Raw genomic sequence first — 56,975 nt, 5'->3', positions numbered from 1 at the left:
CCAGCGATGATGATTGTGGTTTTCACGTTGGGACGTGGACTTAACGTGTTGCGGCGATCGTTTCATGATCCAGGACTCGCGTCCGCCTACTCCATTCTGGATCCAAAAATCCGCCGCGAAACAATTGTGGTCGTCAAGGGAATGATCAAACCATTTGCCGAAGCGGTAGCCGCCCTAGGGTTGTTGTTCTTTTCAAGTGAACTTTCGGCGTCCCAGTTGACCTTCATTTGGTTAGTGATGTTGGTGCCGTGGTTCTGGTTTGCGCATTGGGTTGCTGAAACCTACGACCGAGTGGGGACGCCTCGCGTTGGGGTGGCCATCGAAGAACTCGATCCGTCCTAAACTCGCTTGAGTTTTTCCAAAGGGACGTAGAACCTTAGATACCGAAGTCCATCGCTGAACGGTTCCCCTGATTCATGAGGAACCAGGATCGTCGCTCGCCGTGTGATTCGGTTCACTCGACCGATAAGGTATTGGCCGTCGTGAGGAAAACGGACTCGATCGCCAACACGAATATTAAACTTTCGTGCGGCGCGTTCCCGTTGTGTGATTAGGTCGTGACGGTAGTCGGTGTGAGCAAAGTATCGGCGAGCAATCGATTGGAACCTGGCCTCGCTGCAATTTCCGTCGTTCCAAATCAGCATCTCGATCAAATGCACAAACTCGTGTTCGGCCACCCGCTGCATCGCTTCTAGGCGGTCGCGACAAAGTCGACCGGTCACTTCAACCGGTCGGTCGGAATCTTCGAAGGTTTGAAAAAGCAACGACGTAGAAAGCGTCAGTTCAAATTTTCGAGGTCCGTCGTATCCGGCGGGATAGTGAGTCACCATCTTGCCGGCAATTCGCGTCATGCGAGATGACAATCCGAACTGCAGCCCCTCGGCCATCACCACTGGCAAGACCTTGCCATCGAAGAATCTCTCGTCATACATCTTGATCATGCGTGACAAATCATCGCGGCCCACTCGCGAAAAGTTGGGGCGATCGATCGTACGGCTGAGCATCAGTGTTTGCTCATGAATCTCACGCTGGTGTTTAGCGATGACTTCCGCGGGAAACGTTCGCAACGCAACCTCACCAGCAAGACTGCTCATTAAAGAGGGATCTCGAGGGCGTATCGAAGACCCGCTGCTCAATCGCGAGTCGCGCTGAACCTCTCGCACACGAGATGTCGTAGAGGTTGCCGGTTTAGTTCGCTTGTACGCGGTCATCCCACCATTGTGCACAATTTTAAGGGTTGAGGGTAGCTCGATTGAATCGCTTGACCAGGCACCATCGGCTGCTTGAAACACGCTGCCTGAGGTCCCCTGCCTGAACTCGCTGCCTGAACTTGCTGTCGGGACTTCCCTGCCTATGCGTCGCTTCGTGGCTATACTCATCCTCGCCATCAGTCGCATCGGACACCGCGTCTTGTCGGTGCACGGTCGCTTTCGAAACCGCAACTTCGAAACCGCAACTTTGAAATGGTGGCTTCAACCTATCCCTGACGTCCAATTCACTAAGTTCCCACCAATCGATGATTTCATGAACGGTCCCATTGCTTGGTATCACGGACGTTTTATCCACCAACGCCGTGTGGAGGTTTTGTCTCGGCATCTTGCGGATTTAATTGTGCCAGATGCTTCCGTGCTGGATGTGGGGTGCGGTGACGGGTTGTTGTCTGCGCGATTGCAGCAACTAAGGCCTGATCTTTCGGTTAGCGGCATCGATGTCTTAGTTCGGCCGGACGCTAAGATCGAAGTGGTTGAGTTTGATGGCAAGACGATCCCCATCGCCAAGGACGGTGTCGACGTTGTCTTGATGGTCGATGTTCTTCACCACACGGACGTCCCCGGTGACATGCTGAAAGAAGCCGCTCGTGTTTCGAAAAAACAGGTGATCATCAAAGACCACTACCTACAGGGATTTGCGGCTCATCAAACGCTTTCGATGATGGACAACGTTGGCAATACGCGGCACGGTGTCGAAATCCCGTGCAACTACCAAACCCCCGAACAATGGACGCAGCTCTACCAAGCATCTGGTTTGCAAGTTGCCGAAATGAGAAATCAACTCGGGCTATACCTGCCACCGCTGAACTGGTTTTTCGAACGCTCTCTTCACTTCATCGCTAGTCTTGAAGAAAGAACAAAATCTTAAAGCCGCAAATTAGAAGTCCGCGTCGAGCACAACTCGATAACGAGCTTTGCCGTCCGAAACGTGGGCAAACGCTTCGTTAATCTGGCTCATGGGGAAGTGCTCGGTTTGAGGCGCGATGTTGTGGCGTGCTGCAAACGCGAGCATATCGGACATGTCGACGGGCGATCCCGTTGGCGAGGCTCCCACGCTGGCTTGTCGCATGATCAAAGGAAAGACGGACACTGGAATCGGTTCCAGTACCGCCCCAACCAAGTGCATGCGACCATTGGGTGCGAGCGATGCGATCAACGAATCCCAATCCAACTGAACGTTGACAGTAACAATCAATAGATCAAATGTCTTTTCGAGCTTTCCGATCGCTTCGCTGTCTCGAGTTGCGACGACATGCTGGGCGCCAAAGCTGCGTGCTTCGTCGAACTTGGATTCACTTGAAGTGAATGCCGTCACGTCGCATCCGTACGCTGAAGCAAACTTCAACGCCATGTGCCCGAGTCCGCCAATCCCAATGACTCCCACGCGGCTCTTGGGAGTCGCGAACATGGCGATGGGATTGAAAACGGTGATTCCGCCGCATAGCAGCGGCCCCGCGTCGCCAAAGTTCAATCCTTCGGGAAGCGGAATCGTCCACGCCCAATGGGCACGCACGGAGTCGGCGAAGCCGCCAAAATGACCGGCAATCGTAGGTTGTGCTTCACTGCAAAGGTGTTGCTCACCCGACATGCAAGGACGGCAATGCATACAACTGCCGCTGTTCCAGCCAATCCCCACGCGCTGACCAACGCTTAAGCCTTTTGCCTGCGAACCTAACGCCGTAACCCGACCCACGACTTCGTGTCCCAGCACCGCCGGGTATTGAGAAATTCCCCATTCGTTTTGCCATACCGATAAATCTGAATGGCAGACACCGCAATGTTCTACTGCGACTTCGACCTCTTCAGGCCCCAATGGTTCTCGGTCGAGCGATTGTTTTTTGAATGGAGCTCCGGCTTCCGTCGCCACCCATGCTTGGTAACTCATGTTCTTGCAATATCCGAAGGAGTGGAATTCCGAGAAGGCATTCCTGGAAGTAAAAAGTTGGCTTCTAAAGTTCTCCATGGCAAAGCTACTACCTCGCCAAGTTCGCTCGTCACACCGTGATGATTTTACTCGTCATCAACGGTCGGGAAATCCGTGTAGCCCTTGGCCCCCGATGGGCTGTACCAATCGGACATCTCGGCATCGTCATTCAATGGCAAGCCCTCTGCGAATCGTTTGACCAAGTCGGGATTGCTAATGAACGGGCGTCCAAATGCGATCATGTCGGCATCGCCAGCAGTGACCGCCTCTCCGGCTGACTGCTGAGTGTATCCGCAGTTTCCGATTAGTGGTCCTTTGAAGATGTCACGGAAGTCTGCGAGCGTCATAGGGGCTCCCAGTTCATGAAAGCCAAAGCCAAGACCATCCATCACGTGCAAATAAGCAAGGTCAAACGCGTTAAGTTGATCAGCCACATAACTGAACTGGTCACGATAGTCGGGTGACCCCATGTCATTGAAGTTGCCGTTTGGCGACAACCGCACTCCAACACGGTTGGAAGGCCATACGCTAATCACCGCTTGCACGACTTCGTCCAACAAACGGTACCGGTTTTCGATGCTGCCACCGTAAGCATCGTTACGGTGATTGGTCTTAGATTGCAGGAACGTGTCGAGTAGGTAGCCATTGGCCGAATGAATTTCGATGCCATCAAACCCGGCGTTTTTAGCTCGTTCGGCAGCCACCTGATAGTCTCGGACGACCCCTGGCAATTCATGCGTTTCGAGCGCACGTGGCGTCTCGGTCGGTTCCTTACCTTTGGGAGTGTGAATGTATTCTCCCTCAATCGCGATCGCCGAAGGGGCAACGGCGCGATCGCCATTGTGAAAGCTAGAGTGGGATGCGCGACCACAGTGCCACAACTGCATGAAGATCGTACCACCTTGTTCATGGACGGCGTCGGTAATTTGCGTCCACCCGTTTTCCATCTCGTCGGTGTAAATCCCCGGCGATTCATTCCAACCATTCGCTTGGGGAGAAACCGTCGTCGCTTCCGAAATAATAAGGCCAGCGGCGGCGCGTTGAACGTAATAGACCGCCATCACTTCGTTAGGAATTCGGTCTTCCCCTGCCCTTGCCCGCGTCATTGGCGCCATGGCGATACGGTTACGAAGAGTTAAGTCACCAATTGTTACAGGTGAGAGAAGTTTGAGTGTACTCATGCCATCTTGTGCAGGGATTCGTGGAGTGTTGTGGATTGGAAAGGAAGAGATCGTTGTTGACGCCGCCTGGATAACTCGTTTGGCTAGAAACATTGTTCGGGACCGCAAATGTCGGTCCATTCATCGGCGGTTATCACGTTGGATTGAAGATTGATACGCAAAATCGCTTTACGCCAAACGATTTGCCCAGACCCGGTCCCGCCAGGCCTCGATGGTCCGCAGTCCAAAGTCGCATTTTTGGCACGGAACGTTTCGCGAGGATTTTCTGTTTGCCCTCGACCACGCTGTTTTCGCCATCTCAATGCGCGATGCACTACTGTTTTCTGTGCCATCAATTTGCTTGTGCTGTTTCTTATTCATACCTTCCCTCACGCAGCCTCTGACGTGTCGGGAAATCAACGTCTGATCAAACCGGTCTTCGCGGTTGCCCAAATGAGACTCAGGGTGTGACCCGACGCCTTTGGCATCACAGTATGCATGTGCGACAAGTCAAACGAAGATCTAGGCTGCATCATGTCAACCGCCAGGCCGATGTCTCGAGGATCATTGGTTGCGAGAGCTGTGAATGGAGGTTCTTAGTTCACAACTGGTCCCTTTCCCGTGGCAACGCGAGCAAACAACTCAGATTGCTTGCGTACAACCAGGCTCGCGCGTGAGCACCCCGGATCGCCAGCAATTCGATGGATCGCCAGCAATTCAATGGTTCGCCAGCAATTCAATGGTTCGCCTGCAATGCAGTGGTGCTTCGCGGTATGCGTGAATTAGACTAAAAACTTCCCACTAGATTGCGAACAAGTGATCTACCCCGCCAACTATCACCCGCCACTTTCTAACCCACCCCCTTTGGACAAACTGAAGATGAAACAAATCGCGTATGCTGCCCTGATCCTGGTTTTGACAGTCGCTCTACCGTCGGTTGAAGCCGGTGATTTTAACACGGTCATTTACGAAGACGAATTCACTGGATCTGTGCTCAACAAACGTTGGGGAAGCTGGAAGAGTGAATCCGAGGTGCGGGATGGAGTCCTGGTCGGAATCACGCCTCAAGATGCCGATCACCCTTCCGTCAACACTATCGAATTTGACCCTCAAGCTGATATTCAAATTTCAGTCTCTTTTCAGTTTCACGGCTCTCCTAGCTTTTCCGTGATGGTCCGCGATCTCGACTACAAAGGATCGCACGCTGGGCATATTTGCCATGTGGCCATTCATCCCCATTCAGTGACGTTGTACGACGGGAAAGGTGGTTTTTTCCGTAAAGACATTCGCGACAAACGAAAAGCAGGGCAGGAACTCGATGCCGCAACCAAAGCGATGCTGAAGAATGTCACTTCACGTAATCCGATAAAACTCGATCCCGAAGCTTGGCATGATCTTGTCATCCGCATCGAAGGAGACGTTATGCAAGTCTTGATCGACGGGAAAGAAGCCGGCCGCCTTCAGTCCGAAGGAATTGCTCATTCCACCAAGTCCAACATGAACATCACGACCGCCGACCGAGAAGTTCACTACGACCACTTTTCGCTGCGTGGTCGATAGGGTTTGCGAATCAGGGCTATCGAGAATCATCAATCAGTCGATCTACCGCGACGCTTTGAGTGCAGATATTGTTGCCTGCAACTGCGAATGCTCACCAGGTTTTGTTTCCAGGGGTTCATCACTAAACGCCGGCAACAGTTTGTTCCAGACGATGTTCAGTTCCGCCTGCATATTTTTCGTATTGGCGGTGATGGCAATCACGGCATCCTGCTCGGGTAGAACAATGCAGAACTGCCCGTCTTTTCCGTCGCCACGATAGGCCCCATGGCGACACCGCCAAAACTGAAAACCGTATCCCTGGTTCCAATCGCTCGCCGGATCGCTGCCATTGGAAACTTGTTTCGAAGTGGCTTGTTCGACCCAAGATTCGGGCAGTAGTTGCTTGCCATTCCATTGGCCTTTTTGAAGATACAGTTGACCAAATTTGGCGATGTCTTCGGTTCGAAGATACAAACCATAGCCGCCGATTGAGATACCCTGCGGACTGGTGTCCCATCTTGGATTCACAATTCCAAGAGGCTCAAACAATCGCGGCTTTAGGTATTCCAGGACTGTTTCGCCGGTCACTTTCTGGACAATTGCGGACAACATGTAGGTCGCCGGCGTGTTGTAGCGAAAATGAGTTCCGGGTTTATGAGGTACCCGATGCGACAAGAACGCTTTGGCCCAATCCTCGGCTTCGAGCCATTGTACTTCGTCCTCGTGCCCAGCATTCATGGTTAGCAAATCGCGAACTCGCATTGCCTTTAAGTTTTCGGATGGTTCTGCGGGTGCATCGTCAGGAAAGAACTTCAGGACATGGTCGTCGACACTCAACTTGCCGTCCGCAACCGCTAATCCCACAGCAGTTGACGTGAAGCTCTTGCTTAATGACCAAAGGACGTGAGGCTTCTCGGCTGACTCTGGCTCCCACCAAGCCTCGGCCACCACATATCCGTGACGAACTAACATGAAGCTGTGCATCGAATCGACTTCACGATCAGCAGTCTCGATGAAATCGCGAATCCCGGCCGAGGAAACACCTTGAGCTTCCGGTGTGCTTCGAGGGAGTCCTGGGGTATCAGCGTGCACCCACGCCGGCAAAATGAGCGCTATGGTCAACGTAAGCTGTGTGAGTGGTTTCATTTGAAATTCATTGGCTAAGGTTATTGACGGCTAATCTCTTTGACCGAGATTCAGTTCGTTCTTCGTATCGACGTCCTGTTAGCGATTCACGTCATGTCGGTTTTGCACATTGCCATTTGCCACGTGTGAAATGAACGTCAGCATCACACACCGCGATCGCTAGGTGCCTGAGTGCCATCTGACTCTTGTACGACTGGCGTGATTGTTTGTGACTACCACGTTGGCCGCCGTACACTTGGATAGACATCAGCCAAATCAGACCATAATTGGCTCTTGATTTCCAATGCCTTGATTGTAGCGATGCGCTGGATCGCCATTGCTGGTGTGATGTCTAGATAGCATGCAAGAGCATACGCGGCGATCGTTGGCGAGCGTGACATGCCTGCGGAACACGCAACGATAGTGCGGGTGCCGGTGTGAAGAAGGTCAACAAGCGATTGAACCGCGAAGCGAAGCGTTGTCGAATCATTGCCCCCGCCGTCGTTAAGTGGGAATCGCAAGTAAAGCAATTGCCGCGGAAGCCGAGCGGGCGGTTCTTCGAAAGCAATATCCATCACGGCGTTGATGCCCACATCAAACAAAGAACGAAAATCTTGCAGATCGAGTGACCCGCCGAGCCAAAGTAGGTCAGGGTGAAGTTCGTGCACCGTTCATCTCCCGCGGCCCAAGGAAAGTTTTAACGACATCATCAACACCGCGACGCCATCAACACTGCAACATCATCAACACCGCAGCGAAACAAGAACGAGTACCAAAGCTAATCTCGGAGATGCGAATACGCATCCGCGCGGTCTGCCGAATTGTTGTAGTCAAACGCATCTCGAGAACAAAGAAGCTCGTCGGGCACATCGACGAGCAAAGCAACAAGAAATCGGGCAACTTCCTCAGGTTCCGCGAACTCCCCCCTTTCAAGCATGCTCGAAAAAGTGGCTGCCGTTTCGGTATCGGACGCAAGCACGGCTTCAACAATCTGTGTATTGACGGCACCGGGATACGCCCTGATCGTTCGAGTTTCCGACAACTCCTGCGCGGCACAGCGAGCCGACATTTGCGCAGCAGCTTTGACGACTGAATAGGCGCCCCACCCGAAACGAGCGGTCGATGCTGAATAACTGTCGATGAACAACATCCGTTCGATAACGTGGTTGCGTTTTAAAGATTTGAAGATCGCAATCGGCACGCCAACGTGGATACGGAAATGTTCAGCCAACTCATTCGAGTCAATTTTGTCGAACGGTTCGAGCGGAACCAGCGATCCTGCAGCATGGACGATGCCATCGATGTCGGATTTCGATGCAACGCTTGCGGCAAGTTTCTCGATGCCATCGTTTGTGGCGAGGTCAGCATTGACGGTCGTTATGAAGCTTCCACACGTTTCGGCTAACGATTCGAGCAAGTCTTTCGACCTGCCCACGGCGACAACGTTGAATCCCCGGGCTGCCAGCGTAATAGCGACAGCGCGGCCGATCCCGCGGGTCGCACCCGTCACAATGTAGGTTGGGATAGGTTCCATAGGCGAAGTTGAAACCGCAAACGGAAAATTTTTGCATCGTCGTTACCCACCAAAGGTAACGAAATTCAACACCAAATTTATCGACAGCAAAGCCTGTCGCCTAGCCGCGAAACGGTGAGTGTGAAGTTCTTAAAACGCGTTTGGCTACTTCGTAAAGTGTTCGATCCACGTAGCAGCATCACTACCAAGATCGGAACCCGTCGTTGCTTTCAACTTTTCGATGATGCGCTGCTCAGACGCGTGACGGGAACTTTCGACCATTGCGTCAAGCTGGGAACCGTGGACTTGCTTCGTGCCGGACGGATAATAGTTGTGAGCGTACTCAAGACACTGATCTGCTTCCTTTGCGTCCGGTGGATGGTCACTCAAAGCTGCCGCAGCCTTGTCGACCATTTCGGCAAAAATTTGACACTGTTCTACGGCAAAGGTAAGTCGGATAGAACTTGCACTTCGTTGAATTGCCTGATACGCAGTCGTGCCAAGCAGTAGCAAGACCACCGCTCCGATGATAGTTCTTGTTCGTGACATTGTACGCCGAAATTGCACACCGGAAGATGTTTGCGACACCGACTCTCAGCGAAACCTGCCATTGCCTGGCACTCAACCGTTTATCCTAGAGAAATTACTCTGCTAACGAGAAGGTGCGCGCGCCAAGGGCAAGATTTTCCACTTCGCCGAAGCGGATGGCACCAAGGACCGAGGATAGTTCCAACGGCGAAAACGAGGCTTAGCGGTAAATCAATCGTCAAAGCCACTACGGCGTAGTGCCTTCGGGATAAATATCAAAGTAACCGTTTGCAATGGCCTGTTCTGCCAGATCGCAGTACGAGTTGAGCCAATCAAGCACTGAAGAGCAAGAGACAACTATTTCGTAGTCGTATTCGTTAAAATACCAAACCGGTGAATCCATAGAGTCACCGCAACGGATGAATTGATACTGTTCGGCGAGTCGGCCAGCGATCACCAAAGCGTCATCAGGTAGTTCAACATAGGGTTCATCGGGATCGTCGATCGCCTCACGACGTAATTGATCCGTCATTTCGAAGACGTGATCGAAATAGACCGCCATGTGGTCATGCGTGAACAACCGACCAGAACGCTTGCCCATAGTCGAAAGGTACCACCGATACGACTTAGGCAAAGCTATTGAGTATCGAGCCTCAAGGCGTGCAATTTCCCTTGAGGTGCAACCGACAAGGTCATCTGATGACGCGACATCGCTTTCCTTCAAACGCGTCAATAAGGCATCGAAGTGTTCTTGCATGGGACACACAACGGAAGGTTTTTGCGACACCGACGCAACCGAAGCGAAGGTGGTTTGGAGCAGATTTGATTGTATAATGAAAACGAGGCTGGCACTACGGCGAAGGTGTGCCCGAAGGGCCTCAGCGTAAAAACCATGTTGCCGGTCGCGAGCCACGAGAGAAAAGGTTGAATTTCGATGTCAAGCATCCCCGTAGAATTGCCAGAACATTTAGTAACATATGTCTCCCAGGGAGCCGAACAAGCCGGCTATTCCAGCGCCGGCGAATACATCGCGGCGCTGGTTGCAGCGGCCAGCGAGAAGCAGGGTGAAATCGAACAAGCGCTGATGGCGGGAATCGCAAGTGGCCCAGCGGAACCTTGGACGGACGATCAATGGCAAGCGATCAAGAGCCGCGTGGTGTCAAAGGCATCTGGTAAGTGAGTAGCTTGAAACCAATCTTTCGACGTCCCAAAGCCGCAGAAGATGTCGAGCAACACGCGATGTACATTGCCGACGGAAGTATCGACGCAGCGCTGCGATTTCTGGAGCGGACCGAGCAGACAATCAAGGGCTTGGCATTGTTTCCAGCGAGCGGCGCACCGTTCCCCTCTCGCGTTCCTGAGCTTGAGGGACTGCGGACGAAATTGGTGAAGGATTTCCCCAGCCACGTTGTGTTTTATATTGAGCGAGAGGAAACGATTGAGGTGATCCGAGTGCTACGCGGCGGTCAGGAAATGAGCATCGAATTAGAGAAAAACTAGCGACCGACAACGGAAGGTTTTTACGACACCGCCCTAAACGAAGCGAACGATGCCTGAACTACAGGAAATTGTACCAAGGCCAAGGGCCGTTGCCAAAGAGCCAAGGTGTGCCGAAGGCCCCAGCGTAAAAACCATGTTGTGCGGCGACACGGACTGAGAGACGTTGCCGCGAGACTTGAGCCATTCTTGGTAGTTAATGCCACGGACATATCCAGCGTACGCCCAGTAGAAGCAGAGGGCGCAAAGTACAATCGCCGCAACTCGGTAGCGCCATTTGGGAACCAACGCGCCAGTAGCAGTCACAAGTCCGGCGGTAACGAACCAACCGCATTCTGCGCCGGGTACGAACGTAATAATTGAACCGTTGAGTATGAGAAAAACGCCAAGCCAAAAGCCGAGTCTGCCAATCAGTGCGAGTGTCGGTGGAATCCATGGCCAGCGTGACAGCATGGTTGGAGTTCCGGGATGGCTCGGTGATTCGTATGGATTCTCGATGAACTTCGTCCGCACAACGGAAGGTTTTTACGACACCGCCCTGAACGAAGCGAGCGATGCCTGAACAACGGAAATTGTACCAAGGCCAGCCCGTGTTGCCAAAGCGGGAAGGTGTGCCCGAAGGGCCTCAGCGTAAAAACCATGTTGTGCGGCAACACGAGCATGGGCTACGCGATGTTTGCTGAGTGACGGATGGCCGAAAGCACCATTGGGACGGCCATTTCAGCGTCGAATGCAAGCCCACGAACCCACGCATTGTCCCATGGTGAGTCGCTGTTGGGCATAGGATAGGCGATGTCGAAGCCGAATGTCTTTGGCCCGTCGATCACAGGTTGGATTGTGGCAACCGTTGGGGCACGATAGTCGTCAATGTTCAGCAAGCGCAAACGGAAGTGTGACGTAACGCCAAAGAGTGTTGGACCATCAGCGTCAGCAAGCGCGTCGAGCAGGCGAACCATGTTTGCGAGCATGTCAGCGTTGGTGTCCGAACCACCATTGCGGTAACCATCGCTCTCGCGAGCGTAAAACTCAGTGAGAGTGCCGTTTTGCTGATCGGTGATGCGGATGATTTCCATACGGGAGTTGCCGCACAACGGAAGGTTTTTACGACACCGCCGTTGCGATGCCATTCAAGTTTGAACAACCAGAGATTCTACCACCAGATGGAGGCTTGAACAAACGACAGCGGTGTGCCGAAGGCCTAGCGTAAAAACCATGTTGTGCGGCTGTACAGCGTGGCTCAGAATGACCAACCTGACCAATGCCAAATCGCAAGAACGAGGTAGATTAGAAAGCCGATGCCGCCTTGGGCTACAAATGCTAAAATGCGGTACCGCATTGAGCGAATACCAGCAGTCCCGATCCAGACGAGGGGCGCGCAGAGAAGTGCAAGCAGAACATGGGTTGCAAACCACAATTGATCAGATGACTGCAGTGCGTCACTTCGGTCGTGGGCGGCACAGAGCAGCACAAATCCGCCGATGAAGCACACCCACGCGGTAATGCCGTAAAACCATGCGCCGCGAGAATGATGCTCACGCAGTGACTGATTGGTTTCCGGCGACACATACGGATTACTAGCCAAAACTGCTCGCACAACGGAAGGTTTTTACGACACCGCCCTGAACGAAGCGAACGATGTCTGAACTACGGAAGATTCTACCACCAGAGGGAGACTTGAACAAACGACAGCGGTGTGCCGAAGGCCTAGCGTAAAAACCATGTTGTGCGGCGTATGAACTACGTTTGACGTTGGCGGCTGAGTTCGATCTGCTCGCATTCAGCACAGAACCAGATTGGAAGTTCAGTTTCGGCAATGTCGCGACCCTCTGTGGAGATAAACGGCAAGGGAGAGCACGGATGGAATTCGTTACGTGTCTGCCAGTATTCAGGCGCGAAATCGACGCAACCGTGTTGCACAGGTACCAGTCGTTGAGTCAGCGGATTGCCGTGAAGGTGACAAATGCGAAAGAGTTCGACGATGCCAGCGAAATCGAGTGTAAATTGCGGATGTTCGGCGGTGAACGATTCCCAAGCATGTTCCTGCCAGAATCTGAGCCGAGTGCCGTCAGTGGCTAATGGGACCATGCTGACGAATTTGCGGTAGCGTTCGTCACCAACGAAGTTGTGGAACGCAGAGCGAATTTCGGCTGGATCAACCATTGGTCTACGCCGCACAACGGAAGGTTTTTACGACACCGCCCCAAACGAAGCGAGCGATGTTTGAATCACGAAAAAGTGTACCAATGCCAGCGCCCGTTGCCTACCAACGAAGGTGTGCCGAAGGCCTAGCGTAAAAACCATGTTGGCGGTCACCCGGCCATGAAGTCCCAGTCGGTTCGCCCGTCAGCATAGGCGTGAAAGTCATCAGCAAGTCGGTCGAGGAATTGAGCGAAGGAGTCGGCTACAGCCACGAAATCGCCGATGTCGTGACGCCATTTCCAAACAGGGCCACCACCAGCACGCGGCATCAGAAAAGCGTTGCCGCCGCCATCCGAACCGATTGGGAAGACGTCGACGGAGTCAACGGACAACGGAAAGTCGCCGCGGGCCACTGAGCGGGCCAGACCGGTAGAGCCGCCGATGGAGTATCCATTGTGGATGTCCATGGCGGTGACTTCGTCGTGGACCGCGAAAAAGTCGCGGATATCTGGAGGGATGGGACCGCCGATGGCGGCTTCAAGATGAGCAACCTGTTGCGGCGTCGCCGGAGATGAAAACGTCGGTTGTTCGTAGTCAGGCAGCGAAGCAACGGTCTCGCGCATTCGCGCTAGCGGAGAACGTGAATTTGCCATTCGACTGTGACCGCCAACGGACGGTTTTTACGACACCGCCCTAAACGAAGCGAGCGACGCCTGAACTACGAAAGATTGTACCAATGCCAAGGCAGTTTGCCAAAGAGCCAAGGTGTGCCGAAGGCCTAGCGTAAAAACCATGTTGCACGACGCTGAAGTGCCAGAACGGTCTCAATCCCAGTAGTCATCAAGTAGATCGTCCCAATCACGATGGTGCCCCAAGCCAAACGTGTCAAATTCATCCATCGGAACACGCCGCACAACACCGAGTGTACGAAGAGCATCGTTGATGGCGCCAGATGCAGCGTTAACCGGAGCCATAAGCGTGGAGTCACCATGATAGACCGCCGCCGCCTGAGCCCCGTGACCGCCGTGGTAGTCGGTTTCAATGATGGCAAATGGACGTCCACCACCGAGCGCATTAGCGATGTGATGAACAACGCGGAAGTTCACGATTGGCTGGGCGTCGATAGCGCCGTGGATATCGAGACGCTCCGCCCATGTGTCGACGTAGTTTTCGTCGAGGGCTACCAGCGAGAACCCGTCAGGGCAGTCGACGAGTTTGGCGTCGAATTTGGCAACAGCATCGGGGTCAGGGTCGCCAACGAGCACGATTGCAGCAATGTGGTGTCCCATTTGATTGACCTGCGTCGTGCAACGGAAGGTTTTTACGACACCGCCCCTGATTTCAGGAAACGGCTTGAACTATTGATAAGTTTACCACCCCAGCGAGGCTTGAACAACGAACGAAGGTGTGCCGAAGGCCTAGCGTAAAAACCATGTTAGGCGACCGTGCACTGGCGTGTGATGTCGGCCAACAGTTTATCGTTTGGCCCGACAGACAGAATCAGGAAGTTTGTGAATACGTTGTCGTCAAAAGTCGTGCAGTTGAGGAAGAAGTTTGCAATCTGGTCTGGAGTATCGCTCTCGTGCCACGTTGTCATCACGAATTTGGAGTCAGTTAGTTCGGGGTCGACCTCCATGTTGGCGTAGTCGACGGAGTCGTCCCAAGTTGAGCAATTGTGGCCAATGCAAACAGCATAGCGGCATCCCGCGCGCACAAGTGCAAGGCTGAGTGCGTATTGGTCGTCGGCAGAAATATCTGGGTCGTTGTTAATGATGAGGACAACGAAATCCGCGCCGGCAAATGGCGGACGATCAAGGGAGTACGGTGAAGTCAGGCAAATGTGGAAAACGTCCTGACCACGCGAGCTGGTTAGAAGGTGTTCCATTGGATTGGATGAGGTCGCCTAACGGAAGGTTTTTACGACACCGCCCTGAACGAAGCGGACGATGCCCGAACTACGAGAGATCATACCAATGCCAGCCCGCGTTGCCAAACATGGAAGGTGTGCCCGCAGGGCCTCTGCGTAAAAACCATGTTAGCGGACCCGGACCATCACCGTTCAGCTGGAGGTTTGTAGTTGTCGTTTGGTTTGAAATCGCCGACTATTACACCATCATCGCCAACCTGCCAAGCGCCGGCGATTGCTTCGGGCGGCACGGCATCGTCAGGACCGTAGTCACCAACGATGCGATACACCCAACCACCGGGATTCAGTTTGGCCTCTGCGATTTCACCAGGCGCCGGACGATCTGTGGGCAATGTCATGGCAGCGTTCGATTTAGATGGGGATTCAATGTTGGAAGGCGAGCAACCCACGGAAAGCAGCACCGTGAGAATCGAAAAGGCTCGAATCATCAAAACGCTAGGGTCCGCTAACGGAAGGTTTTTACGACACCGCCCTGAACGAAGCGAACGATGTCTGAACTACGGAAATTGTACCAAAGCCAACGCACGTTGCCAAAGTGCGAAGGTGTGCCGAAGGCCTAGCGTAAAAACCATGTTGTGCGGCTCTCGCCACAATTCGGGTTAGCCACGCCGGTATAGGATCTCCTCGACGATACGACGCGCACCAAAGGTTCCGACCGGATGAAGTCGACGGTCGCGATCATCGACGATGTATTGCACGTTGAAGACTTTGCGTCCGTCAGCATCAATGTGCGAAGTCGGCGCAAATTGCACCAGCCAGCCGATTTCGACTCGGCTAATCGAAACCGGCGTTGAGGAGTATGGGACGCCACGAACAGATTCGGCGAGAGGCAGTCCTTCTTCGACAGCGATTGCGAGTGCCGTGGCCTTATCGAGTTGCTTCCGGTGATCCTTACGTCGTTCAAAGTCGCGTTTTCGTTTCATTGAGCCGCACAACGGAAGGTTTTTACGACACCGCCCTAAACGAAGCGAACGATGTCTGAACTACCGGAAATTGTACCAACGGAGGGAGGCTTGAACAAACGACAGCGGTGTGCCGAAGGCCTAGCGTAAAAACCATGTTGGGCGACCTACGGGCGCTGGAGCCAAATCGTGTTCGATGGCGCCTCGTCCTTGTAGGCAGCGAGTTTGCCCGGAATGTAGGAGACGACAATGCCAAATGCGGCCGATGCGAGCAAGTCAGGCACATCGGAAGCGGGGACAAAGTTGCCATCCAGTTTGTCTTCCGATGCGATGATGTAGCAAAGCGTGTCGAGGGGCGGCAGTGTCGGCGAATCGCAAATGTGGCGATCGTCGAGATCGCGGTGGAAGCGGTGGTTTAGGCGATCAAGAAGCGTTCCGCGCTTTTTTGGAAGTTGCAGTTGAGACAGGTATCGGTCACGTCGCTCGCGAATGAGGAACGAACGAACGAAGCCAGATTCGTGTGCGAGTATCAGTTCGTCGCGTTCCATTTGATTGAGTAGGTCGCCCAACGGAAGGTTTTTACGACACCGCCGTTACCGAAGCGGTGGAGTTTGAATCACGAGAGATTGTACCAATGCCAGCGCCCGTTGCGTACCAACGAAGGTGTGCCGAAGGCCTAGCGTAAAAACCATGTTGTGCGGCCCGGCAGCGTCGTATTAGCAGTTTGAACCACGCGAAACCACCCGACCAAGAGCGTCCAAAGATGGGGCGATATCGCAGCCCGGCCCGCTGTCAACGATCAAGTGCATGACCGTACCGTACGCGCGAGAAAGCGCCGCCGAGTCGTTGGTGATTTGTTTCATTGCTTGAATCTTCGCACGGAGATTCGGCCACCAAGGAGAATCATCGACGAGGGGATGATCGGGATTGGCTGCAAGCCAATCGTCAAGCTCAGAGGTCACACGGTCGATCAGTTCAACGGTTTGCATCAGATTGATCTAGGGCCGCACAACGGAAGGTTTTTACGACACCCGCCCCGAACGGAGCGAACAAGTGTCGAATCACCAAACAGTTTACCAAAGGATCGCAGCTTGAACAAAGAGCGAGGGTGTGCCGCCGTTTCCATCGAGGCAAAACGCCACCGAAGCGATCGACGTTCATGGACGAAGGATTCTCCAACGGAGAGCGGCCTAGCGTAAAAACCATGTTAGGCGACCGGCCGCCCCGGAGTGAAGTCCATCGTGTCGGACGGAATGCAACCGTAGGATTCGTTGATACGGCGACGGATGTCGTAGTCACGTGCAACGGCGAACGACGGGAAGTCGCCAAGAAGCGAGGTGAGAGTATCGAAGAGTCGTTCGTCGAGCGGATCGGGAACCGCGATACGCACAAGGTCATCGACAACCACGGGGATCAAGCGAAATTCGCGAGCCGTAGATTCAGGAATCAGTTTACGGGTCGAGTCACAGATCGGTTGGTCAAGCGTGAGCAAAACGGGGACAGAGTGAAACGCCGCAATTGCGATCAGAAGTTTGTCGCCGGAACACGCCCCAAGGCGACCAGCGAGCGCGATGTGTGTCGGTGAGGCGTAGAACTTGGTGTTGCAGTTGGGGCAGACGCCGTAGTCGATAACGGAACCGAAGGTGGTTCCGCATTTCGGGCAATCACGGTCTGCCTTTGGGTTCATCTAGGTCGCCTAACGGAAGGTTTTTACGACACCGCCCTAAGCGAAGCGAGCGATGCTGAACTGCGAAAGATTCTACCACCAGAGGGAGGCTTAAACAAACGGCAGCGGTGTGCCGAAGGCCTAGCGTAAAAACCATGTTAGGCGACCGGTCACTCACCACCGAGGTAAACATCAAACCACAGTTCGAGGCCGAGCGAACCCAACGAGGACATTTGGTGCGGCCAAATCGACGGTCCGCCGTGACCCCCTGCGGAGACCCAGAAGCAGGAAATGTCGGCGCGGCCACCGGAAGCTCGGATAGTCTTTAGGCCGTCGTGAGAGTCAAGGAGTTTGTTGATGAGCCAGTCAATGTGCCGTCGGACGTCGCATGAATCGAGAATGCCGTCGGACGAAAGAAACCAGCCGGCGGGAACGTCTCGAACGCCCTTGGGGCGAGACTCGGCAGGTTGTGATTTAGTAGGTTCGACACCTAGTAACGATGTGATTTCTTCAGGTGAAAGCGTGTCGGCGTAGATGCGCAGCGTTGCGTAGGTCCGTTCGCAAGTCGGGTATTCGTCGTTGTATTCAGTTATCGGTAGGTCGCCTAACGGAAGGTTTTTACGACACCGCCCTGAACGAAGCGGGCGATGCATGAACTAGGCGAAATTGTACCAAGGCCATGGCCCGTTGCCAAAGAGCCAAGGTGTGCCGAAGGCCTCAGCGTAAAAACCATGTTGGGCGACTCTGAAGCGGGTTTAACGTGTCCAGTCCAACGGGATTCCGTCAATATTGTGGAGTGAGAAAACGTGGGACACCAGTGCCCGTACTGCATCGTCGAGGGCATCCACGTCGGCCACCGTTGCGTCAGAGAAACGTTGATAGCCGATTTCGTGGCGAGTGTGGGTGCGAAAGCCGGTTGCGGTTGAGGTGATAACGACACCTTCGTAGTTCGCGACGTCCGGATTCCAGTCAGCAGGGTAGCACGGCGATTTGGCTAGAATTTCACGGATCGCCTGAACCAACATGGACGCCGCAAGACCCGCAGCAGGTAGCGAATTGCGTTCTGGGACGTTGAGCTGCCATTTCGAGGCAAGCTTGCGGGCGAGTTCGAGTTCGTCAGCGACATTCATGGGTTACGGAAACGATTAGCCTGAGTCGCCCAACGGAAGGTTTTTACGACACCGCCCTGAACGAAGCGAGCGATGTCTGAACTATAAGAAATTGTACCAAGGCCAGCCCGCGTTGACAAAGATGGAAGGTGTGCCGCAGGCCTAGCGTAAAAACCATGTTGTACGGCCCGGTGAGCTACAGGGCCACTATGCGATGAGATTGACCCGTGACGGACGTGATGTTGGCCGCAACCTCCGCGACAATTTGGGCAGCGGTGTCCGCGTCAATGCCGTCGCCCTCGAAGCAGATCTGAAATCCGGGGTCTTCGTCAGAGAATGAGATGTCGGTCTCGCCCACACGAATGCGATGTGTACCCCAACCGTCCACCACGGTGAAATCGAACGTGGATGGATGCAGCATCTCCGGAATCTGGTCGTAGTGAAAATCGAACCACTGCCCATCGTCGCGGCGGATCAGGAATTCAATCATCGGTAGGGCCGTACAACGGAAGGTTTTTACGACACCGCCCTGAACGAAGCGAGCGATGCCTGAACAACGGAAATTGTACCAAGGCCAGCCCGTGTTGCCAAAGCGGGAAGGTGTGCCCGAAGGGCCTCAGCGTAAAAACCATGTTGTGCGGCAACACGAGCATGGGCTACGCGATGTTTGCTGAGTGACGGATGGCCGAAAGCACCATTGGGACGGCCATTTCAGCGTCGAATGCAAGCCCACGAACCCACGCATTGTCCCATGGTGAGTCGCTGTTGGGCATAGGATAGGCGATGTCGAAGCCGAATGTCTTTGGCCCGTCGATCACAGGTTGGATTGTGGCAACCGTTGGGGCACGATAGTCGTCAATGTTCAGCAAGCGCAAACGGAAGTGTGACGTAACGCCAAAGAGTGTTGGACCATCAGCGTCAGCAAGCGCGTCGAGCAGGCGAACCATGTTTGCGAGCATGTCAGCGTTGGTGTCCGAACCACCATTGCGGTAACCATCGCTCTCGCGAGCGTAAAACTCAGTGAGAGTGCCGTTTTGCTGATCGGTGATGCGGATGATTTCCATACGGGAGTTGCCGCACAACGGAAGGTTTTTACGACACCGCCCAAAACGAAGCGAACGATGTCTGAACTACGAATGATTGTACCAAGGCCAGCCCGCGTTGACAAAGTTGGAAGGTGTGCCGAAGGCCTAGCGTAAAAACCATGTTGGCAGACACTGAATTGCCGGTAGATTTTCAATTACGTTTGGCGCTGCCGGGCATCCATTCGGTAGTTTTTGCGGTACCGTTAACACGCCCCTCGATGAGGTCAACGAACGCGTCCGCCACATCAAGAAGCCGCCAAGTGTCAGGATTGCCGCTGAAAGGCCCGGAAAAGCCGAGAAGATTCAGTACGTGATGATCGAGCGTTTCAGGTGCGCTTTCGAGTGATTTACGAAGAGATGCGATGGCGTCGAGTATCAGTTTGCGGCCAGCGTCAGTTGAAATATCAGATTCAAGATCAAGTGGAACGCAACCGTTGAAGTATCCGCGAGATGCGAGCAACCATTGAGAGCGGATTGCATCACAAGGGGACGAATCATCAGCAGGGTCTTCGAGGTGCAGAGCCAGCAATCGAAGCCAGAGTTCGAGGACACCGTCACGCATCCAGAATCCGTGATCACCAATGCTGACAAACGTTGTGCCCATGATTGATCTGTGTCTGCCAACGGAAGGTTTTTACGACACCGCCCTGAACGAAGCGAGCGACGCCTGAACCAAGAAAGATTATACCAAGGCCAGCCCGCGTTGCCAAACATGGAAGGTGTGCCGAAGGCCTAGCGTAAAAACCATGTTAGCGGACCCGTTGCCCTGTGAGACGATTTCCAATCCAGATAGACGCGGCCCCGACGCATCCGCCGAACGCACCAACGATCATCACGGGAATGATTGAGTGGATCGCGTCATCCCACGTTCGATAGTTGTACGGCTGAATCCAGTTGTAGTCGATCCAAACGTAGAATGCCGCAAACGCAGGCCCCGCAATGAGCGCGATCCACGGAAGGCCGCGTTGTCGGTCCGATGAACTTCGGCGCAGGTATCGAAGGACCGCAACACAGACGACGAGGAGTACGATCGCCGCGATGATGTTTCCGGTCATACGCGTTGCTGCAATGAGCGATGGAATTACCAAAACCTAGGGTCCGCTAACGGAAGGTTTTTACGACACCGCCCCGAACGAAGCGGTGGAGTTTGAATCACGAAAAAGTATACCAATGCGAGCGCCCGTTGCCTACCATCGAAGGTGTGCCGAAGGCCTAGCGTAAAAACCATGTTATGTGACCGCGAGCATGGGGCGAGCATTGGATGCGGTCAGTGGTTCGACGCGTTGCCGGGCAGGATCACGTCACAATAGTCGAGCAGTTTGTCGCCGCGATCGTCAAGGCAGACGTCCGGTTTGGGCAAGAACGCAACGAAACAGTCCGCGATACCGAGCGATGTCGCGACGTCACGCGCGTAGTCGCCACCGCCGCGCGACCAGCAGTAGAGAGCGTGGCCAGCCGAGTGCATCCGGCGAACGTAGTCCGCGCTGGCGGGCATGGGAATCTGCGTGGTGCCAACAGTGCGGATCAACGTGTCATCGACGTCGATGTAGATAACGCGTTTACGATCCATCGAGCGCCTCGGTCACATAACGGAAGGTTTTTACGACACCGCCCCAAGCGAAGCGGTGGAGTTTGAATCACGAAAGAGTGTACCAATGCCAGCGCCCGTTGCCTACCAACGAAGGTGTGCCGAAGGCCTAGCGTAAAAACCATGTTGTACGCCTAGAAGTGGTCGCCCTGCCCGCCGATGTCTACGGGTTCACCGCGATCATTGAATAGAATTGAGAGTCCGTGTTCGGGATCCCATACGCACTCAAACGAGACAACGAAGTGACGTTCGGGTTCTGCAATGTCGGAGATTGCGACGCCCGGTTCAGAAATAAGGTTCCAGATGTCCGTTGGCCCAGAAATCGGAGGTGTGACATCATCGCCACCGGAGTAAGCGCCGTAGATTTCGGATTGATATTCGTCGTAAATGTACTGCTGAAGCGTTTCGCGGGTCGAGCTAGGCAGGTCGTGGACGAAAGCGAGTATTGAACGTTGCGTGTCAGGGATACGTGTAGGGTCGCCGTCAATTACGATTTCGACAACCGCAGCGAGCCATGGAATTGCGTGCTTGCCCTCCCAAAAGTACTTGTCGAAAGTGAACGCGTTGAAGTTTATTGAGTCAAGCGGCATGGCCAGCCAAGTAGGTTGAGGTCTCTGGCGTACAACGGAAGGTTTTTACGACACCGCCCTGAACGAAGCGAGTGATGCCTGAACTACGAAAGATTGTACCAAGGCCAGCCCGCGTTGACAAAGATGGAAGGTGTGCCGAAGGCCTAGCGTAAAAACCATGTTACGCGACCCTACCGCGGTGAAATCGTGAGTTCGAGTGCCAGCATCACCAACAAAGCCCCAAGTAGAGCGTAGGCCACGATCGGATCGACCAACGATGGGTCGGCGATGAATTGCCTGACGGAGCCGAGACGATGCCACAAGTAGAAGCCAAGTGGGATTGTGACCAAGCCGAAAGCAAGAAGCGTCCAGAGAGGTGATCCGTGCTGAAGCATGACGCCACAGTCACCGACACGGTCAAAGGAGCCGATAGCGATGTACGCGCCATTTGCGAGCAGGCAAAAACCGGCAAAGAACGCCGCGATATTGCGCGCCGAGGCGTAGCAGTGTGGGATGCACCCCCAGATAGCAGCAGGGATGATGCAGCCGAGGATTGGGCCAAGCCAAACGACGATCGAAGGATTTGGGTTCGGGGAAACGTCAGTACGGGAGATCGTCAGTGGATGCAGCACAACACGCTCAACGGCGCCACCAGTGGTCAGTGCGCCGATAACGTGGCCGAATTCGTGGACGGCCATCATTGCGAACCAGCTAAGCGCCAAGAGTGAGGCGACGAATATGAGCTGGTGAAAACGTTGCATAAAGAGACGACTGGGTCGCGTAACGGAAGGTTTTTACGACACCGCCGTTACCGAAGCGGTGGAGTTTGAATCACCAGAAATTGTACCAATGCCAACGCCCGTTGCCTACCAACGAAGGTGTGCCGAAGGCCTAGCGTAAAAACCATGTTGGCCGACCCGGAGCGCATCAATCGACGTGGACATCAGTGGCGGGCACACCCGCATCGAGCATCAATTGCGTGACCTCGGCAGCTAGCTTCTCGTCCTCGATTATCAGCGCGTGTCCATCGACATGCACCGGAAGGAGCCCGCCGGAATCCGTCGGGTTTGGGGTCGTCCGGAGGCCCGCGCGGTCAGCGGCATCGACGAGCCAACGCATCTCAAGGTTGCCAACCGAATCAGTTGTTGTGTAGGACGAGCGACCACGGAGCTGAGCCCATACGGCAGACATCGGTAGATCACGAAAGCAGTCCAGTAGGGTGCGCATGTCCGACACCTCGCGGGCGGTTGGCCCCGTTGCATCGAAGTGGAACGTGACAGTCCAGTCGATCTGGTTAACGCGATGAAGCGTCCAGCCGGGTTGCGATCCGTCCCAGAGGTAGCGGTATTCATCCAGCGACATGGCGTTTAGGAAAACCTAGGGTCGGCCAACGGAAGGTTTTTACGACACCGCCCCAAACGAAGCGGTGGAGTTTGAATCACGAGAAATTGTACCAATGCCAGCGCCCGTTGCCTACCAACGAAGGTGTGCCGAAGGCCTAGCGTAAAAACCATGTTGGCCGACCGTCTGCATCACGACGGCGGGCGTCCGGTCAGGCGTGACCGAACCGCGTTGAAGACGCCAACGGCAATGTACGAGACGTCGAATAGAATGAATGTTGCGAATGCGAACACAGCGACCCCGGAAACCGTGGAGTCGTTCTTGGGAACGGCCAACAGGCCGACGATAGCAGCGAGGAATCCGACCAGCGGAATCCATGACGGCCCCCGATCGGCGTAGAAGATAAGGTTGCGTACAGCGAGGCCAAAGTTGAAGGTGGTGTAAACCGCAGCAGGTAACAAAACGACACAAACGACGATCCAGCGTATTGTGTCCATTCGGGTAGGTCGGCCAACGGAAGGTTTTTACGACACCGCCGTTACCGAAGCGAGCGATGTCTGAATTACGGAAGATTCTACCAGCAGAGGGAGGCTTGAACAAACGACAGCGGTGTGCCGAAGGCCTAGCGTAAAAACCATGTTGGGCGACCGGTGCCCTGCTATTGAACCGACCATCCAAAGTGCTCGATCACGTAGTCCATTGCGTCCGTGTACGGATTACCGGTCACGTACGGACAAAGGACGATAGCCCACCACGAGTCAGTGTGGTAGGAGTTCTCTGTGAGGCTGGGGCGAAACGCGTATTCGACAAAGATGCGAGCGCTGCCGTCGCCAACAGGGCAGTACGAAACGTCGTTGAGCAGTGCGTGTGGACATTCGGCGAGCCATTCATCGGGCGAACATTTTGTCAGGCGATCGAGAACGAGCTTGGTAATGCGGTCAAAGTCACGCCGTATGACGGTATCCAACGAGTCGCCGATGTCACTTGGAATAAGGTTGCCATCATGGTCAATAGGCAGTTCGAGCCAATCGGCTCGGTCAGACGCATCGAAGTACGGATGACCTAGATATTCCATTACGGTAGGTCGCCCAACGGAAGGTTTTTACGACACCGCCGTTACCGAAGCGGTGGAGTTTGAGTCACGAGAGATTGTACCAATGCCAGCGCCCGTTGCCTACCAACGAAGGTGTGCCGAAGGCCTAGCGTAAAAACCATGTTAGGCGACCGTGCCATCATCGAGTGGTTCGGCAGCCTCGGCAAGCCACTGCGTGATTGATTCAGGCGGATTGAGTCGTATTGCACGCTCGGTGTTCGTGTGATCCGGCGGTACAACCTCGACGTTAATCATGAGTCGCTGCCGGGCGTCAGCGGAACCAAAGACATCCGCTGCATCAAGACGAAGCATGGCCGATTCAAGCGCAGTCATCCGCAGATCGTATTCGGTGCGACAGTCACCGGTGTCGATTGCAGGGCGAGCGAACCAAAGATCACGCACCGGGGCAAAGTGTTGGGAACCGAAGTCGAGGTATGGTGACGAAGCGTAGTGCCAGCGATCAAGCTCCGGATCACCCGCGTTGGCGAGCGACTCATGTGACCACGCCGCAATGTACGGGGGTAGCGCGTCGCCAGTCGTGATAAGCACGCAGTAGTAGAAGGTCTCGCCCGTGGCGAAGAGTTCGCGGAATGCAGTCGCGGCAGCGTCAACAACCGCGTCGGTCAGTTGTTCGACGGTTGGAACTGCCATTAACTGAGGTCGCCTAACGGAAGGTTTTTACGACACCGCCCTGAACGAAGCGAGCGATGTCTGAACTATAAGAAATTGTACCAAGGCCAGCCCGCGTTGACAAAGATGGAAGGTGTGCCGCAGGCCTAGCGTAAAAACCATGTTGTACGGCCCGGTGAGCTACAGGGCCACTATGCGATGAGATTGACCCGTGACGGACGTGATGTTGGCCGCAACCTCCGCGACAATTTGGGCAGCGGTGTCCGCGTCAATGCCGTCGCCCTCGAAGCAGATCTGAAATCCGGGGTCTTCGTCAGAGAATGAGATGTCGGTCTCGCCCACACGAATGCGATGTGTACCCCAACCGTCCACCACGGTGAAATCGAACGTGGATGGATGCAGCATCTCCGGAATCTGGTCGTAGTGAAAATCGAACCACTGCCCATCGTCGCGGCGGATCAGGAATTCAATCATCGGTAGGGCCGTACAACGGAAGGTTTTTACGTCACCGCCCTAAACGAAGCGAGTGACTCTGAGTAAAGAAACATTGTACCAATGCGAGGGCCCGTTGCGAAAGAGCCAAGGTGATCGCGGGTTTGCACCAGAGGGAAATCTACCGAAGCGAACGACGTGCCCCACCGAACGACTCTCCAACGACGACAGCCGCGACTAGCGTAAAAACCATGTTATGTGCCACCCGCGCTGGACCCGCGGAACAATCGTTCGGACAAATCGGCGGCAAACGATTCGGAGAATTGAGATAGACGTTCAATCGAAGAGTGAAGCTGGGGAATCGTGTCGTGGGCGACGGCAGCATAGGCAGTGCCATCGACGGGCGAATTGCGCCAGATGCCAACGGGCACGCCAGCAGATTGAACCGCAGCAATGTATCGCTGGGCGGCAGGGTCGGATGGCACCCCGTGTTCGTTGACGCTGTGTGACGGGAACGCGAGAAACGTCCAATGCGATGCGCCACGATCTGCAAGCGCGTCGAGGTCAATCAACGCGTCGAGGTCAATTGGGCCAGCGTAGTCCATCGCAGTACCGATCACCTGTGGCACATAACGGAAGGTTTTTACGACACCGCCCTAAACGAAGCGAGCGATGCCCGAACTACGGAAGATTGTACCAAGGCCAGCCCGCGTCGCCAAACAAGGAAGGTGTGCCGAAGGCCTAGCGTAAAAACCATGTTGCACGGCACGGAGCATCAGTGAAGACTCTCGATGCAACTTGCGTACAAGACCGTGCAGATGGGGGCGACAATCACCGCAAGGGACGCAATTGTGAAGATGCGGGCGAGACGGTAGAGGCGCGAGCCAAGCAGGCGAACGAACAAAGTTGCAAGAATCGACGTGCAGAGCAAAAGCGGATTTACAACGTACAGTGAATACTGCGCCTCAGCTACACAGGTACCACACCAACCACCGAAAGACGTACGAGATTCAGCCAAGCAGATACTCAGAATGCATGCGTCAGCAAAGACTGTCCACGCAGTTGCAGCAAAAACGTAAAGGGTGCGATAGCGCGCGGCGTGCGCGCCAAGAGTGCGAATTCGAGATTGTCGGTAAGCGATACTCACGCGGAGTGCCGTGCAACATACACTTTGTGCGACACCCCCTGCCTGTGGCGGGGGAGTTGGTGTGCACGGTGTAGCTAGCTTAGCTGGTGCGCGGCCGGTGTGCAATTTCTCGTGCTCTAATGACACTCGCCTTATTCGGTGAGTGATCCATTCAGATATCGTTCGCGAATCAGGCTGACATTCGGCCGCCTGTCCCGTAACATCTGCGCATCCTAGAGCGTTCGGTCGATGCTGGGCATCGCTCTACGCTTTGGGGCTTTGTGCCTACCAAACCTAGCTTTGAGAATCAGCTAGTTGGTGAGAGATCGTGTCGCGTTGGGCTAGTCGATCGGACTTCGGCAATCCGTCCCTTGCTTGACATTGCGAAGGGGGTGAGAACTAGTATCGTTGGACGCTTCTTTGAGCATCCGGGACGTGATCGCGCGCTGCAGAATCTGGTAAAACTCTGGCGATTGCACACGCTCACGAACGGGCTTGGGGAATTTCGCGATGGTGGACTCCCATTCTTCGGCTGCGGGCAATTCGATTGTTACAAACCCTTCTCGCGGCATTTCAGCAATCGTTCCGCGTAGATAGTGGCGGCGCTTCGCCGTTTTGATCTCAATCGCAATTTGAGTTCGCCGGGTGCGCGCATATTCATTCGCATCTGCATCGGGGTGACGACGGCTATGCAGTGCTAACGCGGCGACCGAATGGGTGGGGGCGGTAGCAATCGCTTGGCATGTAGGTTGCGAAACCGAAGATTGATTATCAATCTGACGTTGTGCGGACTCGTTTTTCGATGGTGCGTGCACTCCGGTCAAGCGGTCCAATGGGCTGGCGAAATTAGTTTGTGATTTCGCGACATGAACGTAGATCGTAGTTGTTTCAAGTCTGGCATGGCCGAGAACCTTTTGAATGCGTCTGATATCGCAACCGTCTTCAAACGAATGAGTCGCAAACGCATGACGCAGGGAGTGTGGCGTGACTTGCTTTTGAATCCCAGCGATCACACTCGCGGTCGCCACGGCACGCTGGACCGTACGTGGGCTGATGTGTCGGTCAGCGCGACGGGTGGGGCTTTCCCCCGCGAAGACGAACTCATCGCTTTGACATCCCTGCATCATTTTTTGTAGCAACGGTTGGTATTGCAAAGGCAATCCGACATGGCGGTCTGCGGCCCCTTTGCCTTGCTCGACGAACATTTGTTGACGATCAAAATCAATATCCCGCCATCTTAATCGAGATACCTCGCTTACCCGAAGTCCGGCTCCGTACATAAGACCTATCAACAAGGTATCGCGGCGGGATCGAGCGGCACAAAGCAGCCTGACGATCTCGTTGCGGCTGATGATCACCGGTCGCGAGCGTTTCTTGCGCGGAATTTCTAGACCAAGCGTCACATCGCGGTAACACATTTTGTCCCACGCCAATCGAATCGCCGCCAATTGCACACCCATATCGGATGCGCTGCGGTGGCCGTCATAGAGGTATTCCATGTAAGCTCGTACATGTTCGCGATTGAGCACGTGTGGCGGTCGGCCGAGCCACCGGAGCAGAGAGCGAATGGCGGCGAGGTATGTCTTTTGGGTTGTTCGCTGGTAGTAACGGATCTTTAGCTCTCGGGCGATTGCGCGGACGAAGACGTAGACCGAGGGTTGGTCGTCGTCGAGTGACAGGACTGCAAGTTCTCTCGCTAAGCGATCACCGACAGCGTTACGCGGTGCTGAACGACCCAGGCCAAGTCGATACGCATCACCCGACGGGTAGCGGTGGATCGGGCTTGGACGATAGCGTGGTCGCGTCGCCTGTTTCTGGTCACTTCGCGACTTGCGACTGGCTGCGTGCATCTTGGGCTCCTGTGTGCGTCATGGGTCGTGGCCGCTGTTGTTGAGTGGCGGAATATGACGTAACCGTGAAGCAATTAAAATGCTTGCGCAACAAGTTGTAACTTTGGCAGCACTTTGTACTACAGATAGTGCTAGCGAATTTTCCGCAACGCATCGCCGATCTCGGTTTGAACGATTTCGTCGGATTCAATCTTGAGGCGATCGGCTAACGCAGGTGCCGCGCTTGTGCAACCGATTTTTCCCAGCGCCCAGGCAACGGCGCCGCGGATGATGGGGTCGATATCATCAAGCGAATGGGAAAGAACTTCGACCGCGGATCGGTGTCTTTGGTTCCCCAAGACGATTGCTGCGTTTCGTAATACTCCGCGGCGTCGCGTTCGCCACAACGGCGTCTTGCGAAATCGTTTGCGAAATGCATCGTCATCGAGCGAGAACAGTTCAACAAGATCGAGCGTTTTTGCTGATGCCGAGACGTCTGGCTGTTCAGACGCATGCTTTTGATTCCATGGACAAACCTCTTGGCAGACATCGCAGCCGAATACCCAATCGCCAATGCCGTCTCGCAAAGCAGTGGGAATGATGTCGCGGTGTTCAATCGTCAGATAGCTGATGCACTTGCTCGCATCGAGAACGCCGGGGCGAGGGAACGCTTGCGTGGGACAAGCGTCAAGGCAAGCGGTGCACGTTCCGCAGTGATCGGTAACGTGCGGCGTGCTGTACGGCAGTTCGATGTCGAGTAGCAAGCAAGCTAGAAAAAAGTAGCTGCCACGATGCTTGTTCAGCAACAGCGTGTTCTTCCCTCGCCACCCAAGTCCGGCGAGCTGAGCAATTTCTCGTTCCATAATCGGCGCCGTGTCGACGACACCGCGAGCATTCGCGTGCGGCGCAAGTTGCCGGACCAGCGTTACCAATTGCTTCAGCTTGGGGTGGATAACGTCGTGGTAGTCGGTGCCCTGCCAAGTGTAGCGAGCTAGGCGGCCTCGGCCGGCTTGATCGTGGTGCTTGGGATCGTGGTGCGTGAGATCGTGGTGCGTGAGATCGTTGGCGTAAGGCAACGTCATCACAAGAATGGATTTAGCACCAGGAAGGACGCCTGAGGGGTGTCGATAGGCGTCCAGGCGATCGGCGAAGTAGGCCATGTCAGCGGCATAGCCATCGTCAATCCACTTCGCCAAATCTGAAAAGCCAGCCGAGTCGACTGCTGGCGCGATGCCGATCAAGTCAAAGCCTTGTTGGGACGCTGCTTGTCGAATCGTTTGGGCGAGCGATTGCGTGTCTATCGACGATTCACCGGGCTCGAGTTTATCGTTGATTCTTGAGCGACTTGCGGACGCTCGTCGCGGATCGTGTGGCGGTAGTAGGCTTCCAGGCACAGGGTCGCCATTGCAGTGGTGTAAACGGTTCCGCCATAGCCGCCCCAAACCGTCGTGTCGGGCCAGCTACCATCGGGCCGCTGAGTGGAAAGGAGACGGTCTTTGAGTGCCGTATTCCATTTTCGCCAAGCGTCGTCCTGCAATTGATGCAAGGCTAGCGTGGCGTAGTACCAATAATAGTAGTTGTCTTGCCCCACACCCGGAAGTTGAGCCAGCAAGTAATTTTCGGCTTCGCGAATTTCCATCGCCGGAACTTTCTCGCCAATTAGCAACCGCGTAGCGAGTGCTTCGGCGGTCATCGTCCGCGAGGGGGCTTCGCCGCGTCGATAGGATGCCAAGCCGCCGGTTGTTCCCATTCGAACGCTCAACAGAAAACGTTCGATCCCGGCTATCGAATTCCTATCGAGAGTTACTCCCGCACGAAAGCCGGCGTCAAGTACCATCGCTTGCCAGCCGAGTTGGCTGAGGTCACCGGGATCGCCTCGCTTGTAACGCCAACCGCCGGTCGAAGGATTCTGCATGCGACGCGTGAATCCGATGGCGCGGTTGGTGGCATCGACGGCCGATGGGTCTTGTGTGATCGCAGCGGCTTCGCCCATCGCAAGCGCCGCCATCCCATGCGAGTATGTATTGGCGTAGATCGTTGCGTCACCGGCAAGCGATCCGTCAGGCTTTTGCTTTTGAATAAGGTAGGCTAGTCCTCGGTAGACATGATCAGCATGTTGACCTTCTTGGTGCGTGTGTCCGGCGCCAAGTAGGGCCAACAGCGAAAGTCCGGTCAGCGCCGATTCGCATTTCGTTCCGGCACCCGCGCGAGTCATTCCCAAGGGCGCACGTTCTCGGCCAGCACCCGAAGCGGCAGGATCCCATGCTCCATCGGATCGTTGCGAACGACACAGAAACGCAAGCGCTGCTTCCACAGCGGCTTCTGTGTTTTCGTCGCCACCGGTTTGACGTAGCGCGATTGTTTTGGCTTGACCCACACGAGCAGCAAAGTCGTTCGCTATTGCACCGGGAACGTTCGCCTTCGTGGCGGATGCATCCGGAAGATCGGTGACGCGAGTGGTGGGTGGTGGCGAAGGTTGCGGTTGGGGCTTGAGATGAGGTTGAGATTGGATTTGCGGGGCGTCGGTTGCAGCAGCGTTATGCTCGGCTGTCATCGCTGGTTCGAGCGACGCTTCCGTCTCGGGTTCGGGTGTTTCGATGGAATCGTCCATCGCGAACGCTTCATCGAACATGTCGCTTAACGCATCGCTTGAAAGTGCTGCGGCCATTTCGGCGGTGACCATCTCGGCAGCCACCAATTCGCTAGGGGCAAGTGTCTTGGACGCTGGTGTTTCTTCAGCGGGTAATGGATCCTGGTTTGGTTCGTTTTCTGGTTGGGGGGACGGTGCGGCTTTCGCAAAATCGGCCAAACTGTTGATGGGAAGCGGCGCAATGGTCGATGATTCGTCATCCGCCGAAGTGGTTTCGAAATCCAAGTTAGGATCGAACGTCGAGAACGAAATTTCGCTGTCGGAAGGATCGTTTTGCGTTTCGTTGGACGCCGTCGTCGCGCCCCCGTTAGATGTGATGAGGGGGACCAAGAAAATCAGCGCGACGTGCAGGGCGATCGAAAGAATGAGGCAGACGATGCCAGCGCCGCGACCGGTTTTTTCTCGGCGACGAAATAGCCAAATCGTGGCGAGCAATAGCGCAACGGCAGCGGCGGCGACCGCGTAGACCAGTCGCGAGTCCTCCCAGAAACCAGCGGGGACGTTCAACGCCGCATCCTTTGGGTGGCAATGCCGATCTGATCGACTCCCGCCACTCGCACAGCGTGCAGCACTTCGACCATCTGCTGCACTGATCCACTGGCTTCACCACGCACGGCGACTCGCATGCCAGGGTAGTTGGCGTGTTCGCTTTGTAGAGTTCGAGTCAACTGGTCAAGCGTAATGGGGGACTCATCCAGTGTGATTGTGCCATCGACCGCGATCGCTACCACGCGTTCGTCAGGAACCCGGGCCAGCGATTTCATTTCGCCCACACTAGGGACATTCACCTTGATTCGGCTTTCGGCTTCGCTGAACTTGCTACCGACCATGAAGAAGATCACGAGCAAGAACACGACGTCAATCATTGGCGTCAAGTTGATCGTGACGTCTTCACTGTTTTGGCGTTTGGACATCAGGCCGCTCGCTTTTTACGGTTTCGGTTGTTGCCGTTTTCTTCAAGACCTTCGGCTGAAATACAATCGACGACCCGTTGGCAAAGTTTGTCGATCTCACCCAAGTAGCGATCGGACTTGCTGCTGAAATACATGTAAGCGAGGTAAGCTGGAATCGCAACGGATAGTCCACCAGCGGTGGTGATAAGCGCGACGCTGATTCCCGAGGCCAACATTTCGGGGCGACCCATCGATTCTTGACTGCTGATAATTTCGAATGCCTGGATCATGCCCAGCACAGTACCGAGCAGTCCTAGCAGGGGTGCGACGTTACTGATGGCATGAAAGACTCGCAAGAATCGTTTGAGTCCATCGGCGACGCGGTCCCCGGCGTCCATGACGGCTTGTTCGACTTCAAACATGGGGCGACCCCATCGTCGAACCGCAGCGCGAAACACTTCGGCGACCGGGCAATCGAACTCTTCGCAGATCGCGGTGGCTTCTTCGTAGCTGAGTTGCCCATCTTCGACACATTCGGTGAATCGTCGCACAAATGGTCGTGGAATCACGCGGCTGCGGCGTAGCGCGATCATGCGTTCAAACGAAAGAGTCAACACAATGAGCGAACAGATTCCCAAAGGGATCATTAACCACCCACCTTGTGAAATCTTCTGGATGAAGGCGGGAACTTGCCATGGGGTTGGCTCGGCTGCCACTTCCGCATTCTCGTCGGTGGCCGCGAATTCTTGCGAGGAAGCGGGAATCGCAGGGATGCCGCCGGTTTGCGATTGAGGATACGCGGCCGGTTGATAGGCACCATTGTTGTAGTTTTGTGTTTGCCCGAAGTTTTGCGCTGGCGTGAACTGTCCCATCGCGTGCGGCATCGATGACATCCACCAAATCGAGCCGGCGCACAGCATCAGTAGCGCCGCCAATCGCGTCAGCAAGGGCGTGCTCGATGGTCGCATGATCCGCGATCGTGCGATCTGCGAGGATCGTGGCGGCGATGTCGTTCGTGATCGCTTAGAAGCGAGTGGAGATGGGTTCATCGTCTTATCGGGGGAGATAGATCGCGGGTGGATGCGGGTGAAATCGCGGCCATCCGCTTGCGTGCCGCATCGGAATACGGCGAATCGGCAAACCGGCCTAGAAGAGTTCCGTAACAAACCGTGGCCTCTCGTGTCCGCCCCAATTGTTCAAATGATTTCCCAGCCTGAACCAATGCAGCGGCCACCCAAGGCCCGTCCGGGTCAACACCTTCCACGCTTCGATAAGCATTGATGGCGTCGGTAAATTTATTTTGAAGGTAGAAGGTTTCGCCGATTAACCATTGAGCTCGCCCACGTAAATGTCGGTCGATGCCGACGCCTCGGATCACATTTTCGAGCAATGATCGTGCTTCGTCGAAACGTGAACGCCGGATCGCTAATTCAGCGGCTAGCAGATCCACCAACGTGACGGCAAATTCGTTATCGCCGCACGATTGCCGCGCCAATGAGATTCGTGACTCAGCCAAGCTCGTATCGTTTCCCGTGGCCGTTTCCGCCTCGGCACACCTCAGCAACGTTGCGAAATCGCTAGCATTGCGGGTGTCGGCGATGTGGCTCCACCACTCTCTCGCTTCGGAAGTCTTGCCCGTTTGCATCAGCGATTCAGCAAATAGTCGTTCGACTGCTACGCTACGTCCCGAGGTTGCACGGTCGATTGATTCGCTTTGCGCGGCCATGGCTAGCATTGACCATTTTTCGTTGCGGCCGGCCCACCGGCAAGCAGCTTCGCGAACTTTACTGGTGACTTGTAACTGCGGGGCGGGGGAAACATACATCGACGCCAACCACTCGGCGTCTTGGTCATCGAGTTGGTCCAGCAGATCCGTGGTCGCTTGACCTGACAGATCTTGACGGGCAAGTTTTTCGGCCATGAGTTGTGCTTTGTCAGCTTGTCCGACTTGGCATGCGACTCTTATGGACAGTCCCATTAATGTGGCAGACCAATCAAGGCTTGCTGAGTGTTCGCATTGGCCGAGCAGCCATCCGCGTACCGATTCGGGAATTTCGTCAAAACCTAAACCCACGTGACTTTCGACAAGCTCCTTCGCGGGAACGGAGTCGGGCCATCGCATCAGGAGGTCGGACAACATTCGTTGAGCGTCATCGACTCGGCCGACTTCCGTCAAACACTTGGCACAAACACGGGTCGCTTGCGCTGCATCGGGATGATCGGGGTAACGCTCGACGAAAGATCCCAATTGTTGCGCCGCTTGCAGAGGCTCGGTGGCTCGCAGTACCGTGGTCCAGGCTTGGCCCAGCAGCGCCGTGGCTTTTTGTTCCTCGTCGGCGAGCGCCTCGGCGGCTCGGTAAGCATCAGCGGCACTATCGAAGTTTTGTTCGTTCAGCGAGCTAGCGCCCATGCTAAACGCCAGACTAAGAAGGGCTTGGCGTTGGGGGGCCGCGATCAGGTGGGGATTGGCTGCAAGTTCTTCAAGTGAGCTTATCACTTGGACATGGTCATTTTGCCGAGTGGCGACCGAGATTAAAGCGAGCTGAATGACGGTTCGCTGGTTCGCAAAGCGAGATGTTGTTCCGTCTTGCGGTGTTTGCGTATCGCCTCGATGAGTTTGCTTGCCGGCTTCCTGGTACAACTTTGCTGCCATGTCCAGATTGCCAGCCTGTTCGAAGGCCCGAGCGGTTCGAACCAAGGTTTTGATCGCGCGATCGGGCGTGGTTTCGGACCAGTCGATACCTTGAATTTGGTCGCTGAGGGAATCAAGTTGTCCGGCCGCCACCGCCTGCTCGATCTGCGAAAGAGCGGAGTCACTGGCGCACGCCCACCCAACCGACAGCAGGCAATGGGCCGCTCCGAGCAAGATCAAGCGATGCAGATTCAGCGGCAAAGGGCTCATTCGGGTCCGAGGGCGGTGTGAAGCAAACCTATTACTTAAGCAAATACCCCAAATTGCCGCCCGATCGCAATCCCAGACTCCACAGGCGAGTTTTGGGCAAATCTGCCGGAAAGCCCTATATTTAAGGGGTTGGCGGCAAAACAGAGCTAGGCTCCCGAAGGGGTTTTATCTACTCTGGACGAGACAAATTGGCTTATCACCAGCCACATCTCGCCGCGAGCAACCTGCTTCGCCGTCTTCCTGTTCGTCCTCCGTTTGAAACCGATCATTCACCCTTCGCATGCTAAAAGCACTCGAGCTGGCCGGTTTCAAGAGTTTCGCGGATCGGACGCGTTTTGATTTTCCCGATGGGATCACCGTTGTGGTCGGTCCTAATGGCTCTGGAAAATCCAACATCGTTGATGCGATGAAGTGGGTGCTAGGGTCGCAGTCCGCCAAGAGCCTTCGCGGCAAGGACATGTCCGATGTGATCTTCAAAGGGTCTCAAACCCGCGGCCCCGCCGGAATGGCCGAAGTCACGATCGTTTTCGACAACGCCGATGGAGCGTTGCCCGTCGACGCACCTGAGGTTCACGTCACACGGCGAGTTTATCGCAGTGGCGAAGGCGAATACCTGATCAATGCTCAACCCGTTCGCTTGAAGGATGTCAAAGACCTGATTCGGGGCACCGGCATCGGAATCGATGCGTACAGCCTGATCGAACAAGGCAAAGTCGATAAGATGCTCAACGCTAACGCCAAGGATCGCCGTGCGATCTTTGAAGAAGCGGCGGGGATCAGTCGATTTAAAGCAAAGAAGATCGAAGCCGAACGCCGACTTGCCCGTGTGCAATCGAATCTGACAAGACTCGGGGACATCGTCGATGAGGTCGCATCGCGGCTAAAGAGTTTGCGATCGCAGGCCAGCAAGGCGGAAAGATATCGCTTGGCGACCGAGCGAATGAAAGAGCTTCGGTTGCAAATTGCCTGGACCGATTGGATCAACCTTTCGAGCGAACTGGAATCTGCTGCGACCGAACTGGCTACCGCGGCAGCTCGGCAAACGGAACTCGAAGCGCTTCGCACCGAAATGACCGAGCGGCGTCAAGCAGCGGATGCTCAGTTGCAAAACATCGCCGACGAGGCACGCGCGGTCGAATCCGAACGAAGCTCTGCACTCGGCCAGATCGCTCAAATGGAAGGTCGCCGCGACGCTGACCAATCCGCGATTGTCGATTTGCGTAAAGGCGTTGCAGCGTCGCTTCGACGTGCCAGATTGTTGCAAGCTCAGGCCGGATCGGCGGCTGCTGAATTGCGAGGCGCGAACGAACGGCTCGAAGACTATCGACTCGAAATGGAGGCTGTTCGGGCCCGCAGCACCGAAGCCGAGACGAATCGCGACAAAATTCAAAACGAAGCGAGTGAGGTTCGACGGCAACGTGATGAGGTAGGACGCCAACACCTTGCGATCGTTCGCAAAGTTGCCGACTTTCAGGCCCAGAATCAACGCATTGAACAACGTGTCGCCGAAGCTACCCGCACGCTGACCAATCTGGCTCGGCGATTAAGCACATCGCAGAATTACCTTGCGACCGCGCAAACTGAAGCGGAAGCGGCGACCGCGAAGGTGAAGCAACTCGACGAGGCCATCGCGGCGACGGGCAAGGAAGTCGAACTAGCCGACGCGAAGGTTTCCGAGAGTCGACGGATGCTGCAGCGCCGCCAAGAAGAGGTGTCCGCGCTAAAGATGCGACTGCAGGGAGTGACTGAGCGACAAAAAGTGCTCAGCGATCTTGAACGCCGCCAAGAAGGTGTGTCCGGTGGCGTGCAGGCCATCCTAAAGCAGATTCGTCAAGACAAGTCACCTTTCGCGAAACAACTTCATGGCATGGTGGCTGAGTGCTTTGATGTCGACGTTAAGGTCGCGCCGCTGATTGATGCCGCCCTGGGTGAACGTAGCCAATACCTGATCGTTGACGGTGGTGAAATTCAACAGGCGATCCTCGATGGCAAATTGAAACTCAATCATCGCGTAGGGCTGATTCGTATCGACGAACTGCCCGCCCGTCGTCCCGGCGATCGCATCCGTTTGGATGGCCTTCGCGGTGTGTTGGGACGCGGCGATCGAATGATTTCCTGCTCACCGACTTTGGAACCGCTTGCGCGGCACTTGCTAAGCAACACGTGGCTGGTCGATTCGCTGGAAACGGCTTTGGGGCTTCGGAAGTTAAGCGGCGCGGGCCTGCGTTTTGTTACGTCCAACGGCGAACTGCTAGAAAACGATGGTTCCACCGTGGTTGGCCCCTCCGCCGCAGCCGCTGGATTAGTCAGTCGAAAGAGCGAACTCAACGCATCCGAAAACGAAATCAAGCATTACCAATATCAGATCGGGGAAGCCGAAGCGGAAACGCAGCGTCTGGCTGCTCGGGTTGACGAAGAAGCGGCCGCACTGGGACGGATCGAAGTCGAACATCGCGGGCTCATCACACAACGTGCCGCCGCGGATGCCGAATGCCGACACACAATCGAACGACGACAGCAACAAGAAACGATTTGCGAAGAGATTGAAGTCGAGATTGCTGCGGCGACCACCTTGCGCGACAGTGCAACGACGGAACGTCTAAGTGTGCAGTCCCAGATTCAAGCCGGAAAGCAAGACGTTGAGCGGTTGGAACTTGAAACCGCTGAACTCGACGAGATGCTGTCGGAAACCCAAACGTCGTTGCAAACCGCGACTGCCGGAGTGATGTCGATCTCGGTGGAACTTGCCCGAGCTGAACAGAAACACGAGGCCTTAGCAGCAACTTTGGCTCAACAAAAACGCGACCAAAGCCAACGCGAAGCCGCCGTTGCTGAGGTTCGCGAGCAAGCCGACCTCGGGCGAGCTCGTATTGCCGATTTGAATACAAGGATCTTGGAAGCGTCGAACCGTCTTGCGGAATTGCAGTGGGACGTCGATCAAAGCGATATCCGGTTGCGAGAACTTGCCGGTGATGCAGCGGAAGTTCGCCGAACCAATCGCGACATCTTGAAGGCAAGCGAGCAGGCTATCAAAGACGCTGCCGCAGCTAGTGAGGCATTGCACACCATCACCGCGCGGAAAGATAACGCAATGCTGCGCCGCGAAACGTTGGCGTCACGGTTGTTGGACGATTACCAGATCGACTTGCAAGCCGAAGAGCCGCCGGAAGATTTTGCCGAGCCCGAAGACCGTGATGCGGTCGAGAATGAAATTGGCGACTTACGGGCACAACTTCAAAAAACGCAAAGCGTCAACATGGAAGCCCTCGAAGAACTCGAAGGTTTGCAAGCTCGCTACGACGAATTGCACGGGCAGTACCAAGACCTGACGGCTGCGAAAGATTCGCTGCAACGTATCATCGGTCGGATTAACGCCGATTCACGTCGCTTGTTCATGGATACGCTCGAAGCGATTCGACAAAACTTTCAATTGCTCTATCGCAAGTCATTCGGCGGTGGTCATGCCGACTTGATTTTGGAAGAGTCCGAGGATCCGCTCGAAGCCGGTGTCGAGATTGTTGCCACGCCGCCGGGCAAGCCGAGTTTCAACAACTCGCTGCTATCGGGTGGCGAGAAAGCGCTGACCGCTGTGGCTTTGTTGATGTCGATCTTTAAGTATCGACCAAGCCCGTTTTGCGTTCTCGACGAAGTTGACGCACCATTTGACGAAGCAAACATCGGTCGCTTTGTAACCGTGCTGAATGAGTTTCTTGATCACAGTAAGTTTGTGGTCGTCACGCACAGCAAGAAAACCATGACTGCTGCGACAACTCTTTACGGCGTGACAATGCAAGAATCCGGCGTTAGCAAACGCGTCTCGATCCGCTTCGAAGACGTCAGCGAGAATGGTGAAATCAGCGACGGCGAGGCTGCTTAGTCCTTCGTCGATCATTGCTGATATACTCCGCACTTGCTGACCTTTTCGACCGTTCGTGAATGAGTTGCGTGAATTCCTCTCCCCAACGCCAAAGTCGACGCCCAGTCCAAACTGATCTAGATCGCGCTGCGGCGGAACGCCAACGGTCCGGTGTGGCATCGCACCCGCATCGCTGTTTCGCGTTGGCGATCATGGGCGTCTTGTTCTCAATTGCACTTTCCGCATTGGTGTTCTTGGGATGTCGTGCTGCTGGACGCGATAGCGACCTGTTTCCCTGTTTGGTTTCGGTTGTTTCAGCTTGGGGGTTTGCGTCAATCGTGGGCCGGTTGTCCGGACGTTGGTTGAGCGTTGCTGTGTTGATAAGCACGTGCGGATCCATCTTGCTGGGCAAGTCCTTGATCGGTTTGCAACTACTGCCGGATTCCTCGTTGCGAGAAATCATGGGGGGAACTGCCACCGTCACGAATGCGTCGTTCTGCTTGTTGGCGCCGATCGTTGGTGCTGCACTGGCCGGGATGACCGAAATGGCTGGGATGACCGATCGCTGGAGTGGATGGTCATTGGATGAACAGAATAACGAGGGTAAACGCGATGAGCTGGAAATGCGGGACGAACCGACCGTTGACGCACGCGTGCCGTTTACTCCGATAGGTTGGGCAGCCATGGCGGCTTGGTTGTTGTTGGTAGCGGTGTTCTACACGATTGGGGGAACAGGTGATCGAACTGGATTTCGCATGATCACGGTCCCTTACGATGAACTGAGTGCGAATCAATCGTTGCTCGGGTTCAGCGTCAGCATGGCAAACCGCCCGATGATGGTGGAAACCATCTCGGCCGTTGACCAAGTGACCTGGTTTGCTGGTGGAGTCCGCAGCGACAGCAACTTTCGCTTCTTGCGGTCTGGCTACGCGTTTTTGGCGGCTCAGTTTTCGCCCATCTGCAGCCCGCGAAATTCGTTGCTCGTCGTCAATTTCTTAAGCTGGTTGGTTTGTCTGGGTGTCTTGTGGAGGCTTGCCGATCGTTGGTTCATGTCTTCGGTGGCTGCCGCGTTCAGCGTTTGCATCGGCGCGGTGGGACTTGGATTCGGCGTTCTAGTTAACGATACGACGCCGCACTTGTTGTCGTTCGCGATGTACTTCGTCGGAATCGCGATGATTAGCGAATTTAGCCTGGGTAACCAACGGCAAAACTGGCAGACGCATTTGCTGTTTGGACTTGTTTTTGGTTCGATGAGCTTGGCCTACAACGTCGCTCAGATGCTGTTGTTGGTTTACTTGGCTGTGTCTTTCCGAACGCAGCGACTCGCTCATTTACTAGCCGCCACATCGCTTGCGTTGTTGTTTCGGCCTGTCTTGCGTTGGATCCTGCCTGGATTAGGGATCAACGTCGTGGAAGTCGAGGGAGCTTACTTATCTCGAGCGATAGATCATTGGCGTGAATCCTTCGAGCAGGGGATCGTACATTTTGTCGGCGACGTCGTTCGCTACACCGCCGAGATCGTGACCTCGTTGGAATCACCTTGGACATTGGCGCTGGGCGTTCTCGGATTGCTGATGATTCGAGATCGCTCAAGACTTTGGCTATGCTTCATGACGATTGCTTCACCGGTTGCTGCGTGTCTCGTGTTTGCACCGGTGGCAACTGCTCGAGGCTACGTTGTGTTCGGAGCGAGCGTCGTCATTTACCTGGGTGCGGGTTTCCTGTTTGCCAATTTGATCAAGCGTCCGGGAAAGCAACGTGTTGTTGCTTGGCTTTGCCTGGCGACATTATGCGTGGGGCAATTAGCATGGACGACGTCCCACTATCGTGGCTGGACTGCGCCATCGAAGGCATTCTTCTTGGGTTGGGATCAGGGCAGTCCACTGTTGACCGAGTCTCCGGTCCTTTTGAATATGACGGGCAATGAACCACTGCCGAAAGTTTTTGGTGGCAATGCTTCATTTGTGGATGGCGGTGCGATCGAAACCGCGCTGGCGAGCGAGGTGTTTCCAAGATGGCTGGTCCTGGCGCAATTGAGTCGGTTGCCATTTGTGGCAGCGGTCCTACTCGTTGTTAATTCGCTACCGATTCAACGACCGACGCGTCGTTGGAGTTCAGGATTGATTGTGGTCTGGTTTTTGATCACCTCACTGATATCGTTTGCTGTTGTTGATCAGCAGCCTTTCGTATTCGACTGCATGAACGCGATTGAGTTGGGTGAGAAAGAAGCGATGACGTATGAGGTCGATGTATCAGAAGATGTGCGTCGCGAGATGAGCTTGGTGATGACGGCACACCCAGACGCCAATATCGAGTTGTATTTGGGTGCATCGCAGTCGGTCGACGTGCGTTGGCAAGCTGATGACAAGGACGTTGCGATCCAACAGAACGATCGCGGATTGCGGCAGGTCTTGCTCGCGAAGGATTCCGAACTGATATCCCATTCGCAACGTTGGAAGTTCTCAATTGCAGGTGTCCCTGGACAACGAGCAACGCTGGGGGGATGGCAGCGAGTAGAATTGCAAGGCAGGCGTTTGGTTAGCGATGGCGAAGCGAAAATGACTCTTCCGGGAATCGAAGTTCGGATTCGTGACCGGGCAACGGGTGTTCTTATGCTTGCGGTGTTCTAAACTGCTTTGACGATCGACCTTGCGACTTATCTACTTCCATCGCGTTATTCCCTATGATCCATGTTTCCGTAGTGATCCCCGCTTATAACGAAGAGGCCTCGGTTGCGGGGGTCGTGAGGGCGGTTCGGAAGAACTTAAACGACCACAACATCGCACACCAAATTGTGATTGTGGTCGATGGAGCGACGGATAACACCGAGGCTGTCGCACGAGAACACGCGGATCTAGTTATCGTCCATCCGCAAAATCTTGGTTACGGGCAAAGTTTGAAGAGCGGAATCGTAGCGGCCAAACATGACCTGATTGCCATCACGGATGCCGACCAAACGTACCCGGTAGATCGCTTGCCGCAATTGATCGATCTCGCTCAAAAATTTGACATGGTCGTTGGCGCTAGAACAGGCTCGGTCTATCGCGGCAGCATGACTAAGTGGATAGGCCGGTTTGTCTTTCGGCAGCTTAGTCAATTCTCGGCGGGTCGAAGTATTCCCGATATCAACTCGGGCATGCGTGTGTTTCGTCGCAGCATGATTTTGCGATTCTTGCCGGTGATCAGCGCTGGGTTCTCGTTCACGACAACCGCGACGCTTGCGTACATGCACAACCAATTGACGGTTCATTACATTTCTATCGCTTACCACAAGCGAGAGGGACGATCGAAGGTGCGGCACCTTCGCGATTCGTTGCGGTCGCTTCAGATCATCACCGAGGCGATTCTCCGTTACAATCCAATCAAGTTGTTCATCTTGCTGGCCGCTCCTCTGGCGATGGCTGCCGCAATATGCGTCTTGTTTTCGGCAGTTGGGTTGGGGGCAGCTTCGTTCATCGCCGGAGTCATCTTCGCTAGTGCTGCGGTGCTAGTCATGGCGGTTGGTTTTCTCGCTGTCGCGCTGCTTCCCCAACGAGAGTTTCTGCATTCTCAATACCTTATGGGAGTGAATCAAAACGAGCCAACTGAGTTGGACTCAACAACATGAACGACTCGCAGAAACCGGCATCACTGACCTCGTCGCAACCGGATCAAGCACCAGATCCAGTGGGCGCGATGACGATGAGCCCCGCCATGCACCAGATGAGTGCGTATCCGCGTTACCTAATGTCCCTTGTCACACCGGTTTTAGGCGATCGTGTTTGGGAAATTGGCGTGGGACATGGACAGTACACTGCTGAGTTGCGACGGCAATCGCGTTGTGTTCTGGGGACTGACATTGACCGCGACTGCTTAAGCTCCGTGGAACGTCGTTTCAAGGATGACGATCAGGTCCGAACCGGTTGGATTGATCTTCGCGATCGCGATAGCGTGCAGCAGCATCGCTCTTTTGGTGCTGATTCCATCATTTGCCTCAATGTGCTTGAGCATATCGAGGACGACGTAGCGGCGATGCGATGGTTGCTCGAAACTTGCCAGCCTGGTGCGGGGCTTGGGATGATTGTGCCGGCACATTCTTGGTTGTACGGCAAGATGGACGAAGAAGCTGGCCACTATCGCCGCTACTCTCGGACGCGACTTGCTGAAGTATTGACCCAGGCCGGTTGGAACGTTCATCGGCTCAGGTATGTCAACGTGGTCGGAGCAGCGGGGTGGTGGTTTCACAATCGGGTTCGGCAGCAAGCCGGTCTGGCGGATGAGTCAGTCAATTCTCAAATGTTAAAAGCAGACCGGTGGTTGCCTCGGTTCGCACGCGTGACCGATCCGTTATTCAGGCGAATTGCTGGCCTCTCGGTGCTTGCGCACGCTCGTCGTTCAACTTAACACCCAGCCCAAGAAGTACGACTTTGCATGTGTGGAATTGCAGGCCTCTTTGACTATCGAAACGTTCGCTCAGGTCCTTCACGAGTTGATTCCGCTATCGGCAGGCAAATGGTGGACTCGTTGATGCACCGAGGGCCCGATGACGGTGGCTTGGTGACGTTTGACACAGTGATGCTCGGGCATCGTCGTTTGTCGATCTTAGATCTGAGCGACGATGGGCACCAACCGATGAAAGACGAAGCCTCAGGCGCGTGGATCGTTTTTAATGGCGAGATCTACAACTATCGCGAACTTCGTAACGAGTTAACTGAACTTGGACATCGTTTTCGATCTACAACGGATACCGAAGTCATTCTTCTAGGGTATCGCCAATGGGGTCGCGAGGCCTTGATTGAACGACTCAGCGGGATGTATGCCTTTGCGATTTGGGATGCCGTCGAGCATGCCTTGTGGTTGACTCGCGATCCGGTGGGAATCAAGCCTCTGTTCTATCAAGAAGACCAAGGGTGCTTTCGTTTCGGATCAGAGATCAAGGCAATCTTGGCCGACCAGCGTGTTGAACGACGCGTAGATTGGAAGGCGATCTCGCAGTTTCTTACGTTTGGCTACACGCCAGCTCCCGCCACAGGATTCGAGGGAGTTCGATCTTTGATGCCGGGGTGCGGGTTGATTGTTGATCGAAACGGGCTGCATCATCATCGCCACTCGGTTCTGACCTACCCAGATCAACCCATTGAAATGTCAATGGAAGAAGCCGTGGGGGAATTGGATGACGCAATCAATCATTCGGTCCGGCGGCAAATGATTGCAGATGTTCCCGTTGGAGCTTTTCTAAGTGGCGGTCTTGATTCCAGCGCCGTGGTGCGGAGTATGGTCGGCGAAAGCTCATCGGTTAGCACTTTCACGATCGGGTTCGCCGAGCGTAGTTTTGATGAGTCATCCTTTGCTCGCATGGTTGCCGACACTTACGCAACCAAGCATCATCGTGAACTAGCGACCGAGGAAATGTCGTCGCTGCTTGGTTGCGTCGTTTCTCATGCGGAAGAACCGCTTGCGGACAATTCTTCCTTGCCGTTTTTCATGCTCTGTCAATCAACCCGTCCGCATGTGAAAGTCGCACTGTCAGGCGATGGCGCGGATGAGTTGCTGGCTGGTTACAGCACCTATCACGCCACTGAACTAGCCCACTATTTCCGCTTGATACCCCGAATGATCCGCCGTGGCGTTTTGGCACCTCTAGCGAAACTGATTCCAGCAACTGGAAACAAGTATTCGGCGTCCATGCTCGCGGAACGGTTCCTTTCGGGGGCAGACTTGGCGTTCCCGATGGATCATTGCAGTTGGCGAAGGATGATTTTTCCGGATCTTGCGAGTCGACTGTTTCGAGGTGCTCTTCAGAACAATGACTTTGATCCTCTCGAAAACTATGCTTCAGCAGTTAAGAGTGGACCGGATTGGCTTTCGCCCAATGAACAAGTCTTGCACGGCGATCTTTCGTTTCATCTACCCAACGATATGCTCGTCAAGGTCGATCGAATGAGCATGGCGAACTCGTTGGAGGTTCGCGTGCCTTTGTTAGATGACGAAGTCATCCGAGCTTGTCTTCGAATACCCTACGACCACAAACGGAAAGCTGGGAATGGAAAACTGGTGCTAAAGAAGTTATTGGCCCGTGATCTTCCCCGCGAAATCACTGAACGTAAAAAGAGTGGGTTTGTCGTGCCGGTCGAACGCTGGCTATCGGGACCTTGGCGCGACCTGCTCGAAAAACACTTGTGCGGTCGTTTTATGTCGGAAACTCAAGTGTTGGATCGTAGCGTCGTTCAGCAGATGATCGAAGAGCATCAACAGGGCAAATCCGATCATGGCTATGCGTTGTTTACGTTACTTTCGTTGGCGATGTGGTGGGAAATCTGGATCGACCAGAGTGAACCACCTCAATTGGTCTGTCCGATCGCAAAACCAACTCGCATGCAACACGTTGCAGGAAGTTGATCAGCGGTCACATGCGAACTTCAAATGAAATCAAGGTCCTTGTCTTTCACCCAGCCCGTCGTTCCGTCGTCCAGTTCGATTTGCGTCCAACCAGCGCGTCGATGTAAATACGATACGATTTGTCCCAGTTCGACCGACGCGCTGTTGCTTGATTCAAAGGATTCGTCATCGCCTTGGCGAACTTCAATCGTTTCACTGGTGACAACCGCGTGATGGTCAAGGCTCCTTGGCCACACTTGAAAGTAGTACAGGCCAGCGCCTGCCATTGTCACCACCAAAGCGAGCATGGAAACCAAATTAAACCAAGCCGTTGATGGTTTGTCCTTGGGAAGCTGATCTTCGGAAGGTCGGCCGTTGACGACCAAAATTCGCCAGGCGAACGTGGCCCAGAATACGATCCAAGCGACCGCGGTGACGATGATTGTTAGCGACGCGGGAATTGCGGACACGAGGTTGAGCAGTTGAAACGGAAACGAACGCCGCGAGTTTAATGTGAGTGCCGATCTAGCCGCTTGCAAATTGCGAACGTAGTTGGATTCGTTGGGAGAAATTCGCAAAGCTCGCAGGTAACAGGCCAAGGCTCGAGCAGGGCGATTACTGGCGAAATAGGCATTGCCCAGATTGAAATGAAGGTCAGCGTTCTGCACGCCCATGTCGATCAACGCTTGGAACTGATCAGCCGCATGTTCAGACTCTCGGATTTTGTCTTCAGGTTTGGATGCGAGTCTGCCTCGTTCGTACGATTCAAGTCCCATCGTGAGCAGTCGTTGGTGCTGCGATGTTAAGGCTGTTTGATCCGCTTGAGTTTGCGAGGGTTGGGTATCAGCTTGAGCTACGGCCGATCGCATGGTGAGCGGTGACAACAAAACAAACAGCATCGTCGTGGTTCTAATCGTCTGGCGGGCCATTCGATCGCGGTTCGAAAGCGATGGCGTCGAATCGAGGTTCTGGACCAACTTGGTTGCTGAACTTTGAACCTGGCCAGTCTCGTCGGTAGGTACTCCGCGATGATCGCTTAATGAATGGAGAAATCGCTCGACCATTACGGCAGCGTTTGATTCTCCTCGCGATCGAAGTTGGCCGACCAACGCCTCGCGAGACATCGATGACTCGGACCGGCGAAGGCCATAGCGACTACGCACGTACTGATCGACGATATCAACGATGCGATCTACGCAATCGGCTCTTGCGATTAGTCGACAAGCTGCCGGAGCCGTCATTCGCGTCCAACGTCGTGATCGTGCGAGGAAAACGATCCAAAGTCCTAGCACCGAAAGCGGCGGAATCGAGATCGCGGCCCACAAGGATGGGAATAAGATTGGTTTTACGGTTTGATCGGTGAGCAAGTCTTGATTAACGACGAGGTCACCATTGAACACCGCTGACGAAGGCGACGTTTCGGAAATGTCGCCTTTGGAGACTTGCGAATCAGAGTCCGAGTCGAGAAGGCTCGGCGATCCGCCACGTGCTGGGTTCGACAAAGCAAGCATGTCCGCAGGTGAGACTTCGATCGTGATCGGATTGCTGTGGACGGTCTTGAATGTCTCAGTATCAGGATCAAAAAACGTAAACGGGATCGCGGGGATTTCATTCACGCTGTCGCTTAGCGGTCGAATGGTGGTCGTGAATAGTTTTTGTTCGCCATCGACAAGTCCCCCCATCGCGTCGTCCTCAACCCGAAACTGCGATGTCAATTCGGGTAATTGAGATAGCGGCGGTGGTTGAACAAGATTCATCGGGCCGTTGCCTCGAATTCCTATTCGCAATGTGATGGGTTCGCCCGCGCTTACCTTTTTGGGGGACGCTTCCGTTCCAATCACATATCTTCCCACCGCACCCCGATACGTTGAGGGTTGTCCATCAGTCGGAATCGGCTTGACCTGAATGTTCTCGACTTTCGCATCTGCAGCAATCGGCTTGACACTTGCAACACGACGTCGACTGCCGAAACCAGGGAAGAAGTCGTCTTCAAAAAGTTGAGAAAAGGGTGAGTTCCCACCGAAGGGGTCGCGGCGTTCTCGGATTGCTGTCGGATAATTCATGACCACACGAACCTCGTCGACGTTGATCGGTCCGGGGCGATCGGGATACAGCATGGTGTCAATTTCGTAGAGGTAATACTCTCGCGAATTACCTTCGTCATCCTCTCTTAGAACGCTCCGGCCGCGCGGTTGACTTCGTTGGTTCCGGAGCTCTTGGAGCGCATCTGAGAAGACGCTCCACTCGGTTTGTTCGGAAACCTGTTGCCAAAGTTCGGATTCACTCAGCGGGCGTTTCGTCTCAGGATCACGAAAAGGACGGACATAGATTTTCAATCGAAGGCTGACGGGCTGTCCTACGAATACTTCGTCCAGACCACTTTCGATTTCGACGAACATCAAGTCGCCAGTCTCACTTTTGCTGGCGACAATCCGCACTGCTTTCGTGATCGTCGCCAATCCATCGGCGTTGACCTTGATGGGAGGAATCGTAAAGGTGCCTTCATGCAATGGCGTGACCAGGTACAGGTAGCTAATGGTCTCGCTGCGCGACGCTCGCCCATTGATGATTGTGATTTGCGAATTGTGTGAGGGGCGTCCTACAGCCTCGATCTTCAATCCGTCGACGTCGTCCACCACCGGTTCGTCGTGCTTACTAGCGTTTTCGATTCGCACTTGAAGCTGGATTGGTAGTCCAACGTACGTCTCACGTTGCGAGACCGCCACGCTGACTTCGGCTGCGTCCAGATTGGTAATGCAGGTGGTCACCAAAAGGAACAACAAACCCAAGGAACCGGTAAACGACTTTGTCTTTTTGTTCATCTTTGCTAAGCAAGCCATGGTGGGAACCTAAACAATCCTTTCGTTCAGCGAGCGTTTTCACCAGTCTCGGGGAACCGCGATTCGGCGAGATCGTTTCGCGGCGTCGAGTCGCAGTCTCCGCAACATATCGCGATCGCGGATTGCTTGAAGAAGTTTCTGAGCTTCCTGGGGAGTGATTTCTCGCTCTTCGCCTTCGCTTGCAGGAATCGGTTGCTCAGAAACTGACGCATTGTCAGCACTCAGGTCGCCCGAGGGCGGTGGCGTTTGAGATTCGGAACCTTCACCCAAGTCTTGGGATTGTTGTCCGCCATCATCCGATGATTCATTCGGATTCAATGATGAATTGTCTCTTGGGTCAGATTGGTTTTGATTTTGTGCCGATGATTGTTCGGCAGCTTGTTCCTTATTGTCACTTCCCGACCCACCAGATTCGGTATCCTCATCTCCCGGATTGTTCGTTTGTGAATCGTCATCCTTTGATGATTCATTGCCGGAGTCTTCAGGATTAGACCCCGGCGATTGACCATTGTTAGGGTCTTGTTGCGGCGTTTGGTTGCCCTGGTCGGAATCGCTTGATTGATTTTCTTGACCTGCTGCGTCGTCTTGAGGCTGCCCAGTATCGTTGGAGCCACCAGTGTCGTTGGAGCCTCCCGTGTCGTCGGAGCCTCCCGTGTCGTCGGATTTCTCAGCGTTCTCACTGTCGTCAGCGTTCTCAGTGTCGTCAGCGTTCTCGGGCGAGTCGCTGTCGGAATCTTCCGATGGTTTGGATTGCGATTGGTCCGATTGAGACGGCTGCTTTTCTTGCTCTTGCTGTAACAACAGCATGGTTGATTCAAGGTTGAAGCGAGCATCGTCATCCCCCGGCCGCAACCGCAAACTACTTCGAAACGCATCGATCGCGGATTGCAGTGTTTCAACGGAAGCTGCTGGGATTTCAACTTCGCCGTCTGGCGATTGGGACGCCATCGACGATTGCTGTTGATTGGCCAAATACTCTGCGACAAGACTATTGCCGAGGTTGTAACGCGCATCGGCGGCTAGTTGATTGTCGTTGCTAGTGGCGGCGCGACGAAAGTAGTCGATCGCGGTCTTCCAATCTCGAGCCTGATAAGCGGCGATTCCAAGATTGTAGGTTGGGGCGGCATCTGCACCGCCAACATCGAGCGGTGAAACTTCATCAGCACCCGCAATCGCCCAGGGACAAGCGATCAAGAAAATGAATGCTGCAACGCAAACAAGAGACCTGCGGAAAACCTTCTCAAGCATGGTTCTGGGAGCAATCAGCCAGGGGAACGACACGGACTCAATGGTAAAAAAGAGCTTCCGTAAAGTCTGATTCTAACTGGAGTGTCGAGTTCGCAAACCCGTGGTGAGTTCGATGTTTTTGCCGCAACGTCGAGTTTCTGTACCGTCGCCAATTAGGCGTATGCGAATCCGCTACCCGGGTTCCATGTCAGCGAATCCATCATTTCCGAGGTCATCCGGGTTTGCTTGGTTCCGGGAGTGCCTATTGGCCGGACGATTCGCAGGTTCGTCTCGCTTAGGTCGACGCGGGTACCCTGGCTATCTCGCAGCACCGGAGCAGCGTAGCCAGACTTGGGCCGTCGAATGACCGACGATAGTTCGCCATTACTGAGTTCGACGAAGCTACCCAGCGGAAATAGCGATTCGCTTTGCAGGAAAGCCTTCACCACTTGAGCGTCGAAAACACCTTTGCTCGCTTTGTGAAGCAGGTAGCCCATGGCATCATGAGGAATGATCCCCGGTCGGTCGTCCGTTCCCGTGGTCAGTTGCAGGAATGCGTCGACAACGTTGAGAACCCGCGCGTACGGATGAATGCGAAGGCCCTTAAGACCGCGTGGGTATCCCGAGCCATCAAGCTGTTCGTGAACCTGTTGGATAGCAAGCGATACGCTTTCGGGAATATCAAGCTGCTCAACGCACTGGGCCGATACCAACGGATGCTTTTGATATTCCCAATCTTGTCGCGGATCGATTGGGTTGTTGGCGGCATCCAGAGACAACGACATTTTGGAAAGTCCAATGTCATGAAGCATCCCCGTGAGACCAACTTCTAGGGTTTGCGGTCCACTGAATCCCATCTCAATGGCGACCGACATTCCCAAGACTCCCATTCGTATGCTGCGCTGGCAAGTAATCTCCGGAAGCATTGTCGAATTAAGCATCCCGACCGTGTGATCGTGATCGTCGATCATGGTTCGGGCGTAGTTCTCGGAAAGGTCAAGGAACTCATTTGCCGAATGGAACAGACCTAGCTTGATCCGACGGTCAACGACGTCGAAGCAATGGTTCGCTTCTTCGAGTTTTTGATGGAGCAGCGCAGCGCGTTCTTCGCTGAGGTCTTCGTTGAAGCGGTCGATAAGAAACGACTTCAGAGGTGCCGCGCTTACGGTGATGTCGATCCCGCTCTGCTCACTGCGCAATTTTTTAAGCGAGCGTTTTTCGGGTTGCAGGGTCGGCAGATCGCGTACATCGATCGAAATCGAATGAATTGAACTTTCGCGAATGGTGCACAGTAGCGCCTCGGTGATGTGGGTGCCCCCACCAATCAACAAGACTCCATCTTCGCTCATGATTGGCTGCGAGCAGTTCATTCCTGCTCGAAGTCGATCAATTGGTACTGTTATGGTTTTGTTCACAATTACAAATAGCAACGCGAACCAAGTTCGATGGAACTGGCCAGCTTGCCCCCAAAATCTGCCCATGATATGTAAGGTGCCCTTGGCATCGACAAGCAGGACGCTCATCAACGATGCCAATCTTCACATTGCCCAACGTGAAGACCAAGGCGGTTGGAACCTTGCTGCTTCCAGCATTAGTAAGGTTTGCCCCCCAACTAACTTCCACGCTGAAACATGGCACAGGATTATGTGCATGTGTGCTGAGGATTGTTTACAAATAGACATTTCACCCTGTTTCTGGCACTTCCAACAGGTTATGACGGTCGCGTCGCTTGTGCGTTTAACACTGTCTAGTCGATGTCCGTAAAATTCACCAACATGATGAGCATGAACCAACTAGTTAGCGATGTCGTTGTCATCGGAGGTGGAATCGTCGGTCTGGCGACGGCTTTGGCTGTTCAGAAGCGATGGCCCGACGCCAGCGTCGTGGTGGTCGAAGCGGAACGTCACGTGGCGGCTCATCAAAGCGGCCACAACTCCGGTGTTTTGCATTCTGGTATTTACTACAAGCCCGGTTCTCAGAAAGCGATCCTTTGTCGAACTGGCAAAGCTGCGATGGAAGCGTTTTGCGAAGAGCAGTCGATTGAGTGGAACCGTATCGGCAAGGTGGTGGTGGCAACGCGAGAGAATGAATTAGCCGGGCTCAACGCAATTGCGGATCGAGCCGTCGCCAATGGTGTTTCGTTTGAACGTATTGATACGGATGGGTTACGGGAAATTGAACCGGCGGTGGGCGGAATCGCTGCCCTGCATGTGCCGGGAACGGGCATCGTCGACTACGCCGATGTTTGTCGAACAATGGCGAAGATCATCGAACAACGCGGCGGCAAGATCGTCTTTGACTTTGACGTAGTGGCGATTGATTCACAGCCAAGCCACCTGATGATCACTTCGCGATCGGGCGATGCGATCACATGCGAACGGTTGATCAGTTGCGGAGGCCTTCAGAGCGATCGCGTCTTTCGTCTTGCTGGCGGACAATCCCCGGTTCGAATCGTTCCCTTCCGCGGCGAGTACTATGAACTCACATCACAAAGTGAATCGTTATGCCGTGGTTTGATCTATCCCGTTCCGGATCCCTCGTTCCCGTTCCTGGGAGTTCACTTCACGCGGATGATCGACGGTGGAGTTGAGTGCGGACCCAACGCGGTGCTTGCCCTTTCGCGAACTGGCTACCGTTGGACAGAAATCAACATGCATGATTTGGCGGAAACCTTGTCCTTCCGTGGGTTTCGAACCTTGGCACGCAAACATTGGCGCATGGGGGCCGGCGAGGTTCACCGTTCACTATCCAAAGCCGCCTTCGTCACGGCGCTACAGAAACTCATCCCCTCGATCAAAGCCGACGATCTGAAGCCGGGTCGCGCCGGTGTGCGTGCTCAGGCGGTTACACCCGATGGGAATCTTGTGGATGACTTCTGGTTTGAGTCCACTGATCGAGCGATCCATGTTCTGAACGCTCCTTCGCCCGCCGCAACGGCGTCACTAGCGATTGGCGAAGAGATCGCCGAAAGATTTGGCCAAGCCGTTAGCACACGGTGACCGGCGATTGCATCAGCGCTGTTCGCGATACGTAGACCAGCTCAGATAGATCAAAATACCGCCAACAATTGCAAAGACGATGTCCAGCGTCGTGTTGACGCCTCCCATCGGGGCGATTGACTTGCTTCCCATCATTCCCAACGCAGCGTCGGCGACGAAAAGCACGACGATCAGAATCGACGCCACAAGGCTAAAGAGACAGAGAGCCTTGGGCATCAAAATCCTCGTCAGAGAGTGAGAAGAAGAGGGAGTAACCATCGTGGGTCGTCAGTGAGAGGGTCGCAGTATAGTTGCAAATCACCACGTTTCCCAAGCCTACCAAAGAAGGCTAAATTTAAGGTTGCCCCAAGACTGTACGGCTGTAACGATTGACGCGTTTTTGACGACTCCAAATTGTTCTGCCAGCTTGATTGAGGATGTTTAGTTCGCCAGTATAAATTTGTCAGGACTCCAAAAAATTGTCATTCTCGGCCCCCGACGACGCTCAACTTCAACGAGATCCGTGGCAATGGTGGCGGAGTCAGATGCCAATTTCAAGGCTTTGGGCATATTTTGACCACGCTGCGGTGGCCCCGCTGAGCCAGCCAGCGGCCGCGGCAATCGAGCAGTTTGCGGCTCAGGCGAGCCTGCAGGGGGACACAGTTTGGCCTCAGTGGAATCGGGCTCTGCAGACGCTGCGAGAGCAAACCGCCACCCTGCTCCGCTGTGAAACGAGCGATATTTGCCTCGTTCCCAACACCACCACCGGGATCAATATCGTCGCCGAAGGCTGGCCATGGCAGGCCGGCGACAGCGTGGTGATTCCGGAGGGCGAGTTCCCCAGTAACCTTTTTCCGTGGCTCAATCAGCAATCACGAGGCGTGGAGGTTCGAATTGTTCCCCGTCGCGACGGCCGTGTCGTGATTGACGATTTGATCGCGAACTGTGACCAATCGACTCGATTGATCGCTGTAAGTTGGGTCGGATATGCGACCGGTTTTCGACTCGATATCGATGATCTTGTCGCCAAAGCTCACGATCAGGGGATCGCTGTATTTTTGGACGCAATCCAGGGACTCGGTATGTACGACCTGGATTTGACGAAGACGCCCGTCGATTTTATTGCGGCCGACGGGCACAAGTGGTTGCTCGGACCCGAGGGAGCCGGCGTCGCGATGATTCGGCAAGAGTATGTCGATCGTTTGCGAGCGGGTAACGTCGGATGGGCCAGCGTTCGTCAATCACACAACTACGCTCATCCTGAATTCGCTCTCCGCGGCGATGCCAGCAGGTTTGAATCGGGATCTGCCAACATGATCGGCATGGCTGCCCTTTCGGCCAGCCTTTCGTTGTTCTTGAGCGTTCGCCAAGCCCACGGTCCTGACGCGATTGAGCAACGTGTTTGTGCACTAGCGAACAAGCTGAGCGAGAAATTGTTGGCGGCTGGGGCAGTGTGCGATCGCCCCGGTGAGCCGAAGAGCCAAAGCGGAATCGTCAATTTCCAGATTCCGGGAACCGAACCCGCCCAGTTTCGCGAAGTCGCTTTGCAGCATCACGTGGTTGTTAGTTGCCGCGGGCAAGGCGTTCGCGCGAGCATTCATGCTTATAACAACGAAGACGACCTCGACCGATTAGTCGAGGTCGTACGGTTGGTGAACAAGCCTCAGCAAATGCCGTAGGTAATCGCTTGGGGCGTGCTGTTGAAATACACCCGTGATGCACACGGCAAGTGCACACGGCAAGTGCACCCGGAACGGTCACCCTTCAGCGTGCTTATCGGTTCACCCGGCGTTTACTTGCGTGCAGCGGCGTGCTTCAACGGCAGCCAAGCGGCGTTGTCAGCACTGCTGTTGACGCATTGCTGAATGAAGTACATGCCTTCGACGCCGTCATACACGTTGGGGTAAATCGTGTCGCGTTGGTCGATCTTTTCGCCAGCGGCCCGCTTGGCCATCGCGTCAAAGGCAGCAGTATAGACGTTGGCAAAAGCTTCAAAGAATGCTTCCGGGTGGCCGGATGGAAGTCGGCATGCACCCGCGCCCGAACCGGTCATGTACTCCGCGTTGGGGTCACGTGTGTAGATCTGGTGAGCCTTGCCGTTTTGTCGGTAGATCAGCTCGTTGGGGTTCTCTTGACGCCAACGCAATGATCCCTTGGTCCCGTCGATTTCGATTTCCAGGTCGTTCTCGCGACCGTGACTGATTTGTGACGCCGTCACGGTGCCCAAAGCGCCGTTCTCGTAGCGAATGACTGCCGTGCCGTAATCGTCCAACTTACGTCCTTCGACAAACGCCTTTAGGTGACAACTGACCGAGTCAGGCAGGACGCCGGTCATGTAGCGACCGAGGTTATAGGCATGAGTCGCAATGTCGCCGAAGGCACCCGCAGCGCCGCTCTTGGCGGGGTCGGTTCGCCACGCAGCCTGCTTTTGGTCTTCCGCTTCGAGCTGAGTTCGCAACCAACCTTGGATGTACTGCGATCGGATCGCGTTGATCTCGCCAAGTTCACCGCTCAAGATCATTTCGCGTGCCTGACGCACAAGCGGATAGCCGGTGTAATTGTGACTGACCGCAAACACGACGTCGCTGTTTTGGACCGTTTCAAGAAGTGATTCGGCTTGCGCTAAGTCGAACGTCATTGGCTTGTCGCAAACCACGTTGAAGCCTGCTTCGACGGCCGCACGTGCGACTTCAAAGTGCGTGTGGTTGGGTGTCGCAATAGATACGAAGTCGATTCGTTCGTCCTCGGGCAACTTCGATTCGCCATCAAGCATGGCCTCGTAACTTCCGTATGCCCTTGAATCCGCAATTCCATAGTCGGGTGCCGACGATTTGGCGCGTTCAGGGTTGCTCGAAAGCGCCCCCGCGGTCAGCACAGCTCGGTTATCCAAGCATGCGGCGATCGAATGAACGCGTCCAATGAACGAGCCCGCACCGCCGCCAACCAGAGCCATGCGGAGTTTGCGGTTGAGTGGTTCGTTAAGTGCCATGTTGAATTACCTCGTGAAAACTTGGCGTCGGAGACGTTAGGAGACATTTGACGTTCGGAAAGTTGTCTTGGCATCGTAAAGTTCCGGCGCGATGCGTACAATTATGGGCAGTAGAATTCTCTCTTCTCCCTCGGCGACGGTCGCACTGGCCACGATCGCCCTCATTTGTCCTACGGAGCCGCAATCATCATGTCTTCTCCATCTCCATTTGCCGCTGAAGCGACCCCCGATGATTCCTCAAAATCAGCAAACCTTGCCATTCATGGCGAAAATCAGTCGCCAAGTGTCTGTTGCGGTGGCATCAGGAATTGGATGATCGGCGTGATGATTGCCGCCACCATCGTTTCACTGACTGCGGTGGCTTACTGCGTTGGACAACGAAATGCGATGGCGGCACAGATAAACGCGGCGACGGTTGATTCGACAATTCCTTTGCCATTGCTGGAAGCGTCTGCATCCGTGACGAGTGAAAAGTACTCGATGGCAACGGGCAATATCAGCGAAGATGCAGACGGTGTTTTCGTTTTGGACCACAATTCGGGCCTTCTTCAGTGCAGTGTGATTTATCCTCGCGTGGGACGTTTTATGTCCGCCTTCACCATTAACGTGGCGGATGCACTGGGGACCAGTGGCAAGGGCGGAAGCTACATCATGGTGACGGGGCGAGCAGATTTTCCGCGGGCAAGCAATCGTCCTGCGGCATCCACCGTGATCTACGTCATGGACACAGCGACCGGAAACTATGCCTGCTTTGGCGTTCCGTTCGATCGAGTGGCAATGAACGCAAACCGCCAACAGCAAGGTTCGCTCGTGTTGATCACTACTGGAACCGCGAACCCGGTTATTGATCGCGACGATCTGCGATAGGTCGTTTGAACGCGACTTTCGTTTCTCATCAGGCAGGCCGGTTTCAGCCGGCCACTTCCGCTTGGTCGTTGGTTCACGGCGTTGCCTTGTCGGATAAGGTTGTCGAGAAACGACGGTGCGGCGTTTCTTTTCATACACTCAGTTTTGGATTTCGTTGATAGGCAAAAAGCCTTCCCCATCTATTCATGCAAGGAACTGCGAACAAGCTCACCGAAGGACTTAACGAAGCCCAAGCCGAAGCTGTGGTCACGCTCAAAGGGCCCATGCTCGTTCTCGCCGGAGCCGGAACGGGGAAGACGCGTGTGGTGACCTTCCGCATCGCCAACCTCATTCGACACGGTACCAACCCCGATCGAATTCTCGCCGTGACGTTCACGAACAAAGCTGCGGGTGAGATGAAAGAACGAATTGGTGAGTTGATTGGTGGTAAGCAACGACGCAAACCAAAGCGAGGGGAAAAGCCACCGCCGGCTCCCACCGTTAGCACGTTCCACTCTCACTGTGTTCGTATTTTGCGACAGCACGCCCCGGCGTTGGGGTATCCCGCCAAGTTTTCGATTTACGATCGCGGCGATCAGGAATCTCTTGCGCGGTCAATTCTGCGAGAGTTGCGGCTACCAAACGCTGCTCTAAGCCCCAACGATATGCTGTTTATCATCAGCGGTTGGAAGAACGCTTCGATCAAGCCAGAGCAAGCGGTTTACGAAGCGGCAACCGACAAGGAACACTTTGCCGCGTCCGCCTATCGTCGGTATCAGCAAGGTCTGATGTTACGAGGAGCGATGGACTTTGATGACCTGCTGCTGCAGACGGAGAATCTTTTTGAACTACGCAGCGACATTCGCGATGAAGAAGCCGACAAGTTTGACCATGTGCTCGTCGACGAATACCAAGATACCAATGGGTCGCAGTATCGAATCACAAAGCACCTGACGCAAAAGCATCGCAATTTTTGCGTCGTTGGCGATGATGATCAATCGATCTACGCGTGGCGAGGAGCCGACGTCACTCACATTCTGAATTTCTCGAAGGATTGGCCTGATGCCAAAATAGTTTGTCTTGAGAACAACTATCGCAGCACCGGCGAAATTCTGGCGATGGCCAACCGACTGATTGGTTACAACACGACTCGGCATGATAAGACTTTGATTGCCAGTCGTCCCAAGGGGAAAAGGCCACGAATACAGCAGCACAAAGACGAGATCGCGGAAGCGCAATCGGTCGTCCGTGACATCAAGATGCATATCGAGGGGAACCACGTTCAACCCAAGGATATCGCGATTCTATTTCGCACGAATGAACAACCACGTTTGTTCGAAACTGAATTGCGAAAAGCAAATGTTCCTTATGTGATGCTTGGGGCTCAGTCGTTTTTTGATCGGCGGGAAGTGCGTGACCTTGTTTCGTATTTGAAGTGGATCGA

The 56,975-nt window shown here is 54.6% G+C and carries 59 protein-coding genes (2 of these 59 cut by a window edge); 15 read left to right on the top strand and 44 right to left on the bottom strand.

Features of this window, described 5'->3' with window-relative positions; translation table 11 throughout:
- Positions 1-342, top strand: partial view of a hypothetical protein gene (locus Pla22_RS22695; RefSeq protein ID WP_146517056.1) — the end only. It extends 957 nt beyond the left edge of the window; 342 of the gene's 1,299 nt are visible here — the last part of the coding sequence; the start codon falls outside the window, past its left edge; its stop codon occupies positions 340-342.
- Here Pla22_RS22695 and Pla22_RS22690 read toward each other — a convergent pair.
- On the bottom strand, positions 339-1,094 hold the full coding sequence (locus Pla22_RS22690) for a hypothetical protein (RefSeq protein ID WP_242632270.1): 756 nt from the start codon (positions 1,092-1,094) through the stop codon (positions 339-341). The genes Pla22_RS22695 and Pla22_RS22690 overlap by 4 nt on opposite strands.
- A 271-nt stretch (positions 1,095-1,365) precedes the next feature.
- Here Pla22_RS22690 and Pla22_RS22685 point away from each other — a divergent pair, with 271 nt between their 5' ends.
- Positions 1,366-2,139, top strand: coding sequence for a class I SAM-dependent methyltransferase (locus Pla22_RS22685; RefSeq protein WP_207310458.1), 774 nt, complete (start codon positions 1,366-1,368; stop codon positions 2,137-2,139).
- A 9-nt stretch (positions 2,140-2,148) separates the two neighbouring features.
- Here the strand turns inward: Pla22_RS22685 and ahr are convergent, their stop codons facing one another.
- Positions 2,149-3,156: an NADPH-dependent aldehyde reductase Ahr gene (gene ahr / locus Pla22_RS22680; RefSeq protein ID WP_146517055.1), complete on the bottom strand. Its 1,008-nt coding sequence runs from the start codon at positions 3,154-3,156 to the stop codon at positions 2,149-2,151.
- 125 nt (positions 3,157-3,281) lie between these two features.
- The gene (locus Pla22_RS22675; protein WP_146517054.1) at positions 3,282-4,376 is read right to left on the bottom strand and encodes an alkene reductase; all 1,095 of its coding nucleotides are present in this window, start codon (positions 4,374-4,376) and stop codon (positions 3,282-3,284) included.
- Between the two features lie 858 nt (positions 4,377-5,234).
- On the opposite strand from Pla22_RS22675, the gene Pla22_RS22670 reads away from it, so the two are divergent.
- Positions 5,235-5,915: a hypothetical protein gene (locus Pla22_RS22670; protein ID WP_146517053.1), complete on the top strand. Its 681-nt coding sequence runs from the start codon at positions 5,235-5,237 to the stop codon at positions 5,913-5,915.
- Positions 5,916-5,957: 42 nt separating this feature from the next.
- Here Pla22_RS22670 and Pla22_RS22665 read toward each other — a convergent pair whose 3' ends face one another.
- The 5 genes from Pla22_RS22665 to Pla22_RS22645 all read right to left on the bottom strand — a co-directional run bounded on the left by Pla22_RS22665 (position 5,958) and on the right by Pla22_RS22645 (position 9,817).
- Positions 5,958-7,040, bottom strand: a complete 1,083-nt coding sequence (locus Pla22_RS22665) for a serine hydrolase domain-containing protein (protein WP_146517052.1) — start codon at positions 7,038-7,040, stop codon at positions 5,958-5,960.
- Between the two features lie 212 nt (positions 7,041-7,252).
- Complete coding sequence (locus Pla22_RS22660) at positions 7,253-7,687, bottom strand: protein-tyrosine phosphatase family protein (protein WP_146517051.1); 435 nt, start codon at positions 7,685-7,687, stop codon at positions 7,253-7,255.
- 110 nt (positions 7,688-7,797) lie between these two features.
- The gene (locus tag Pla22_RS22655) at positions 7,798-8,553 is read right to left on the bottom strand and encodes an SDR family NAD(P)-dependent oxidoreductase (RefSeq protein ID WP_146517050.1); all 756 of its coding nucleotides are present in this window, start codon (positions 8,551-8,553) and stop codon (positions 7,798-7,800) included.
- A gap of 144 nt (positions 8,554-8,697) precedes the next feature.
- On the bottom strand, positions 8,698-9,081 hold the full coding sequence (locus Pla22_RS22650; RefSeq protein ID WP_146517049.1) for a hypothetical protein: 384 nt from the start codon (positions 9,079-9,081) through the stop codon (positions 8,698-8,700).
- Between the two features lie 226 nt (positions 9,082-9,307).
- Positions 9,308-9,817 (bottom strand): SMI1/KNR4 family protein, encoded by a 510-nt coding sequence (locus Pla22_RS22645; protein ID WP_146517048.1) that lies wholly within the window; start codon positions 9,815-9,817, stop codon positions 9,308-9,310.
- Positions 9,818-9,994: 177 nt separating this feature from the next.
- Between Pla22_RS22645 and Pla22_RS22640 the strand changes: the two genes are divergently transcribed.
- The 3 genes from Pla22_RS22640 to Pla22_RS22630 all read left to right on the top strand — a co-directional run bounded on the left by Pla22_RS22640 (position 9,995) and on the right by Pla22_RS22630 (position 11,119).
- Positions 9,995-10,240 (top strand): ribbon-helix-helix domain-containing protein, encoded by a 246-nt coding sequence (locus tag Pla22_RS22640; RefSeq protein WP_146517047.1) that lies wholly within the window; start codon positions 9,995-9,997, stop codon positions 10,238-10,240.
- A complete protein-coding gene (locus Pla22_RS22635; RefSeq protein ID WP_146517046.1) occupies positions 10,237-10,560 on the top strand; it encodes a type II toxin-antitoxin system RelE/ParE family toxin in 324 nt (107 codons plus the stop codon). Before Pla22_RS22640 ends, Pla22_RS22635 begins: the two co-directional genes overlap by 4 nt.
- Before the next feature lie 370 nt (positions 10,561-10,930).
- Entirely contained in the window at positions 10,931-11,119 is a 189-nt protein-coding gene (locus tag Pla22_RS22630) for a hypothetical protein (RefSeq protein ID WP_146517045.1), read from the top strand.
- Positions 11,120-11,222: 103 nt separating this feature from the next.
- Here the strand turns inward: Pla22_RS22630 and Pla22_RS22625 are convergent, their stop codons facing one another.
- From Pla22_RS22625 to Pla22_RS22480, 31 genes are all read right to left on the bottom strand, one after another.
- Positions 11,223-11,630: a hypothetical protein gene (locus Pla22_RS22625; RefSeq protein ID WP_146517033.1), complete on the bottom strand. Its 408-nt coding sequence runs from the start codon at positions 11,628-11,630 to the stop codon at positions 11,223-11,225.
- A gap of 664 nt (positions 11,631-12,294) precedes the next feature.
- Positions 12,295-12,717 carry a hypothetical protein gene (locus Pla22_RS25415; protein WP_165440796.1) on the bottom strand — a complete coding sequence of 141 codons (423 nt, stop codon included), beginning with the start codon at positions 12,715-12,717 and terminating at the stop codon, positions 12,295-12,297.
- 149 nt (positions 12,718-12,866) lie between these two features.
- Complete coding sequence (locus tag Pla22_RS22620) at positions 12,867-13,319, bottom strand: SMI1/KNR4 family protein (protein WP_165440795.1); 453 nt, start codon at positions 13,317-13,319, stop codon at positions 12,867-12,869.
- Positions 13,320-13,520: 201 nt separating this feature from the next.
- On the bottom strand, positions 13,521-13,985 hold the full coding sequence (locus Pla22_RS22615; RefSeq protein ID WP_146517043.1) for a hypothetical protein: 465 nt from the start codon (positions 13,983-13,985) through the stop codon (positions 13,521-13,523).
- Between the two features lie 146 nt (positions 13,986-14,131).
- Positions 14,132-14,581 (bottom strand): DUF7684 family protein, encoded by a 450-nt coding sequence (locus tag Pla22_RS22610; RefSeq protein WP_146517042.1) that lies wholly within the window; start codon positions 14,579-14,581, stop codon positions 14,132-14,134.
- A 167-nt stretch (positions 14,582-14,748) separates the two neighbouring features.
- A complete protein-coding gene (locus tag Pla22_RS22605; protein WP_146517041.1) occupies positions 14,749-14,961 on the bottom strand; it encodes a hypothetical protein in 213 nt (70 codons plus the stop codon).
- A gap of 261 nt (positions 14,962-15,222) precedes the next feature.
- A complete protein-coding gene (locus tag Pla22_RS22600; protein WP_146517040.1) occupies positions 15,223-15,546 on the bottom strand; it encodes a hypothetical protein in 324 nt (107 codons plus the stop codon).
- A 146-nt stretch (positions 15,547-15,692) separates the two neighbouring features.
- Entirely contained in the window at positions 15,693-16,094 is a 402-nt protein-coding gene (locus tag Pla22_RS22595) for a hypothetical protein (RefSeq protein WP_165440794.1), read from the bottom strand.
- Positions 16,095-16,241: 147 nt separating this feature from the next.
- On the bottom strand, positions 16,242-16,514 hold the full coding sequence (locus Pla22_RS22590) for a hypothetical protein (protein WP_146517038.1): 273 nt from the start codon (positions 16,512-16,514) through the stop codon (positions 16,242-16,244).
- Between the two features lie 218 nt (positions 16,515-16,732).
- Positions 16,733-17,212 carry a GspE/PulE/PilB domain-containing protein gene (locus Pla22_RS22585; RefSeq protein WP_146517037.1) on the bottom strand — a complete coding sequence of 160 codons (480 nt, stop codon included), beginning with the start codon at positions 17,210-17,212 and terminating at the stop codon, positions 16,733-16,735.
- A 149-nt stretch (positions 17,213-17,361) separates the two neighbouring features.
- Complete coding sequence (locus Pla22_RS22580; RefSeq protein ID WP_146517036.1) at positions 17,362-17,844, bottom strand: DUF4279 domain-containing protein; 483 nt, start codon at positions 17,842-17,844, stop codon at positions 17,362-17,364.
- Between the two features lie 102 nt (positions 17,845-17,946).
- Positions 17,947-18,321: a hypothetical protein gene (locus tag Pla22_RS22575; protein WP_146517035.1), complete on the bottom strand. Its 375-nt coding sequence runs from the start codon at positions 18,319-18,321 to the stop codon at positions 17,947-17,949.
- A gap of 175 nt (positions 18,322-18,496) precedes the next feature.
- Positions 18,497-18,790, bottom strand: coding sequence for a hypothetical protein (locus Pla22_RS22570; protein WP_146517024.1), 294 nt, complete (start codon positions 18,788-18,790; stop codon positions 18,497-18,499).
- A gap of 166 nt (positions 18,791-18,956) precedes the next feature.
- Complete coding sequence (locus Pla22_RS22565) at positions 18,957-19,364, bottom strand: hypothetical protein (protein ID WP_146517033.1); 408 nt, start codon at positions 19,362-19,364, stop codon at positions 18,957-18,959.
- Between the two features lie 172 nt (positions 19,365-19,536).
- On the bottom strand, positions 19,537-19,989 hold the full coding sequence (locus tag Pla22_RS22560; RefSeq protein WP_146517032.1) for a hypothetical protein: 453 nt from the start codon (positions 19,987-19,989) through the stop codon (positions 19,537-19,539).
- Between the two features lie 145 nt (positions 19,990-20,134).
- Positions 20,135-20,440 (bottom strand): hypothetical protein, encoded by a 306-nt coding sequence (locus Pla22_RS22555; RefSeq protein ID WP_146517031.1) that lies wholly within the window; start codon positions 20,438-20,440, stop codon positions 20,135-20,137.
- 212 nt (positions 20,441-20,652) lie between these two features.
- Positions 20,653-20,955: a hydrolase gene (locus tag Pla22_RS22550; protein WP_146517030.1), complete on the bottom strand. Its 303-nt coding sequence runs from the start codon at positions 20,953-20,955 to the stop codon at positions 20,653-20,655.
- Between the two features lie 152 nt (positions 20,956-21,107).
- A complete protein-coding gene (locus tag Pla22_RS22545) occupies positions 21,108-21,563 on the bottom strand; it encodes a DUF6985 domain-containing protein (RefSeq protein WP_146459378.1) in 456 nt (151 codons plus the stop codon).
- Positions 21,564-21,733: 170 nt separating this feature from the next.
- Positions 21,734-22,303, bottom strand: coding sequence for a hypothetical protein (locus Pla22_RS22540; protein WP_146517029.1), 570 nt, complete (start codon positions 22,301-22,303; stop codon positions 21,734-21,736).
- Between the two features lie 166 nt (positions 22,304-22,469).
- A complete protein-coding gene (locus Pla22_RS22535) occupies positions 22,470-22,904 on the bottom strand; it encodes a hypothetical protein (protein ID WP_146517028.1) in 435 nt (144 codons plus the stop codon).
- A 170-nt stretch (positions 22,905-23,074) separates the two neighbouring features.
- Positions 23,075-23,380 (bottom strand): hypothetical protein, encoded by a 306-nt coding sequence (locus Pla22_RS22530; RefSeq protein ID WP_146517027.1) that lies wholly within the window; start codon positions 23,378-23,380, stop codon positions 23,075-23,077.
- Positions 23,381-23,541: 161 nt separating this feature from the next.
- Positions 23,542-23,958, bottom strand: a complete 417-nt coding sequence (locus Pla22_RS22525; protein ID WP_146517026.1) for a hypothetical protein — start codon at positions 23,956-23,958, stop codon at positions 23,542-23,544.
- A 141-nt stretch (positions 23,959-24,099) separates the two neighbouring features.
- Positions 24,100-24,627: a DUF4303 domain-containing protein gene (locus Pla22_RS22520; RefSeq protein WP_146517025.1), complete on the bottom strand. Its 528-nt coding sequence runs from the start codon at positions 24,625-24,627 to the stop codon at positions 24,100-24,102.
- Positions 24,628-24,786: 159 nt separating this feature from the next.
- Positions 24,787-25,080, bottom strand: coding sequence for a hypothetical protein (locus Pla22_RS22515; RefSeq protein WP_146517024.1), 294 nt, complete (start codon positions 25,078-25,080; stop codon positions 24,787-24,789).
- A gap of 212 nt (positions 25,081-25,292) precedes the next feature.
- Positions 25,293-25,658 carry a hypothetical protein gene (locus tag Pla22_RS22510; protein ID WP_165440793.1) on the bottom strand — a complete coding sequence of 122 codons (366 nt, stop codon included), beginning with the start codon at positions 25,656-25,658 and terminating at the stop codon, positions 25,293-25,295.
- A gap of 847 nt (positions 25,659-26,505) precedes the next feature.
- On the bottom strand, positions 26,506-28,014 hold the full coding sequence (locus Pla22_RS22505; protein ID WP_146517022.1) for a tyrosine-type recombinase/integrase: 1,509 nt from the start codon (positions 28,012-28,014) through the stop codon (positions 26,506-26,508).
- A gap of 131 nt (positions 28,015-28,145) precedes the next feature.
- On the bottom strand, positions 28,146-29,387 hold the full coding sequence (queG, locus tag Pla22_RS22500) for a tRNA epoxyqueuosine(34) reductase QueG (protein ID WP_390620297.1): 1,242 nt from the start codon (positions 29,385-29,387) through the stop codon (positions 28,146-28,148).
- Complete coding sequence (locus tag Pla22_RS22495; RefSeq protein WP_207310457.1) at positions 29,291-31,150, bottom strand: prenyltransferase/squalene oxidase repeat-containing protein; 1,860 nt, start codon at positions 31,148-31,150, stop codon at positions 29,291-29,293. Before Pla22_RS22495 ends, queG begins: the two co-directional genes overlap by 97 nt.
- Positions 31,147-31,557 carry an ExbD/TolR family protein gene (locus Pla22_RS22490; RefSeq protein WP_146517021.1) on the bottom strand — a complete coding sequence of 137 codons (411 nt, stop codon included), beginning with the start codon at positions 31,555-31,557 and terminating at the stop codon, positions 31,147-31,149. The genes Pla22_RS22495 and Pla22_RS22490 overlap by 4 nt, the downstream gene beginning before the upstream one ends.
- On the bottom strand, positions 31,557-32,429 hold the full coding sequence (locus Pla22_RS22485; RefSeq protein WP_390620300.1) for a MotA/TolQ/ExbB proton channel family protein: 873 nt from the start codon (positions 32,427-32,429) through the stop codon (positions 31,557-31,559). Before Pla22_RS22485 ends, Pla22_RS22490 begins: the two co-directional genes overlap by 1 nt.
- 152 nt (positions 32,430-32,581) lie before the next feature.
- Complete coding sequence (locus Pla22_RS22480) at positions 32,582-34,438, bottom strand: tetratricopeptide repeat protein (RefSeq protein WP_146517020.1); 1,857 nt, start codon at positions 34,436-34,438, stop codon at positions 32,582-32,584.
- A gap of 280 nt (positions 34,439-34,718) precedes the next feature.
- On the opposite strand from Pla22_RS22480, the gene smc reads away from it, so the two are divergent.
- The 5 genes from smc (at position 34,719) to asnB (ending at position 44,672) form a co-directional block, all read left to right on the top strand.
- Entirely contained in the window at positions 34,719-38,315 is a 3,597-nt protein-coding gene (gene smc, locus Pla22_RS22475; protein ID WP_146517019.1) for a chromosome segregation protein SMC, read from the top strand.
- Positions 38,316-38,383: 68 nt separating this feature from the next.
- Positions 38,384-40,924 carry a hypothetical protein gene (locus Pla22_RS22470; RefSeq protein WP_146517018.1) on the top strand — a complete coding sequence of 847 codons (2,541 nt, stop codon included), beginning with the start codon at positions 38,384-38,386 and terminating at the stop codon, positions 40,922-40,924.
- A gap of 53 nt (positions 40,925-40,977) precedes the next feature.
- Positions 40,978-41,901, top strand: coding sequence for a glycosyltransferase family 2 protein (locus Pla22_RS22465; protein WP_146517017.1), 924 nt, complete (start codon positions 40,978-40,980; stop codon positions 41,899-41,901).
- A complete protein-coding gene (locus Pla22_RS22460) occupies positions 41,898-42,677 on the top strand; it encodes a class I SAM-dependent methyltransferase (protein WP_146517016.1) in 780 nt (259 codons plus the stop codon). Before Pla22_RS22465 ends, Pla22_RS22460 begins: the two co-directional genes overlap by 4 nt.
- 27 nt (positions 42,678-42,704) lie before the next feature.
- The gene (asnB, locus tag Pla22_RS22455) at positions 42,705-44,672 is read left to right on the top strand and encodes an asparagine synthase (glutamine-hydrolyzing) (protein ID WP_146517015.1); all 1,968 of its coding nucleotides are present in this window, start codon (positions 42,705-42,707) and stop codon (positions 44,670-44,672) included.
- Positions 44,673-44,692: 20 nt separating this feature from the next.
- Here the strand turns inward: asnB and Pla22_RS22450 are convergent, their stop codons facing one another.
- The 3 genes from Pla22_RS22450 to Pla22_RS22435 all read right to left on the bottom strand — a co-directional run bounded on the left by Pla22_RS22450 (position 44,693) and on the right by Pla22_RS22435 (position 50,241).
- A complete protein-coding gene (locus tag Pla22_RS22450) occupies positions 44,693-47,491 on the bottom strand; it encodes a BatD family protein (RefSeq protein WP_146517014.1) in 2,799 nt (932 codons plus the stop codon).
- A 39-nt stretch (positions 47,492-47,530) separates the two neighbouring features.
- On the bottom strand, positions 47,531-48,772 hold the full coding sequence (locus Pla22_RS25410; protein WP_165440792.1) for a hypothetical protein: 1,242 nt from the start codon (positions 48,770-48,772) through the stop codon (positions 47,531-47,533).
- A 119-nt stretch (positions 48,773-48,891) separates the two neighbouring features.
- Complete coding sequence (locus Pla22_RS22435; RefSeq protein ID WP_146517011.1) at positions 48,892-50,241, bottom strand: HD-GYP domain-containing protein; 1,350 nt, start codon at positions 50,239-50,241, stop codon at positions 48,892-48,894.
- Between the two features lie 231 nt (positions 50,242-50,472).
- Here Pla22_RS22435 and lhgO point away from each other — a divergent pair, with 231 nt between their 5' ends.
- Complete coding sequence (lhgO, locus tag Pla22_RS22430) at positions 50,473-51,717, top strand: L-2-hydroxyglutarate oxidase (RefSeq protein WP_242632267.1); 1,245 nt, start codon at positions 50,473-50,475, stop codon at positions 51,715-51,717.
- 12 nt (positions 51,718-51,729) lie between these two features.
- On the opposite strand, the gene Pla22_RS22425 is transcribed toward lhgO, so the two are convergent.
- Entirely contained in the window at positions 51,730-51,933 is a 204-nt protein-coding gene (locus tag Pla22_RS22425; RefSeq protein WP_146517010.1) for a hypothetical protein, read from the bottom strand.
- A 308-nt stretch (positions 51,934-52,241) separates the two neighbouring features.
- On the opposite strand from Pla22_RS22425, the gene Pla22_RS22420 reads away from it, so the two are divergent.
- Positions 52,242-53,375, top strand: a complete 1,134-nt coding sequence (locus Pla22_RS22420; RefSeq protein ID WP_146517009.1) for an aminotransferase class V-fold PLP-dependent enzyme — start codon at positions 52,242-52,244, stop codon at positions 53,373-53,375.
- 113 nt (positions 53,376-53,488) lie between these two features.
- Here the strand turns inward: Pla22_RS22420 and Pla22_RS22415 are convergent, their stop codons facing one another.
- On the bottom strand, positions 53,489-54,685 hold the full coding sequence (locus Pla22_RS22415; RefSeq protein WP_242632266.1) for a Gfo/Idh/MocA family protein: 1,197 nt from the start codon (positions 54,683-54,685) through the stop codon (positions 53,489-53,491).
- Between the two features lie 189 nt (positions 54,686-54,874).
- On the opposite strand from Pla22_RS22415, the gene Pla22_RS22410 reads away from it, so the two are divergent.
- Both Pla22_RS22410 and Pla22_RS22405 read left to right on the top strand, forming a co-directional pair.
- Positions 54,875-55,552, top strand: coding sequence for a hypothetical protein (locus tag Pla22_RS22410; protein WP_242632265.1), 678 nt, complete (start codon positions 54,875-54,877; stop codon positions 55,550-55,552).
- 185 nt (positions 55,553-55,737) lie between these two features.
- A protein-coding gene (locus Pla22_RS22405) for an ATP-dependent helicase (protein WP_146517008.1) crosses the window boundary here: on the top strand, positions 55,738-56,975 show its 5' portion. It continues 772 nt past the right edge of the window; only the first 1,238 of its 2,010 coding nucleotides appear in the window; its start codon is at positions 55,738-55,740; its stop codon lies beyond the right edge, outside the window.

It is taken from the genome of Rubripirellula amarantea (assembly GCF_007859865.1).
In the GTDB taxonomy this organism is placed as follows: Bacteria; Planctomycetota; Planctomycetia; order Pirellulales; family Pirellulaceae; genus Rubripirellula; species Rubripirellula amarantea.
The sequence above is the reverse complement of the archived record's forward strand: the minus strand, read 5'-3'. Positions and strand labels throughout refer to the sequence as shown.

Bases quoted from the DNA above. Each gene is read 5' to 3' on its own strand.
- Pla22_RS22690 (WP_242632270.1), bottom strand. From the start codon at position 1,094: ATGAGCAGTCTTGCTGGTGAGGTTGCGTTGCGAACGTTTCCCGCGGAA.
- ahr (WP_146517055.1), bottom strand. From the start codon at position 3,156: ATGAGTTACCAAGCATGGGTGGCGACGGAAGCCGGAGCTCCATTCAAA.
- Pla22_RS22675 (WP_146517054.1), bottom strand. From the start codon at position 4,376: ATGAGTACACTCAAACTTCTCTCACCTGTAACAATTGGTGACTTAACT.
- Pla22_RS22670 (WP_146517053.1), top strand. From the start codon at position 5,235: ATGAAACAAATCGCGTATGCTGCCCTGATCCTGGTTTTGACAGTCGCT.
- Pla22_RS22665 (WP_146517052.1), bottom strand. From the start codon at position 7,040: ATGAAACCACTCACACAGCTTACGTTGACCATAGCGCTCATTTTGCCG.
- Pla22_RS22655 (WP_146517050.1), bottom strand. From the start codon at position 8,553: ATGGAACCTATCCCAACCTACATTGTGACGGGTGCGACCCGCGGGATC.
- Pla22_RS22650 (WP_146517049.1), bottom strand. From the start codon at position 9,081: ATGTCACGAACAAGAACTATCATCGGAGCGGTGGTCTTGCTACTGCTT.
- Pla22_RS22645 (WP_146517048.1), bottom strand. From the start codon at position 9,817: ATGCAAGAACACTTCGATGCCTTATTGACGCGTTTGAAGGAAAGCGAT.
- Pla22_RS22640 (WP_146517047.1), top strand. From the start codon at position 9,995: ATGTCAAGCATCCCCGTAGAATTGCCAGAACATTTAGTAACATATGTC.
- Pla22_RS22630 (WP_146517045.1), top strand. From the start codon at position 10,931: ATGAGAAAAACGCCAAGCCAAAAGCCGAGTCTGCCAATCAGTGCGAGT.
- Pla22_RS22625 (WP_146517033.1), bottom strand. From the start codon at position 11,630: ATGGAAATCATCCGCATCACCGATCAGCAAAACGGCACTCTCACTGAG.
- Pla22_RS25415 (WP_165440796.1), bottom strand. From the start codon at position 12,717: ATGGTTGATCCAGCCGAAATTCGCTCTGCGTTCCACAACTTCGTTGGT.
- Pla22_RS22620 (WP_165440795.1), bottom strand. From the start codon at position 13,319: ATGCGCGAGACCGTTGCTTCGCTGCCTGACTACGAACAACCGACGTTT.
- Pla22_RS22615 (WP_146517043.1), bottom strand. From the start codon at position 13,985: ATGGGACACCACATTGCTGCAATCGTGCTCGTTGGCGACCCTGACCCC.
- Pla22_RS22610 (WP_146517042.1), bottom strand. From the start codon at position 14,581: ATGGAACACCTTCTAACCAGCTCGCGTGGTCAGGACGTTTTCCACATT.
- Pla22_RS22605 (WP_146517041.1), bottom strand. From the start codon at position 14,961: ATGACATTGCCCACAGATCGTCCGGCGCCTGGTGAAATCGCAGAGGCC.
- Pla22_RS22600 (WP_146517040.1), bottom strand. From the start codon at position 15,546: ATGAAACGAAAACGCGACTTTGAACGACGTAAGGATCACCGGAAGCAA.
- Pla22_RS22590 (WP_146517038.1), bottom strand. From the start codon at position 16,514: ATGCAAACCGTTGAACTGATCGACCGTGTGACCTCTGAGCTTGACGAT.
- Pla22_RS22585 (WP_146517037.1), bottom strand. From the start codon at position 17,212: ATGAACCCAAAGGCAGACCGTGATTGCCCGAAATGCGGAACCACCTTC.
- Pla22_RS22580 (WP_146517036.1), bottom strand. From the start codon at position 17,844: ATGCATCGCCCGCTTCGTTCAGGGCGGTGTCGTAAAAACCTTCCGTTA.
- Pla22_RS22575 (WP_146517035.1), bottom strand. From the start codon at position 18,321: ATGAATGTCGCTGACGAACTCGAACTCGCCCGCAAGCTTGCCTCGAAA.
- Pla22_RS22570 (WP_146517024.1), bottom strand. From the start codon at position 18,790: ATGATTGAATTCCTGATCCGCCGCGACGATGGGCAGTGGTTCGATTTT.
- Pla22_RS22565 (WP_146517033.1), bottom strand. From the start codon at position 19,364: ATGGAAATCATCCGCATCACCGATCAGCAAAACGGCACTCTCACTGAG.
- Pla22_RS22560 (WP_146517032.1), bottom strand. From the start codon at position 19,989: ATGGGCACAACGTTTGTCAGCATTGGTGATCACGGATTCTGGATGCGT.
- Pla22_RS22555 (WP_146517031.1), bottom strand. From the start codon at position 20,440: ATGACCGGAAACATCATCGCGGCGATCGTACTCCTCGTCGTCTGTGTT.
- Pla22_RS22550 (WP_146517030.1), bottom strand. From the start codon at position 20,955: ATGGATCGTAAACGCGTTATCTACATCGACGTCGATGACACGTTGATC.
- Pla22_RS22545 (WP_146459378.1), bottom strand. From the start codon at position 21,563: ATGCCGCTTGACTCAATAAACTTCAACGCGTTCACTTTCGACAAGTAC.
- Pla22_RS22540 (WP_146517029.1), bottom strand. From the start codon at position 22,303: ATGCAACGTTTTCACCAGCTCATATTCGTCGCCTCACTCTTGGCGCTT.
- Pla22_RS22535 (WP_146517028.1), bottom strand. From the start codon at position 22,904: ATGTCGCTGGATGAATACCGCTACCTCTGGGACGGATCGCAACCCGGC.
- Pla22_RS22530 (WP_146517027.1), bottom strand. From the start codon at position 23,380: ATGGACACAATACGCTGGATCGTCGTTTGTGTCGTTTTGTTACCTGCT.
- Pla22_RS22525 (WP_146517026.1), bottom strand. From the start codon at position 23,958: ATGGAATATCTAGGTCATCCGTACTTCGATGCGTCTGACCGAGCCGAT.
- Pla22_RS22520 (WP_146517025.1), bottom strand. From the start codon at position 24,627: ATGGCAGTTCCAACCGTCGAACAACTGACCGACGCGGTTGTTGACGCT.
- Pla22_RS22515 (WP_146517024.1), bottom strand. From the start codon at position 25,080: ATGATTGAATTCCTGATCCGCCGCGACGATGGGCAGTGGTTCGATTTT.
- Pla22_RS22505 (WP_146517022.1), bottom strand. From the start codon at position 28,014: ATGCACGCAGCCAGTCGCAAGTCGCGAAGTGACCAGAAACAGGCGACG.
- Pla22_RS22490 (WP_146517021.1), bottom strand. From the start codon at position 31,557: ATGTCCAAACGCCAAAACAGTGAAGACGTCACGATCAACTTGACGCCA.
- Pla22_RS22485 (WP_390620300.1), bottom strand. From the start codon at position 32,429: ATGTCATCGATGCCGCACGCGATGGGACAGTTCACGCCAGCGCAAAAC.
- Pla22_RS22480 (WP_146517020.1), bottom strand. From the start codon at position 34,438: ATGAGCCCTTTGCCGCTGAATCTGCATCGCTTGATCTTGCTCGGAGCG.
- smc (WP_146517019.1), top strand. From the start codon at position 34,719: ATGCTAAAAGCACTCGAGCTGGCCGGTTTCAAGAGTTTCGCGGATCGG.
- Pla22_RS22465 (WP_146517017.1), top strand. From the start codon at position 40,978: ATGATCCATGTTTCCGTAGTGATCCCCGCTTATAACGAAGAGGCCTCG.
- Pla22_RS22460 (WP_146517016.1), top strand. From the start codon at position 41,898: ATGAACGACTCGCAGAAACCGGCATCACTGACCTCGTCGCAACCGGAT.
- asnB (WP_146517015.1), top strand. From the start codon at position 42,705: ATGTGTGGAATTGCAGGCCTCTTTGACTATCGAAACGTTCGCTCAGGT.
- Pla22_RS22450 (WP_146517014.1), bottom strand. From the start codon at position 47,491: ATGGCTTGCTTAGCAAAGATGAACAAAAAGACAAAGTCGTTTACCGGT.
- Pla22_RS22435 (WP_146517011.1), bottom strand. From the start codon at position 50,241: ATGAGCGTCCTGCTTGTCGATGCCAAGGGCACCTTACATATCATGGGC.
- lhgO (WP_242632267.1), top strand. From the start codon at position 50,473: ATGTCCGTAAAATTCACCAACATGATGAGCATGAACCAACTAGTTAGC.
- Pla22_RS22425 (WP_146517010.1), bottom strand. From the start codon at position 51,933: ATGCCCAAGGCTCTCTGTCTCTTTAGCCTTGTGGCGTCGATTCTGATC.
- Pla22_RS22420 (WP_146517009.1), top strand. From the start codon at position 52,242: ATGCCAATTTCAAGGCTTTGGGCATATTTTGACCACGCTGCGGTGGCC.
- Pla22_RS22415 (WP_242632266.1), bottom strand. From the start codon at position 54,685: ATGGCACTTAACGAACCACTCAACCGCAAACTCCGCATGGCTCTGGTT.
- Pla22_RS22410 (WP_242632265.1), top strand. From the start codon at position 54,875: ATGTCTTCTCCATCTCCATTTGCCGCTGAAGCGACCCCCGATGATTCC.